The sequence below is a fragment of the Rufibacter hautae genome, assembly GCF_008271695.1.
Taxonomy (GTDB): domain Bacteria; phylum Bacteroidota; class Bacteroidia; order Cytophagales; family Hymenobacteraceae; genus Nibribacter; species Nibribacter hautae.
The window spans coordinates 692,057-748,631 of record NZ_VKKY01000002.1; the positions used below are offsets into that span (position 1 = coordinate 692,057).

Genomic DNA, 56,575 nt, shown 5'->3' on the forward strand with positions numbered 1-56,575 from the left:
GAGGCGGGACAAGGCATTTTTGGGTTGGTCCACGTCCTCGGAGGGTTGTAGCTTGAGGGCCTCATGGATGATGAGGTGGATGTAGTTGCGGATCAGGTCGTCCTTATGGGCGTACTCCGTCCGTTGCTCCTCTATCATCCTTTGGAAGAGGGAGTTGAGGAACAGCCGCTGCTCCTCGGTGATCTTTAGCACCGGGGTACCGCCGATCTTGAACAGAGGGGATTGCTGCAGACTCTCCGAGCGGTCTGCCTGCTTCAGGAAGTCCTCCGAGAAAAGGATGGTATACCCTACGTAGCTGGTGGAGATGGTCTCCCAGGAGTAGGGGATGTGTGGGTTTCCGAAAAACAGCACCGTGCCTTCCTGCTCAAAGCTCCTGTCGGCGTAGTGGATGGCGCTCTTGCCAGTGGTCAGGCAGATCTTGTAGAAGTCTTTTCTGCTATAGGTGCGAATAGCATTGCCGTCGCTTTCTATCTGGAACACATTGAACCCCTTTAGCTTTAGATCCTTGTTAAAATCGGAGATAGAACGCTCTTTTGTGTTTGGCATAACGGAAATTAAAAAATCAATTCAATATGACAAATCTGCGCAACAGAAGTGATTGTCCTCCACATTTTTAAAGCTGCCTCTTACTCCCTTGTCCAGATTGGGATACTTTTCTGGTCCTACAGTTGGAGAGCAAGTTCTGGGACAAAGCAGCAGGCCTTCCCACGGAGCGCGCTCCTATATGGTTATGGGGAGAATTTAGGGTTTCTATTTTACTCCTTTTGCCAGTATGATGCAGCACAAAGGTAACCCTTCCCTAAGTTGCGCGAAAATAAAAATCAAACCGTTACTTAAGAATCTCAAACTACTTGCGGTTTTCTTAGAAATCAGAAGTTTGCAACCTATAGTTGAAGTGATAAAATAGATTTCCGATTGAGCAGTTCAGGAATCCTTAGAGTTCTATGCTTTTTTTACCATTTACGGTGCAGGCCCAATTGTCATTTCTAATAATAAACTACCATAATTAGTGGCTTATGGGTTCTCTTCTAGTAATTTCTTAGTAGCAATCTGAGGGGAGTAGAGACTATTTACTTAGGGCTGATTCTCTGGGCGGAGGACTCTTTACTGCCCACCGCGGGCACTATTTTCCCAACTTTTCCTAACCCATATTTGGGCATGTTGCTGTAAATGCACTCATACTCCCCAGTTCTTACCTTAAACGTCTCGTGCCAGATTCCCACCTCACCGCTCTTTCTGACCTTTTGGTTGAAGTCTTTCCAAGCGGGGTAGTGAGCCCCATCTCGGTCTTTTGCGTAAGCCTCCAACTGCTCAAACGATCTCCAGTATTGCGCAATAACAGGAGGGAGGCCGCCGTACATCTGGAAACCCAGGAACCCGCTCTCGGGCTTGCCGGAAAGCTCCCGCAGCATTCTGGGCATGGCTTGGGCGACCGGAACCCATTTATGGAACTTCCAAAAGCTATTGATGCGCATCCCAATGAGGAAAACCACGAAATCTCCCTCCACATCCACGGTCATTCTTTGGTTGATTGTCTTTGCCATATGTAATTAGTTATTAATGGAAGTTGTGAGGTTTAATGGAAACGCCTGGTGTGTAGTAATGGACAGGGATTTACTCTCTGCAGCGGCCATGCAGCTTGCTAGGTCCTTTTTTATCGTTCCTTGACCTTGAGTCCGAGTAGCTTGCCGAAGCTAAAAGATAAAATCTGATAAACCAATTAGGTAAGGGTAATGGCTTGATAAGGCAAAGCAACCCCCTTGGTTTTATTTTACAAATCATCCGTTTCCATCAATACGTGTTCCATGCTCCTTATTAATCCCTTGGATAAGTCGGTAGGATTGTTTTAGCTCTATGTTTAAGGCTGTCTATTGGAGATTAGCCCCATCGTGGCTTCCTGCTTTAATTTGGTAAGTTCTAGAAGAATTTAAGTGCTGAGAAGTATACAACGCATTACTATAGTGGCCTTTAAGGCCAAATTGGAAGGCAGCCAAACCAAACCAGAAGGTAAAAACTAATCCTGGTTGCGTGTGGATATGGCTAAACTTTGTAGTTTTATGTAAGTAACCGATCCGATTCAGTTTGAACCGAAGTCGTTTTGTAATGTCGCCGTTGAATAAATCTCTCAGGAAAAAGCCGCTTTTAACCGTTTACCTGTTCCTTTTAGGCGGCGGCTTGCTTTTGCCTGATTTCCTCTCTTCGTATAAAGAATCATCGGCAGCCCAATCTAAATCCTCGTCTCGCCTAGTTCCTGCATCCAAATTAGAGATTGATTCTGCCATGGCCTTAAGGGGCAAGTCGCAGTTTGAACAGAGTTTACCAATGCACCTTCCTTTGCCGGAGGAAGACGACTGGGTGAGGAGGAGGTTACTGAAAGACCATGGCGCTATTTTCGTGGCCCAGGGCAGTGTTGTTCATCCGCCTAAGATCATTTTTGACGATGCGGTAGATTGCGCCAATTGGCAGGCACAAATTAAGACTCGCCGCGAAAAAATAGGAGGGACCTCGGTAGAACTTCAGACTGAGGCAATGGAGGCATTGCTCGCTGCCCGTACAGAAGCCGCTAAGAAGAATCTCCGGATCACTCCGCGAGGCACCAGGGCTGCCCGTCGGACTTACCGGGACACGGAAAAAATATGGAGCAGCCGCATTCTCCCTGGACTGGACTACTGGCAACGCCGCAAAAAGTTGAGTGCCCGCGAGGCAGCCCGTATCCGCGCGATGGTTCCTCCCCAGCAAGTAGAAGAGATTTTAAAACTAGAAGCTCGCGGACTGTATTTCAGCCGGAATTTTTCCAAGCCCGTGCTGTACTCAGGATCGGCTCCCGGAGCTTCGCAGCATATTTCCATGCTGGCCCTTGATGTCAATGAAAACGAGAAAGCGGAGGTGCGCGCTATTCTGGCCCGGCACGGTTGGTTCCAGACGGTTATCTCAGATCTGCCGCATTTTACTTATTTGGGCACAACCCAAGAAAAGCTGCCAGCGCTTGGGTTGAAGAAGACAGTAAAGAATAATCGGGTTTACTGGACGCCAGAATAGAGGCCGCTTCTACCATTAGGAAGGATTTTCTGTTTTAGGTAAGCTTTCGAAAAAACGCCTCCAAAACAGAGAATACAATTAAATAAATCCAATATAGAAGATGAGTTGTGTTTTTGGAGGATTCTTGATTAAAGGTATTTTTCCGTTACTTTGCAACAGGAGCTATCAGTATAAATACTGAACAAAGGCTTCTAGTTTCATAAGAAACAGTACTCAGTAATACCTTATCTGAATGAAGAAACTCAAAAACGTGCTTTTGGTGGATGACGATGAGATTACCCTTTTTCTTAAATCTATGTTGTTAGCCTCTGAAGGATCCGCTGAGGAGATACTAATGGCCAGTAACGGCCAGGAAGCACAGAGAATCTTAGAGGAGAGATGCTCTACGGCCAAGGTATGCAGTTGCGATTTAGATGTGATCCTGCTTGATATTAACATGCCCGTCATGACTGGATTCGAATTCTTGGAAGAGTACGGCCAAATGGATTTGGCTTGCGACCCAAAGTTGGTAATTCTCTCCAGTTCAAACCATCCGCTTGACCAAGCCCAAGCGGGAAAGTTCGCCTTAGCCGGAATGCTTACTAAACCACTCAATGTACAGGACCTAACTGACCTTCTGCTCCAGAACTCAGAACCGGAAAATGAACTGCTTAAGCAAAAACCATCAAGTGATAGAAATCCTCATTAGGTAAGGCTCCTATTTGTTTCTAATAAAGAGTGTTGGAATACTAGGCATATGGAAAGGAGCCTTCCGGAAATTAGATCCAGGGTCTTTTTTGAAAGTTATATTTGAATTCCTTAACTTCTTAGGTGCCGAAAAGATAGTAAGCTCCGTTTTGTGATACAGGGTAGAGTTTAAGGTCAAGACATTTAGTCTCTCTGCTTTTACTTCAAAAACTACTTCAAGCGCAATTAATGAGTATAAAGCAGGAGAAATTGAAATGGCAAAGATTTTCATCACCGGCTCAGCCGACGGGCTGGGGCAGCTAGCCGCGAAGGCATTGCTCCAGCAGGGGCACCAGGTTGTGTTGCACGCGCGCAATGCAGAGCGCGGTCGAAAGGCTTTGAAGGCTAACCCGGAAGCAGAGACGGTGCTCATCGGGGATCTGTCTAATATGCAGGACACCATCCAACTTGCCTCACAGGTGAATGCGTCAGGGCCCTTTGATGTGGTCATCCATAATGCCGGCGTTTACCAGGGCAGCGCCAAAGATATCTTCGCGGTGAATACCCTGGCGCCTTATATCCTGACCTGCCTGGTGCAGAAACCCAAGCGGCTGATCTACCTGAGTTCGGGCATGCACCTGCAGGGACGTGCGAACCTTGATAAATTCCATCCGGATAATAGCTCCATTTCCTATTCTGACTCAAAACTGCATGTGCTCATGCTCTGCAAGGCGGTAGCACAAAAGTGGCCTGATGTGTACGCCAATGCCCTGGACCCGGGCTGGGTTCCCACCAAAATGGGAGGACGCGGCGCCCCGGACAATCTGGAGAAAGGATTTGCCACCCAGGTCTGGCTCTCCACAAGCAATGATCCGCAGGCAAAGGTAAGCGGCCGATACTTTTTCCATCAAAAGGAAAGACCTTACAACCTGGCCGCTGATGACGTTCACCTGCAGGAGAGATTTCTGGATTTGTGCCAAGAGATCACAGGTGTTTCCTTTCCTGCTTAAGGAAGAAGCGCAAACAATACGGTAATCAAAAAGGGACTTGAAAATGGAAATAGTAAAAATAGGCTCTCAGCCATCCGGCAAAGGTCCGGAGGATTGGTTTACTGGAGCGGTGCGCATTGATCCGCTGTTTGCCGCGAATGAAGCCAGACGGGGAGCAGGGGCCAGCGTTACCTTTGAACCAGGGGCCAGAACTGCCTGGCACACCCATCCTTTGGGCCAGACGTTGATTGTAACTGCCGGCTGCGGTTGGGTACAAAAAGAAGGCGGACCCGTGGAAGAGGTTCACCCGGGTGATGTGGTCTGGTTTGAACTAAACGAAAAGCATTGGCACGGGGCCACGCCCTACCGGAATGACGCACATTGCCATTCAAGAGACCCTAAATGGCAAAGTGGTGGACTGGATGGAGAAAGTCACCGATGAGCAGTATCGTAAATAACCTAAGTGTCTCTGTAGCCTTCTTGACCTAGGTTCTTGAGAAATACAGCCACAAACATCCATAAGGAAAGCGCATGGTAAAATACCTGGTTCTGTTTTAGGCTTGTTTTCTTCAGAAGAAGCCTAAAACAGAACCAGGTATTTTTTTCTACATCAGCTTGCTACAGGTAGGCTGGCCAGGGTGGAAGTTAAAGGCGGACTGTTTTTGCCTTTAGCGGCAACTGGCGGAGGTAGTACCTGGTTCAGATCATTGCGCTTGGCCATGTCAATGGGATAATTCTTTCTAACCCTTTTGTACGCGTAGAAAGAGTTCATGAAGAAGGATAGCAGAAAGGCGCCTAATCGTAAGGTGAACAATCCGCCTAAAATCCTCCTGAAGGAGTAAAGGGGAGAGAAAGACTTCTTCCACAAGGTCCGGTGGGCCTGGAGCAGTTGGGTCTCGGTGATCTTCTTTGGCTTAAAAGCTACGTTGTAGCCATTGTAGAAATTCCAATTTCTTTGGTTTAAGATCCGGCCCTCCTGGTTTAGTTTGGTATAAATGGGCGTTCCCCTGAAAGGCGTCATGATGCTGAGAAAAGGAACATCAATGCCAATTTCCATCAGCTGGTCTGCCATGTTCACAATGCTCTGTTCATCATCGTGGTCAAAACCGGCAATGAAGCCCGCCATCACGGCAATCCCCCGCTTTCTGATCTCCTGTACCGCCTCTTTGTAGTGGGCAATCTTGTTCTGCTTTTTATTCGCATCTACCAGAGAATCTACCCCGAAGGATTCAATCCCCAGAAACACGCCTATACAACCAGAGGCTTTCATGAGATCCAACAGTTCAGGGTCTTTCGCGATGTCCATGCTGGCTTGGGTAAGCCACCACTTTTTAAGGGGAATCATCTGCTGGAGAAGCTGCCGGATGTAAGGCCGCCGAATGGTAAGGTTATCGTCCCAGAACCAAACCACTTTCCTTTGCCACCAATGCTTGAAATGGTCATAGGAGGCATCTCTGATGACATCCTCTACCGGTCGTAACCTGAACCCCGGATTCAAAGAGGGAACGGTGCAAAAGGAACAGGAGAAAGGACAACCCCTGGTGGCTTGGATTACCTTTTTAATGAAGAACCTATTGGGCAACAACTCATACCTGGGGGTGGGTAAGCTTACCATGTCGCTGGGCGTGCCTCTGTACACCGTCTGCAACTGACCAAGCGCCACATCCTGTAAAAGGGTGGGCCATACGTTTTCAGCTTCCCCGATGACAATGGCGTCAAAATAGGTCAAGGCTTCTTCCTGGCAGTAGGTGACATGAGGCCCTCCGGCCACCACCAGCTTTCCTCTCTTCCTGAACTCCACGGCTAGTTTGTAGGCCGATACGGCAAAACCGTTGAAAAACGAGATGGCAATCAGATCAGCATCGGTGTTGAACTCTATTTTGTCTATTTGTTGATGAAACACCCGTACTTCATGCGGAGGAGGGGTGATGGCGGCTAAATGGATGCCCGTAATGGGCGGAACAAAATCCCGTTCATGCCCAAACTCATACCTCTGGACATAAGCAATGATGAGGTCTATTTTCATGTTGTATCTTTTGGATGTACTGCGCTTTTAGAGACTTGCAAGCCTGCAAATAGTTGATTCAATCAGGCATAAGAATAAGGCACCTGATGTCAGCTTGGTTTTGAAGCCATTTTGAAAAAAATATATAGGAATCAGGAGGCGGGCATCTGTTTTAGGCCTGATTTCAGGGAATCTGGTCTAAAACAGATGCTCTTGGTGCGCCTTGGTTTTCAACTGGCTATCGGCTGCTGGCTTGGTCGCCAGACCTGGTGAACCTCATGTTGCGGACCACCGGATTGCTATAGTCCAGAGCCACGACTTTGCCGGCTTTGTCCCGCACAAAGCGCAGCGTGATACCACCTAACTGGAAGGTATCTTTGCTGACAGGCTTGAATTCAAAACCAGGAGCGGGGGCATCGTTGGCGCGGCCCATCAGGTTGTTGTTCACGGTGTCCATGTCAAAGAAGGCCCCTATCTCATCGTTCTGGTACCGACCGGAATAAGCCTGGAGATCAGCGGAGGTGGGGGTAAAGGGCTGGGCGCGACGGTACTTGGAGGTTTTGCCTTCCATAGATTTCAGCTCAAATTGATCTGGTGAAAGAAAGTGCAACTCAAATTCGTCCTGTGACATGAATTGCACGAAGGCACCAAACCGGCGGTATCGGTCTTTGCCAACAGGCACCAGGCCAGGGCCATTCGCTATCCTGAATCTGTCACGGTCTACCGCCAGGCGCAGCGGCTCACCGGTTTTCTCGTTGAAGAACAGACCCGTTTTCCCTTTGACTTCTTCCAAGGCCTCAGCGGTTAGAGCGGGCGGAGTGCTGGCTATTGCTGGCTGGGAGTCTGCATAGGTGACAAACTGATCCACAATGCGCTCCGCTAAACCTGTGGCAGGCTTGGCATCTGAATTACACAGCACAGCCACCGATACACCCTGCTCAGGAAAACGTCCCAGCCAGGTATGGTAACCGGCCGCTCCGCCTGAGTGCCACACCTCTTTCACCCCGCGGTACGTCTCCAGGAAAAGACCACGAGCATAGCCCAACTTTCTGCCGTTGTTCAGTTTGGCCGGTTCTTGCAGCTTTTCCGTTACAAAAGCACCCAAGCGGTTCGTTGATAAGGCATTGTTCCAGAGAAGGAGATCGGTGGCCGTGCTGAGGATGGCCCCGCCGCCCCGGTCATTTCCCAGGTACATGTCCAGTTTCCAGCCGTCTTTTGTCTTCTCGTAACCCAAGGCACGGTTCTTCACGGCGGCCGTCATATCGGTCACATAGGTGGTGGACTTCATTCCCAGGGGCTCAAACAGGCGCTTGCGGGCGAAGTCGGCAAAGGGCATGCCGGTAGTGCGGGATACGATCTCAACCAGCAACACATAGCCGCTGTTAGAGTAAGACCATTCCTCCCCGGGTTTGAAATTGAGACCTCGCTGACGCAGGATAAGGGTGATGGCTTCTGGTTTGCCATTGGCCAGCGGCAACAATCCCGTCCAATCCCGGATGCCGCTGGTATGGGTAAGCAGATGGTCCAGCGTTATTTTCTGCCCGTAATCAGGCAGCTCAGGAAGGTACTTATGGATGTCTTCGGTAAAAGACAATTTCTTCTCCTCTACCAACAGCAAGGTGGCCGCGGCTATGAACTGCTTCCTCACGGACCCAATATCGAATACCGAGTTAAGATCCAGGGGAACTTCCCGCTCTAAATCGGCAGAGCCATAGGCGCGGTTTACCACCACTTTACCGTTCTGAGAGACCGCGCACACGCAACCAGGCGTCTCCTTTGAAGCCCAACTGAATACCTTGTCCACTTCGGCTGTTTTATCCTGCGCAACGGCAGAGTATCCTGTAAAAAAGAGAGCGAATGCTGGCAGGATAAAAGGACTAAATAGGCCTTTTATCAAGGATTTTGTGTGTTCAATTTTTGCTTTTTGTTTCCCTTTTAACAAAGTTTTTGTTTCTGGTTTCATAAGCTTAAAATCTAAGTTAAGGTTGAATGAATTAGTAGTTGTTAAATCTTGAAAGTGCTTTGTGTTTCAAAGTGTATTTTGAAAAAAAAAGGCAAAAGTACTCCTGTTCAGGAGCTTGTAGAAGCACCTGATATAACATTAGTAATTATGGCAAACTGTATTCTTGACTGTGGGTTTTTAAGAATTTAAATGGCTCTATTTGCCAGATGCATTATTGTAGGTTTCTAGGCACTTGTTAAGCGGTTGTCCTTCTTTGTGGATGCAATCGCAGAAAGTGTAGCAAGCGGCAGGGTTATCACTTTCATCACATTGGGTTCTACATTCCTTGAGCGTATTGCGAGGTACTAATTCGTTGCCAAAGACCGCAAATAAAATTACCGCAGTGAAGGCCAAAGCTACCCCCGAAAAGAACTTAAAAGGGAACTGTGGATGAAGCTCGCGCCACTTGGCTCTAAGGCTCTGGCGGGCAGGCCGGTTGAACGGCAGAATAGATTTCCAGGCGGGATAGTACCAGCAAATGAGGTACAGGTTGGCCAGTACCATGAGAGGCGAAGTAATGCGTGATCCCTCAAAACGAACAGCCAGGGACAGAATGCATATGTTTAAAATAATGGGAAAGTAGATAAAGGCTCCCAAAATCACCGTACGCGGAATGAGCAATAATACTCCAGCCACTACCTGCATCACGCCAATCATGGTGTAGTAATATCCGGTATGGTGCAGAGCCTCCAGATAATTTCCCATCGGGTGGTTCACCGATAGGACTGTGAACCGCTCCCCCATAATTTTCATGATACCAGGAGGAATGAATCCTACTGCCAGAATGATTCGGCAAAAAATGGAGAATAACCAAAGCCACCTGTTTTCTGTGGTTTGTCTATGGAAGTCGTCTAATTTTGAAGATAAGCTCATTTTTTTTCGTATTGTTGCCGGTCTACTATCCTTGATAATTTGGTGGAAGCGCTTACAGCTTATCAATCATATCGCCTAAATCACTTACCCCTAAGGTGAACATCATTAAGAAAATGAAAAGAATTACTTTAACTACTATTGGGATAGTGAAATTGAATTTTTGCTTCAGGTAAGCATTAGTAGGAGGCAAGTAAATGAATGAAAATAGGAAGTAGCCTATTGCCGGAACTGGGTGCACGAACACCAAATTTAATATTCCTATGACTACTAAAAGCAAGCTAACTGCCCACCCAGTTATTTCTAAATAATTTGTTTTTGCAACCATGTTTATCAACCGTTTTTAGCCTGTAAATACATAATCAATACAAATTCAGAATGGCTGTTCTAGTCTTATTTATTTAAACCCGAATAGCACAGGGAATAAGAAAACCACGATTGCCGTCCAGATAAAATAAACCGGCAGGTACAAGACAATGGCTCTGCCAACCTGGGGAATGTCTGCCTTTTTGGTGATGGTTTTAAAAAGCATCACCGTCACTAGAAGCAGGTGTACCAGCATGAGAACATTGGCGCCTAGCACCGCCACTCGGTTTGGGGTAATGCCCCACTCTGAGATCCGGAAGGAAATTGCAGAAAGCGCAATACCATTGACCACCACCGTCACAACGGACAGTAATAGAAGCACCCAGGTGCCCCAAGCTGATTTTTCCTGGGCTGAGGTCTCTGCCACGGAGAAAAAGATCAAGGCCATGACCCCCACCAGGAGCACGTTGAACAACATGAGGAATTCTCTGTCATTGTAAGGGTCTTTGCCTGAGTAGATGATGGCACCCAGATAAATGATGAGCATCACCAGAACCAATGGGCTGAAGATCTTGGCAATCACCGGGGATACTTTGTTCACCAATTGTGGATTGGTTTGGGTAAGATAAGTGGCCAGGATAGGCACTGCCGCCGCCCCGAATACTACCACGTACTGGGTGTAAAACTGCTCTATTTTCAACCCGATCAGCTCGAATAAGCCCAGCGTGATGCCGGTCATCATTACCCCCGCAATCACGAGCATCGCGGACATGACCGCCAGGTCACCGTTGAACCGAAGAAAGTCGAGCCTTTTCCGGTAATCTTTTAGGTCTTGGCCGGTAAAGGATACTCCAAGCATCACCCACAAGAGCAGGGGCAAATGGATGCAAGCCAGAATAAGGGTGTCGCTGGTGGGGCTGTTTGGCAGAGAATTGATGTACAACAAACAAACGACCATCACGCCAAAGACAAAGGCGATTTTGCTTCCGGCTAGTTTATTCCTCCAGGCAAAGTAGGCTGCCAGAAATGGAAACACCAGAAACCCGATGTTGCGGGGGTAAAAGAACTCTTCATTGAGGCCGAAGATGCTGGGTGTTTTGGCAAGGATGCCGGCCAGAAGGGAGGCGAGCACCACAAACAGAAACTCCTTTCTGGATCCCCAGGAAATGGCATCCGATTCATAGTGCAACCGTTCCTGCCAGAACTCGGCCAGAACATTGCCGCTGAGTTGGGGGTAGAGCCCGCTGAACTCCTGCTTGAACCCGGCTTTGTTAGTCCGGTACAGCTTCTCCAGGTGCCTTGGGTCATTTAGGTGGGTAAGAATTTCCTCTTTCATGGGTGTAGGCTTTTATTCTGTTTGAATCCTTTATTATCTAAATATAAATTGCTGTTTGTCCACTGTAGGTCTTATCGCCTTTTCTGCCTGTTTTCCTAATAACAGGGCTAAAACAAAGAGCTTAGTACATGGGCACGTACTTGCGCTCCGCAACATGATTGACCTTGTAGCCAGAAATCAGCGGATATTAGTCCCACATGGTTCCGTCCAGGCCAACCACGACGCCCATCCATACGCCAATCAGGTAGACTACTATGCTCAAGAGTATGGTCAAGGCTTTGTTGAAGCCTCGGGCGCTTTGGTAAGCCATGAAAGCGTAGAAGGCGCCACCTATGGCCCCTGCCAACGGAGTAATGAGGAGCGGCCTGATTCTCCAGTACTCTCCCCAGGCGGGATCTGTGTAATCCACCCCGAAAACAAAAAAGGAGATAACCAGGAAGGCAATGGCCGCCCCAATGAGGACAGGCTTTATGAAGGATACTTGAGGATTTGGCTGGGTTACATTGTTCTGAGTTGTCATAAAAAAGTGAATAAGGTTGAAAGTAGTTTTGATGATTATTAAAGTACTTTGGATTGCAAAGTAAGTGGGCAAAAAAAATTTAACTTCCTTGTCGGTTGCTCAAAATAAGCTTCTCCAATGCGTCCAGGTGGCTTTTAAAGGCTTGTCTTCCTGCATCAGTGGCATGGTAAGTGGTTTGCGGCTTGCGGCCCACAAACTGCTTTTCAACCCGAAGGTACTCGGCCTCTTCCAAGGCTCGCAAGTGGCTGGCCAGGTTACCGTCTGTTAGTTGGAGGGTGTCCTTCAAAGTGCTGAAATCCACTTTGTCCTCCACCATCAGCACTGACATAATGCCCAGCCGCGCCTTGCTTTCAAAGGCTTTGTTTATGTTTTCTAAATAGTTTTTCACTGGTCTGCTAGCGTTCGTACTTAAAATACACCAGCGCGCCATACACAATGTGCAGCATGCCAAATCCTATGGTCCAGGAAAGCAGGCCATAACTCACAAAAAAGCTGGCTAACAAGCCAAGCACAATCTCAAAGATACCCAGGTACCGGATGTCACTGATAGTATACTTGCTTCCGTTCAACAGAGCCAGTCCGTAGAACACCAACATGGAAGGAGCTACCAGGTACAAGAGGTTGTGGTAAATAAGGATGGCGCAAAAGGTCCCCCCGGCGGCTAAAGGAATGGCCAGGTTCACCGCCAACCTTTTTGATTGGCTGTCCCAGATACGGTGGTTCTTTTTTCGCGCGTTCCTGACGGTAAAATAAGCAGCAGCACAGATTCCAAGCAGAAGTACGGTGGCCGCTACTCCTAACAAGAAAAAGATATCCTGGGTTGTAAGGTTGCTGCCTAAGTCATTATAGTAATTGATGTTGTTTTCGCTGAAATACCATTTCACCACAGCCGCACCCACCAGAGCCAAAAGGCCCGGGAAAACACCAGACAATCCGCTCAGCGAGATAAAGCGGGAAGAACGATCCATGATGTTCCGGATCTCGTGCAGGGTTTCTAGTTGCTCTTGCTGCTGGTTCATGTTAAAGTACTTTGCGATTCAAAGTTAATTGAAAATTCTTTCTACGCAATAGTTTGTTCAAAGATTGTTTTCGGGTGATGGACTGCAAAGCCTCCTTTATGGAGGGAGGGTAGTTTTACGGGAGATGTTTTCCGGAGGGTATAATTTAAAATTACCTCAGCTAGTTTACCTAGGATTACCTCACCTACTTAATTGAGGCTTATGCTATCAAATACTTTAAATATTAAATTCCGGAAGGCTGATACGCCTGGATATAGCCTGATTTAGTAAAATCAAGCTAAAAACGAACGTGTTGATAGAAATTCCCTACAGATAGAGATGGACAGGAAGTAGTTACTTGATTGAATTTGGTTTAAGATGGTTTTTGAAAATTTGCAGGTAGAACGCTAATGCTTTATTTACCGCTGCAGAAAGTAACTGATTACTGTGATGGCGTACTCACCTCGGTTTCCAGTGAAGTCTCGGTCATCAAAGCCTACTAACCCGTCATTCCTCAGGTACGTGTACACATTAAAAGGTTCTAACAAGTAGTGCAACTCCACCATCTCCACAATCCGCTTGAAAAGTTGATCGCTCTCATTTACTTTTTCAGGTCTGCCCATACAATAGCTACTCTATACTGATCCTATTTATATGGGATTGAAGCCGGAAAGTTGATGGTGTAAATACCCAATTGTTCTAGGTAAATACCTATTTTTTGGTTTACCAAGTAGAAATCCGGAGGAAATTGAGCTTTCCCACCGTTCATTAACTTTTGGATAAGCTAAATGGTTAAAGGTCAGCCCTGCGTAGAAACTTTCCCTTACTACAGAATTGGACCTTTATTGTTTCGGCTTGTTAGAATTACCGCACCACTACAGACATAAGGATTCTTAATGACTTATTTTTTTGTGATGCTCCTTTCAGATAAAGGATAAGGTATATTTATTTACCAAGAAGAGTGAAAAAAGGAATCGTCTCTAAGTTGGCAGGGAAATCAATGGTTCTATTACCTTTCCATGTTTTGCCCTTTTGATCTCTCCATTGGCCTTTGGGTAAGACTACTTTACGGGAGGTAACACCTTTTTCCAGGATAGGGGCAACCAATACATTATTCCCTAACATGAACTGATCTTTAATTTTTGTATAGCCCTGGTGTGGGAATTCATACTCCATCATGCGTACTATTGGTTCTCCGGTTTGGGCAGCCGCTTTTACCAAATCCATGATAATGGGCACAAATTTTTGACGCAAAGCCACCGCTTCTTTCACGGCTTTTGCGTGCCTGGCATCCAAGATGCGGAAAGGGTTCACGGAAAACTGCATCATCGGCATAAAAGCGTGACACTGCGCCGACCTGACGATTAACTCCTGGTCAATTTGCTTTAAATCCAAAAACGAGCCGAATTCACCACCGCCAATCATGTCGGGGCAGGAAAAGGGATAACCCATCAAGCCTTGGAGCGTGATCTGCGGAATCAATTTGCGTAAATCATCCCAGTTGTGGGCTTTATCGGCTAAGCGTTGTGCCAGCGGTTCTCCTCCAACTTTCCAGGCGGCTCTAAACTCATTCAAAGGATAATTCACTCCTAGTTTATTGAACAACATGCTTTGGTCATGCGAAGAGATATTCCCGTAAGATTTAGCGTCATTATAGAAACGGATATCACCTGCATCGAATTTAAAGCCATCAACGCCGTACCTGGTTTGCAGGTAATCCAATATTGCTTGAAACCATTTAGACCCGTTCGGGTGGCTTAAGTCAATAACCGCACTCATGCCATTCCACCACTCTACCATCATGGGTTTAGAACCTTGGCCATTCAACAACAATCCGCCTTCCTGGGCCAATTGCCTGTATTCCCGGGAGTCTGCACTCACAAACGGACAAACCCACAGCATCACTTTAAATCCTTGGTTGTGCAAGGTATCCATCATGGCTTTAGGGTCTGGGAACTTGTTGGCATCAAATTCCCAAACACCGTAGTCATGCTGCCAGGTATCATCTATCATAATCACTCCTGGAGGCATGCCGTTTTTCAGCATTGATTGTGCGTAGTGCAGCACATCCTTTTGGTTTTGATTATAGGTTAATTCAATCCAGGTGTTGTACTGAGGTTTTTGGAATAATTCTGGATGAGGGAACTGTCCTTTGAAGGAAAATTGCTTGGAGGCTACTTCCCGATAAGCTTCTTTAAGGGTTTTGCCAGCGGTCTGCACCTTTACATTGCCTTTTCCATTGATTTCTATATTACTGGCATTTACAGAAAAATCCACAGGATTCTCTGTGAAAACATAGCGGCCCTTGTTTGATATGAAAAGCGGTTGGAGTTGATTATAGGTATTGGCTTTGGTCATGTCAAAGCTAAAATCCTTGAGTAAAGGCATCAGATGTCCTTGGTCAATAATACCTACAAACCATGCTTCATCTTTCTGGAATGTAATTTCGGTTTTGTCTTGTGAGTACCCAGATAATGTGATCACCAATCCTATAATTAGACAGAATATTCTCATGACATGAAGCCTTATAGACGAATGAATGTTGAAGAACGAAGGTTTGGATAAGTTATTCATCAACTTTGATGCTGATCTTGGAAGTATATCTCTTCTTCTTAAGCAAGGTTACTGGGCAGGTGCGGTACAGCATAGCAAAAGAAGTGCACTATACCTCACCATCATTGATATTGACAATATACAATATTTATAATTTTATTCAACCTGCTAGTTTATTTGAAAAACTAATGGGGAAGTGCAGTAGTTTGGATGATTGGTTTGCCTTTCTTTCCTGATATTATTTTCAGTATATGCTGCTATTGTAAACATTAAGTACTTAAAGAAGGCACCAAATATATCCTTGAACTAACTCTTTGCAGAGAAGGCCATGTATTTAAGAAAAGGGAATGGTACAATCTTGAAGGAATGAGCATAATCCTTTATTGATTAAGACCAGGGCACTATTGAGGACGTTTCCTGTAATCCTGACTTACAACAAAAACAGAACTAGCGCTGAGATAAGGCATTTTGTTCGTCCGGAAATTGGGTGGGTTCAGCGGCCAATTGTGTATGCCTACCGTTTTTAACCATATACGTTCTTAGCATTTCTTAATATGGATTAGATTCGAATAATTCAATTAAGGGTAAATCCATGCAGCACAGCCCGTTTACATACCAGCGAGTAATCATCTTGAAACTACAGGCGGGTTTCAGCAAGGAAGAGTTCGGGCGCGGCGATTCCATTGAAGACGTTGTGCAGTTGGCCCTCTGTTTTAGGTTTTTGCTGACCCAATTAGAAGGATCGGATTTTGACCAGGTGCTTCTCAAGGAAGCTTCCTGGCAAGTGGACTTGTTGCAGCACGAGGCTTACGCCATAACTTCTTCTCCCAAGAAGGATATGTTTATGTATCTCAAAGCATTCCATAACACCCATGAGGTGTTTCTTCGGCTACACTCTCAATGGAACATAATGCATGGTTCTTACTTAATTTGAGATTTGACGTTTCTATCTAACAACCGAGGCCTAGGCCCGGATTTTTGTTTTAGGTGCTATTTTCTTAAACTAGGGCAAAAAGCCACTATTTGCTAAGTACTTAGCTCCTCTCACCCAACATGTTGCCTTAGCTTTTTTCTAACCTGAATTCAATGGACAATGAAGACTAAATTGCCTTTCCAGGAAATCCCACCACCTACTTTTGACAACGACTTTGTTTCTATTTACCTATTTGGGGGCCATTCATTGCTGGTGCTGGAGTGGAAACGCCAGATTACCTTAGAGGAGCGGAGGGTGGGTTTTGGCCAAGGGCTTAAAATAACCAATCAACACCAGATCAGGTATTGGATCATTGATGATCTACAGATATTGATCATTAGTCCGGAAGAAAAGAATTGGGTACTCACCGATTGGATTGCTGAAGCATCTAAATCCTCAATCCTTAAATTGGGCGTCGTTTGTGCAGATTACTATCCCGTTCTGGTGGCCAATACTGAGTTTACCCACCAAGGAAAAGAGCAATATGAGACGGAAGGCGTTATCCAGCATGAGGTCTTCACTGATTACCCAAGCGCCCTCAGTTGGCTTTACCCAGATGGTTTCAAGTAAGGTTGTTTAAATTAAGGCAAGTTCTAGAGGTAGATAGGTTCTTTCTTATCTTATTTCAAAACCTTTCTGAAAGAGATTCAAGAGCCTACTAGGTTAGGCCTAATCTAAATGAAGATTTTGGATTTTGTCTTACCGTAAATCCTCAAGCACACTGAAAGGCAGTAGATTTTTTGAAGGTGGTTCTTGATAGAAAGGATGGCTAAAACCTTTTTTTGCCTTATCTTCTTAAATTAGGCTTAAAACAACCTAGGGGATATTCTTGAAGGAGGATGATTGTTTTTTTCTAGGCTAAGCAACTCTAACTGATAACTAGGGGCAAAAAAATGCCTGCCGGTGACAAGTCGGCAGGCAAACAGACAAACAACAAAAAAACTGAAACAAGAAACTAACTTCCGCATGGGGGGCTACGGAAGACAACTCAAAAACTTAATACCGAATTCCAGGGTGACCGGTTAGGGAATCAAATTCAAAGGTTCCTAAGAAGAATCCGTCCAAAACAAAGCCCTCAGACAAAGTGGTGGTAGAGAATTCCATTAGATTTTTAGCAGAGATAGAAGTGGAGACTTGGTTCTTGCCAAAAACAGACTGGGCAGTTTGTCCGCCGGGCTTTTTAGAAGCCTGTATGCTTACTTGTAAGCCTACCTGATTTTTAGAACTGTTCTTTAAACTTAACCCTAAGATGTCCATCTCCTTTTGCTCTTTTAATATGATACAATAATAGGGGGCTCCTTGCTCTGGAAATAGGAAACTATCTGTTACCAAATAACTATGAATATTTTGATATTTAGTTTAACTTGTTAGCTTAATGAAAGGCATAGCGGCACATTTGAGCTTTTAAAGGCTTATTAGTGATAAAATAAGAAAAGGAGAAAAGGCTATTTTATAACGGATTCTTGTCTGCGGTGGGCAGATATTCTGTTACCTAAAACCTGAAGGCTAAAGATGCTGGCGAGGAGAAAGGTAGCTGGAAAAGCCAAAAGCCACCACGCTTCAATGGAATACCGGGCATTGGCTAGCATTTTACCCCAGGAAGGAACATCAGGTGGTATTCCAATTCCTAAATAGGCCAAGGTTGATCCTACACCTAATAAACCCGAAGCAGCAAAGCAGAAGTTAGTTAGAATAGGTCCTTTTAGAGAAGGAGCAATAAAATGGGTGAAAACTCTATGAAAAGGGATGCCTAATGCCTGGGCGGATTCATAGTAAAAATCTTTTTTCAACTGCAGAACGCTGGCTCTGGCAATGCGGGCTGGTAGAACCCAATAGGTCGCACAGATCCAACCCATCAGGGTACCGAGCGAAAAATGGGTGAAGGCCGTTAGAAGCAACAACAAAAGCAACTTCGGCAATGCCGACCAAACATTGATTATCTTCTGTAGCCATTCATCAAAAGCTAAAGTGATGGATTTTCCTTTACCACGGTTTCCCGAGGATCCTTCTTTGAACAGCAGAAAATAGAGCAACGGAAGGGTGCTCCCGTAATAGGCCCAGTGGATTAGCGAGGATTCTGCAAAAACGGGCCAGAAATGAATGATGGGGTACATTGTGGCATAAACCAACAAAAGAATTACCAAGGAGAAAAACCTGTACATTGGAATTTTCCATCCAGAATTTCCTACCAGGGCGGCAATTGTTCCAAGTGCAACCCCTATCAAAGAAGCAGCAACTAAAGGAGGAATGGCTAAAAGCCAGGCCGTGCGGCAGCTTAGGAATAAGTAAGATAGAACATCCCTTCCTAGTTGATCGGTACCCAAGAAATGTTCAAAAGAAGTAAAGGGAGCAAGGTAGGCTTGTTCCGGTTGGGCTATCACCTGCGCACCCTGCATCACTAAAATCTGCGAAATGAAGGCTGCTCCCGTGAAGAGCAAAAGACAGGCAATGGAGGCCTTTTCGGCTAGAGACAAAGGGCTAAGTATGTTGGATTTGCGCATACTGCCCTTAATTGTTTCTCATTCTAGGGTCCGCCCAACGGTATACCATCTCCGTAAGCCCTACCACCACCAACCGGAAGGTTAGAAGCATAAGGGTTAATCCTACAAGCACCGGATAATCGGCGTTCAGGATGGATTTGGTTAACAGGCTACCAATACCCGGCAAAGAAAACGTTATTTCCACCACCAATATACCGGCCATCAAGCCAATTACCACTTCGCTCACCAAGGTGATGGTGGGGAGCAGGGCATTAGGTACTAGATGTTTTAGAAGCGTTTTTTGAAAAGTAAGTCCTTTAGCAAGCGCGGTGCGCTGGTACAAGGCAGATGTTTGGGAGGCCAGGCTTCGGTGGAACTGCAAAGTAAGGTGCGGGATTATCAGGAGTGACACGCATAGGCTACCCAACAAAATAGAAGGGGAGGCCACATACCTCCAAAAACTGTCATCATTATCTGCTTCAAAAGAAGGAAATACAGAGCCACCTATAAGTAAAAACACGCCCAATAAGGAAAGCGCAATTAGAAAGGCCGGGATACTGTCCAAGACAAACATAAATTGCCTTAGCAGAAAAGTGAAAGGGCTGAGGGGATTTTGCGTAAAGTATAGGCCGGCAAAGAAAGAAACCAGAAGCGCAGCTAATAGCCCCAGCAACCCTAATGCTATGGAGATTGCGGCCCCGTCCTTTATTTTGGTTGAAACGAGTTCATAGTCTTGGGAAGAAGAACCAAGATTGCCTTGCAGGAGCTGAGTTATCCAATGATGGTATACGTTGTCTCTGCCTTGCCATTCCAATACCGGAAAGTAATAATAGATGGGTGCCGGTTGATCTACTAAGTTCTGCCAAGCGGTGAGAAGCTGGTTTGAGCTTGGCTTCTGAGACACCCGCAATGCCTCAGCTATTTCGTTTTCCTGGATTTTTCTTTCTGCGTAGACGTCAAGATAAGCCCAGGAAAGTAATTCAGGAAGCAGAAGCCTATTGCTTTGTTCAGGTGCCTGCCTGAACCATTGTTGCCATAGGTCATAAAACCTGGTAGTTTCTTCCTTGCCGTGCCTTAAAACAGCTTCGGATACCCAGGGCTGGTCTATGGGGGATGGCTTCAGTTGGTCCGCCACTTTCTGGCCTTTAAGGAGGACTTTGAAGTAAAAGAGAGGCTTGTCAAGTCCGGTTCTTTTTTGAAAGTCTGCTTTCAGGCGATTGCGGGAAGCAGCATCAGCAGCCCCATAGGTGGCAGCATCGGATTCGTTCATTCCTTTGGGCGTCTGACCTGCCGGCAGCAAACGAGCCATCATGAACACAAAGGAAGCAGTAAGCCATAGCGAAAAGGCAAATTTCAGTACCTGAAAAGCGACCGTTCGCAATGCCATTGCCTATTTTTTGAGGGTAGCTTTGGTCAGATCATACCCGGGTTTTAAGCCAGAAATGATTACTGCATCCAGTTTCTTTGAGACCGCCATTTTATTCTGCTGAAAGTAAAGCGGTATAAGATTGCTTTCTTCCTGCATTGCCTTTTGCAACGATTTAAGTAAAAGCGCCTTTTCTGCCGTGTGTTCTTCCACAGCAATCTTTTCAAGAAGCTGATCGGTTTCTGGGTTGCCAAAACCAGTTACATTAGGGCCGCCCTCTTTGCCGTTGGAGGTATGGAGCAAAGGAATTAGATTATAGGAAAAGGGGGTACTTACCAAAGTCCTGAAATAAAGATCGAACTTTCTGCTCTCCAGTCTTTCGCTAATTTGGCTGCTTTCCAAGGCTTGGAGCGTAACCGGGATACCCAAGGATTTGGCGTTCTGCTTAAAAAGCAAACTCATGTTTTCAAAATCAGAGTTTCCGGCCCGGTACAATAGTTCCAGGGTCAGAGTTTGTGGCCTTCCATTTACATTTTTCTGCCACCCCGTGGAGGTTTGCTGCCACCCGGCTTCCCGTAACAGAGTTTTGGCTTTCTCAGGGTCAAACTTGATCTGCGGCAGCTCAGCATTATAAAAGTTTTTTTCCTGGGGGTGCACCAATCCAACCGTCGGCGTAGCCAGGCCTCCTTGCAGAGAGGAAATAATCTGGGGGATGTTCACTAAATGGGCAAGGGCTTGTCTGGTTAATCTGTTTTCCAGTTTCGGGTTTTGGCCGTTCAATCCCATGAAAACAAAATCAAAAGAAGTGGGGGAGTAGAAGTTATAGAGTTGCTGGTACTTCTTGTCCTGCTTCATTTCTTGAAAAGTAACCAGGGGAATATTGTCCATGACATCTAGCTGCTGGGTTTTCAAAGCCAGTAAGGCAGCAGCATTGTCTGGCAGAACCTGAAATAGGATACGTGACGGATTCGCCCTCAGAACGGTTTCCGGAGCCTCCACTTTGTTTCCCCACCAGGCTTTCTTTTTTTCCAACACCAATGATTGACCCGCACTCCATTTCTTTAGCACATAAGGACCGCTCCCTTTTACCAAGGCTGTATCCCTGGCAAAGCCAGGCTGGTTTATAGAGGAAGCAAATGCTTTGAAAGTGGACGTAGAGGACAAGGAATCAAATTTTTGCCTGATCAACTGGAAAGGAACGGAAGCCAGAATTCCTTTTGGGTCAAACTGGTGTGCCGGAAGCACAAAAAAGTCTCCCGTCATCAATTTCATTTCTGGGGTATAGCCTGTGCAGACAAGCGTGAACGTTTTGGGGCTGTTTTTAGAAAACTGAATGTCTTTGATGAAATCATATTGATCTCGCCACCGCTCATTATCCAGTAAGGGGCTGTGCAGCATCTTAAGGGAAAATGCCACGTCCTGCGCCGTCACCGGAGTCCCATTGTCCCACTGCGCCTCCGGCCGAATGGCAAAGGTGAAGTAGGAAACAGAGTCCTCTCGTTTGATGGTAGGCAATTCTGCGGCCAAAAGGGGTTGAATTGAATTGTTGCTTAAGTCAACCGTTAAGAGGCTTTGGTAAATATAATTTAGGATCTGAAGCGCAGGAGCATTTCCGTAGCTTAGCGGATGCAATGATTCAGGGTCTTGGGCAAACCTTACTTTTATGGCCGGTTCTTTGGAAGGAGAAGAGCAAGATAAAAGCCATAAAAAAAGTAAGCTAAGGCTCTTTGCGCAGTAGTTTTTCATAGAGAGCAAGAAGTACAGGCATACGCCGCGCTCAATATTACAAAACTTGCCCCAAATAGCCTTAGCCCAATGATAGAACTCATGCAGATAGACGTTAATCTATCTTTTATAGCTGAAAAGAAGTACTTAGTCTCTGGTGTCCCAAGTTCCGGATCCACCAAAACCAGTTTCCCCTGAACTTGTCCCAGTACCACCTGTGGTGGTTGTTGTCTGAGTGGAATAAGTAGAGGTTGTACCAGATGTTGTGGAATTGGTTTTGGTGTTGTTTTTTTCTTTGTTTTCTGCGGTGTTTCCTGTTAAAACCGAGAGTTGTAAGAGCAGAGCGATAAGTAATTCTACCATGACGTTTATAGGATTAAAGTATAAAACAAATTTACGCTGTTGGTACTCTGGAAATAAAGGAAACAAGTGTCCTCTGTTTAACTATGAAAAAACATATAAAAAATATAACTAAACGTGAAAACCCTTTTTAATATAAATGTTTTTAACTTATTTGATCCTAAAAGATAGGTAAGTTTCTTAACTAAATATATTTTACAATTTATAGATTGATTGCAATTATTCAAAAATTAGGGGCCTAATTTACATATGATGCACTTGAATTAAGTAGATGGAGGAACTGAAAAAAATCATACGCATAATAGAAAAGAGAGGTGGTATTTCTCCACAAATTTTTACCAACAACTCTAAAGAGAAACGACTTTATCTGGAAGTTGTGAAAGGCAACATTTCGGATGAAGAATCAGCAAAAGCTATACTTTACGGAGACAGTGATGAGAGAGATGGCTTAAAAATGATTAAATCAAGATTGAGGAAAAAGTTAATGAATCAGCTTTTCCTTTTGGATGATAGGAGAGATGGGTTGCCAGCCTCCCACTCTGTTGAGCAGAATTGTTTAGCCAAGTTTTACCAAGCCAGGGTATTAATAGATGCCGGGGGCAATGATATTGCGCTGCCTCTTTTAAAGCAGGTTTTGACCAAAACCGTAGAATACGATTTCAATTATATTTCCTCTCTTTGCTTAAGACTTGTGCTGCAATCTTGTATAAACCTAAAAGAAAAAGCATTCTTCTATAAAGCCCTACATCAATTAAATGAATTAAACCCAAAGCTAACGGCAGACCAGGAATCTGAACTACTTTTTATGCAGGCTAGTATTGAGTTAAGTGGCTCTGTAGTGGCTAGAAAGAATTACCTGAAACAGATTGACAAAGTCTTAAGTAAGATGTTAGCCCTATGGCAGCAAGCTCATACATTTGAAACTTTCCATAACTATTACAGATTATCTATTTGGTCACATGAATTAACGGGAGATTTTGACCAAATAGTTCTGGTGACGAACATGTCAGAAAAGGTGCTGCAGGAACACAAGTTCGTCGCTAATAGAATTGATATAAGGTTTAATAAATTCATTCAGGTTTACGCGCACTTAAGAGCTAAAAAATTGGAAGAAGGCCTGGTTCTGGCCAATACGTACCTGCCTTTGTTCTCCACATCTAGCAATAACTGGTTTGCTTACATGGAGAACTATACCTTGTTAGCCATCCATGCGAAGAAATACGAGGTAGCGCATATGTTGCTCCATCAGGTACAGGAAAACCCTTTTATAAAGAAAATCAACAAGTTGGCGCAGGAAAGGTGGACCTTGCTAGAGGCGTATTTACAGTTTATTGCTCCTCAAAAAGAAAGCCCTTTGAAATGGAAAAGCTTGGTGCAAAATTCACCTTCTTACAGCAAAGACAAGGAGGGGTTCAACGTCGCTATTCTTATTCTCCAAGTGATGTATTACCTGGAAATTGTGGATTACGAAGCATTGGAATATAGGGTGGATTCCTTGAAAAAGTATGCGCAACATCATTTTAAAGATAGTTTTAGTGAGCGTAGCCGCATATTTTTTAAACTCTTAACAGTGTTAGTCCGATCTAATTTTGAGTACAGTACAACCCATAAAAAGGGCCATTATTTATACCATAAATTGCAGAAAACCCCCACGCCAGGTGATGCTTATGCTGAAATAGAGATTATTCCCTATGAGCATTTGTGGGAATTTATTTTGGAAAGGATAAAGAAAACAGCCTTATATGCTAAATAAGTACTTTCCCTATTTTTAGAATTGAACCCTATAACCCAAGTAAGGATAAACGCCTAACTGGTAATAGGTTTTAGCTTCATTCTGTTCTAGGTCCCAACCGTAATACAACTCGTTTTTACGGTTGGTGAGGTTGTCTGCTGCCACAAAAAACCAGTGGGTAGTTTTGGGGGTGTTTAGCTGGTAAGACAACCGTAGATCAGTTCTGAAATATCTCCTTAATCTTGGATGATAAGCGTGGGCTACATCGTAGTAGATTTTATCTGTTTCCTCGTTTTTGGTTCTTATTTCATCAATGGGGATATACCTTCTTCCACCGGAATAATTTACCCTTAAGTCTACGGATAAATGGTGTCGGTTAGAATTGTCTAAGTTGAATTCTTTGCCTATCAAAAAATTAGAAATATATCCTATGCTAAATGCCGTAGGTCTTTTTTGGCCATCACCTCCGGTAAAGGAAGATTTTAGAAAGGATACATTGCCCAAAGCATAGTACCCATTTTTGAGGAATCGCTCTGCTGTAAGTTCCAGACCGTAATTTTTACCTGTTCCTTTGCTCACCACACTGTCTACAGTCACAAAGCTGTAATCGGTACCTAGGTTAAGCATGGAGAAAGCTTCTTCTCCCTCTCTTTTGCTAACTGGTACTTTATAATGGTATTGGTAGTAGGCCTCAGCTTTTAGGCGCCAGCTGGAGTTAATGTTATAATTATAGCCAAGCACCGCCTGGCGGCTTCTGGTGAAGTCCAGTTGGTTGTAGGGCTGGTTGAATTCTGGTTTCTCCTGGGAGAAGAAACGGTACTCATAATACACCAATGGTTGGGTTTGGCTGTGCAACCCAGCCGAGAGGTACAGCTTTTGAGCATCAGAGATAAAATAGTCTAAGGAGAGCCTGGGTTCTACGGCTAGCCTGTCACCTATTGAAAACCTTTGGCTGTAGAGGCCTGCCTGAAAATCCAGCCGGGGAGTAAGGGAGATTTTTGAAAGAAGATAAGCTTGTAAAAGAGAGGCAGCACCCTGGGCATCCAAGGGAATCTCATACACGTCCCTATGGTCTTGGTACATGATTTCTTGGTTGTTGTAGTACATCTTCTGCCAGGTTAATCCACTTTTGACCAGAATCCGGTGGTTGGGCTTATGGGTGACATTGAACCGGGTAATGAGTTGCTTTTCAAAATTGCGCAGGTAATAAAACAACCGAGAGGTATGGTTCCGGTAATTAGCGATGCTAGTGGCTTCCACCTGGCTACCTGAGGCGGATATGATCAACTCCGTTACGGTTTTGGGGATGTTAGAATAAGTATGGTGCACCCCGAAGGCATACATCTGGTTATAGAGGGTGGGCTCCAGGCGGTATCTGACCTTTCCCCAAGTGGTGGTGTCCTGGTCTATGTCATAGATGGTGACACTGCTACTGCCTGCTATTCCCCAAGCCGTAAATTTACCCGCCTTGGGGGTGGGCAACACCAATTTAAAGGCACCATCCTGGTAACGGGGGAGACCTTCATAGCCAATACTAACGCCAATTCTTTCCAAAGGACGGAAGGTGAACAGGCGCATACTTCCCAAAAAGGAGCCTCCCCATTTCTTCACCAACGGACCCTCGGTGACTACTTCCATTCCGTTCAAACCCAATTGCAGGGTGTTCTCAACCTTTTTGTTGTTTCCTTCCCTCAGCCGTACATCCATCACAGCCCCAATCCGGTTTCCGTACTCGGCTGGGAAGGCACCGGTAAGGAAGTCAGAGTTGGCCAGCAGGTTGTTGTTGAGCATACTGAAGGCGCCTCCGGTGTTTGGGGTAAAAGTAAAGTGATTGGGGTTGGGAATTTCCACGCCTTCAAGGCGCCAGAGAACACCCAAGGGAGAGTTGCCTCTTACTATCAAATCATTGCGTTGGTCAGAAGCACTGGAAACACCGGCGTAGTTGGCGGCCATGCGGCTAGGGTCCTGCCGTGAACCGGCAAACCGGTTGATCTCCTCGGTTCTAAGGGTATGCACGCTAGAGGAGATAAGCAGGTTCTGGGGTAGGGTTTTGTCTCGTTCTGCCACTACCACAACCTCAGCCTGCTGAATAAAGCTCTCCTCCAATTGCACGGATACTATGGTTTCCTTACCAGACACTACCATGATGTTAGAGATCTCGCCTTCTTTGTAACCTAAATAGGTCACCTTGAGGTAGTGTCTGCCAATGGGTATTTTCTCCAACACAAATGAGCCGTCCGCATTCGTGCTCACCGCCCGGGTAGGTTCCATTGATAAAAGTATAACAGTAGCTCCTATTAAAGGGGTTTTTAGCTTGGCGTCAACCACGCTTCCCCTTAAGGTCTGGGTATAGGCTGATAAAGGAACAGTAGAGACGGTAGTGGCACTCTTGGGCTTTAATACAATCTGTTCACCTATCACCTGAAAAGAAAGGTCAGCGCACCGGCACAAAGCCTGCAAGGCTTTTTCCAGGGGAAGGGCATTAGCAGTGCAGGAAATCGGTGTTTTTAGGGGGAGCTGGCTGTCGCTGTAGGAGAAGTTCAAAGAATAGCGCCTTTGCAGGTCCTGGAGCACTTGTTCCAGCGGTTTCCCTTGGTAATGATAGGTAACCGAGACCTCATCCGGCAAATCCTGCGCTTCTGATCTCGGAGAGGAAAGGATCAGGAAAATAGCGCACAGAAATATGGGTAGATGTCTAAGCAAAGCCTGGATTTTGAAAATTGTGGATGGTCAGCTAGGGAATTTTACTTGCCTGCTAATTTCCGCATTTCATGAATATTTACAAAATCCTATAATTAAAATATAGTAAAGAAATTCCTGTCCAACCTCCTTGTTCTTAGTTTATTAGCCGTTTTCGGAAAAAGAAGTAGAAAGTACCCTTGGTCTTAAAAACAGTTTGTGGCTTTGTTTTTAGAAATCAACTTAAAACCTAGAATGGATGCGGAAAGACCTCAAAGGATATAATTTCGGCTTTAGCTAGAGGGTAGGTTAAGTATGCAATAAAAACGGCTGCCTTAGATTGGGCAGCCGTTTTTTTAGTTGTCGTTGAATACCTTTCCGCTTCCGGAGGTGAAGGTAGATACCAGGTAGGGGTACCCCCGATAGTAAATGTTTCCGCTTCCGGTAACCGTAGCATCCAGGATCTTGTCTACCCAGATTTTCTGAAATCCTGAGCCGGTGGACTTGGTTTTTGCCGTGTCTGCATGTAGAAAATACCCTTGGATGTTTCCAGAGCCGGTAAGGGTAGTCTCCAGATGGTTGGCAAAGCCCTCTAGTTCTACATTGCCAGACCCTGTATTCTGGACATGGATTCTGTCTGTGCTTCCGATATACCTGATGGAGCCTGAACCTGTTAAACTGATATTCAAAGACCCTGAGGAAGGGACCGATTGCAGGCGCATAGAGCCAGAGCTCTTTAACTCGGCAGCCTTCAAATCGGGTAAGGAGATGTATATGTTCGTGTCTTCGTCTGCGTACTCCAGGCAGGATTCTGATCTAATAACCAAAGCGTTCCCTTCCACCTCGGTAAGAATCTCTGGTAGCAGGTTAGCAAAGCTTTGCACACTAACCGAAAACTTGGAGCCGGCGGAAACATGAACGTTCCCCCCAATACGCATGTCTATCGTCTTGAAAGAAGCTACCTCCCTTTGCTCTGTTTTAGTCTCACCGCTACCTTTCTTGCATGGGCCTGTGCCCAAAATATCACAAGAGGTAAAAAGGAAGACATAAAGGCAAAGCAAAAGGAAGTAGCATCCTTTTGAATAATAAATGGAGTTCACAATTCTGGCAGGTGAAAGTTCTTACTTGCAACCTGCGCCATCCAGGGTATAGGAGCCCGTGGCAGTTTGGTTTACCTTAAGGTCTGAGGAAGCCTTCAGAACGGATAAGATCTCTTGCAGTTCAGGGTTCTCAAACGTACCGGTAAAAGTACATGCCTGCAGGCTCTGGTTAGGAACTTCCACTGAAACTTTGAAGTATTCCTCCAGTTGATCTGCTACGGCTTGGATAGACGTGTTTTTGAACACCAGGCTCCGCCAAGTGGTAGCAGCAGACTTCTGGGTTTCTTGTCGGTTAAGCTGTCCGTTGGCGGCAAGGTGCCCCGTAAAGCCAGGGGTGAGCAGTACCTGCTTTTTGTCTTTCAAAGAAGATAGGGCCACTTTCCCGGTATACACTGCTACAGAAACATCAGCCTCGTTTTTAAGGGCCCGCACATTGAAAGACGTTCCCAGTACCTTGGTCTGGGCATCTCCGCTTTTCACTACGAATGGCTGGTTAGGGTTTTTACGCACCTCAAAGAACCCTTCCCCCACGAGCTCAACCCTGCGCTCAGCCCCCTTGAAGGCGGTATGGTAGCGCAGGACCGAGTTTTCGTTCAGCGTGACTTGGCTGCTGTCCGGCAAATAGATCAGCTGTCTCTGGCCCGCTGCGGTGGCTACTTGGGTCCAGGCAACCGGATTGGTGTTAAACTGCAAATACCCTATCCAAGCCAAACCAGCGGCTAGTACGAAGGCGGCGGCATACTTGTACAGGGTGTTCCAAGGGAAAAGCTGTCTTTCAACGGTTTCCTGGGACGCCTCATATGCTTGCGGCTCCGCAGGAATCAGTGGGATTACTTTAGTTTCAGTAGGGAGCTCCAACTTGGCGCTGAGCTTGGTCCAGGCTAGTTCCGCATCTGGGTTGAAGGTTTGGTTTTGTTCGGTACCTACTTCGTCCCAGACTTCCAGGGCTTCGGTCCATTGTTGCAGGTGGGCGTCATCTTCGTTCAACCAGGCAGAAAACGCTAGTTGTTCTTGATCCGTCAGTTCCCCCCGCAAAGCTTTAGCCATCAAGACCCATTCAGGGTTCTCGATGTGGTCAGGTTTTGTTTGTGTCATGGTAGTGTTAGTGTCGTGGTGTATATATGACAGATAAAAGTCCCCGGACCCCTATGCCCACGTCAATATTTTCTAAACTAATGTGATGGTTTTGTTTGCCTAGGCTAAGGCAGCAATAAATGAAGAGGTTAAGAACATTAATAGCAGATGTTCCCGCAGAATGCGTAAGGCTTTACCCATTTGGTTTTCCACCGTTTTTGGGGAAAGCTCCAGCGTTTCGGCAATTTCTTTGTAGGTAAGTTCCTCAAAACGGCTCATCTCAAAAATGAGGCGGCACTGGGGCGGCAACTCATTGAGCGCCTGCTGAATACGCCCTTCCATCTCGGTTCCTGCCAGAAGCTCCATGGTGGTGTTGGCAGAAAGGGTAGATTCAAAAGGAGTGGTGTCCTCAGAAAGGACCAGGCGTTTCTGCTTCTCAATGTAGTTCAAGGCCTGGTTGGTGACAGACCGGACAAGGTAGGCTTTGTAAGAGGTATTGATTTCCAGCACCTCCCGGTTTTGCCAAATCTTGCAGAAGACTTCTTGCACTAAGTCCTCGGCGGCCTCGGTGTCTTTGGTGAAACGCACAGCCGTTCTACAAAGCAGGGTATAGTACTGCTTGAACAACGTCTCCATGAAAAGCGTCTCATTGGTTTTGAGCAGGGTGTGCAACTCCTGGTCTTGGGTAAGTAGAGGTGTACCCATATGCATAAAGTTAAGTGTACTGCAAAGATATAAGAACCTGCGAGTCATCCTATATTTTCGCCTTAAAATCAAAGAACCATACCTGTTTATTAGAGTATTTTCCTTAACTAGAACCCCAAACTGAGCTTTACCCCGGCAGGCCTGCCCCTATGATGCAAACCATTAAGAAAAATGACCCTAAAGTATTGAGAGCCTGGTGCTTTTATGATTGGGCCAATTCCGTTTACTCGCTTGTTATTACCACCGCCATTTTCCCGATTTACTATGTGGCCATTACCAAAGGTGACAGGGGAGACCTGGTCAGTTTTTTTGGGTTGGAGATCTCTGCCTCGGTGCTGTACAGTTACGCCTTGACCGGTGCCTTCCTTACCATAGCCTTTTTGAGTCCGTTGCTCACGGCCATCGCAGATTACGGGGGCAACAAGAAGAACTTCATGCGTTTTTTCTGCTACATGGGTTCCACGGCTTGTATGGGCCTATTCTTTTTCACCCAAGAGACGTTTTCTGTCTCGTTGCTGCTGTTCATGGTGGCGGCCATCGGGTTTAGCGGCAGTATCGTTTTTTATAATTCCTACCTGCCAGAGATAGCCACCGAGGATAACTTTGACAAGCTGAGCGCCCGTGGTTTCTCGCTGGGGTACATTGGCAGTATGATCCTATTGATCCTCTCTTTGGGCCTGGTGCTTTTCCCGGATCTGGTGGGGATTGAGGACGATGGTCTCCCGGCCAGGATTTCCTTTTTGATGACGGGTTTGTGGTGGTTCGGGTTTGCCCAATTTTCCTTCGCCTACCTGCCCAACAACCGCAGCCCGAAGGAGAAAGAAGGCGGTTACCTGCTCAATGGCTTCCGGGAACTGGGCAAAGTTTTGGGCATGCTCAAAGAACTGCCGTTGCTCAAGCGTTTCCTCCTGGCTTTTTTCTTCTACAACATGGGCGTACAGACCGTGATGTATGTGGCCTCTTTGTTTGGGTCTAAAGAACTGAACCTGCCAGATACCGCTTTGATCACGGTGTTGCTCATCATCCAGGCCGTTGCCATTGCCGGGGCTTACTTCTTTGCCTGGCTATCCGGGAAAGTGGGTAACACCATGGCCCTCATGTATGCCGTAGTGGTTTGGGTGGGAATTACCATCGGGGCGTATTTCGTGACGACCGGCAACCAATATTACGTGCTGGCCTTTGTGGTGGGCGCCGTAATGGGCGGGGTGCAGTCGCTTTCCCGGTCTACGTACAGCAAGCTGCTCCCCGAGACGAACGACCACGCCTCTTTCTTCAGCTTCTATGATATCTGCGATAAAGTAGGTTTGGCGCTGGGAACGCTTTCCTTCGGGATTACCGAGCAGATCTTCGGGTCTATGCGCAACAGTATCCTGACCTTACTTGTGTTTTTCGTGATAGGTTTAATTGTACTGTTTTCCATCAGAACCCGCAAACTGGCTCCCGTGACTGCCACCGTGGCTTAAAAGTAGATACTATATGAAAAGAGAAAGGGCACCCAACTAAATGGATGCCCTTTCTCTTTTAGGCTTGTTTTCAGGAAAACACCTTGAAAACACTATTTCTGGCCGTACACCTTTTCGCCGTTAAGATAAGTGCTGATCACTTTCACTCCTCTGATGGCTTCTGGTTTGATGGTCATGATGTCTTGGTCCAGGATCACAAAATCGGCTACTTTGCCGGGCTCTATACTGCCCTTCTGTTTTTCCTCAAAATTGGCGTAGGCGGCCCAGATGGTGGTGCCCCGCAATGCTTCTTCGCGGGTCAAGGCATTCTCCATTTGGAAACCTCCTTCAGGGAAATTCTCAGCGTCTTGTCGCGCAATAGCCGAGTGGAAGCCGAACAAAGGGTTGATGTGCTCTACCGGGAAATCTGAACCCAACGGCAGGATGTTGTTCTGCTGCAGCAAAGCCTTAAAAGCGTAGGCGTGTTTTACCCGGTCCAAGCCCAGGCGCTCGCTGGCCCAGTACATGTCTGAGGTAGCGTGGGTGGGTTGCACCGAGGGCAGAATGCTGTACTTACCAAACAACGGCACATCGGCAGGGTTTACTACCTGCGCGTGTTCAATCCGCCAGCGGCGGTCGTTTTTGCCTTTCAGGTTATCGCCGTAAATCTGCAGGATCACCCGGTTGGCAGAATCCCCGATGGCGTGGGTGTTCATCTGGAAGTTGTGCTGGTAAATCTCTGCCGCCAAATCTTTGTAGGCTTGTACCGTCTCCAACAAGAAACCCGTTTCATTTGGTCTATCAGAGTACGGGTGGATCAGACAAGCGCCTCTTGATCCTAAAGCGCCATCGCCGTACACTTTGAAGGACCGCACATTCAATCGGTCAGTTGAATAGGGGCCGTTTTTGAAAAAATGGGCCTTATTCTCCGGGGTTGGGCTGAGCATGGCATACACGCGTACGCGCAGCTCGTCTTTCTTCTGCAGGGAGTCCAGAAGATCCACCGCATCTTTGGGCAAGCCTGCATCTACCACGGTGGTAATACCCACCTCAAATAGATTCTGCTCCGCCTCCTTCAATACCTCGGTCAGTTCTTTTACCGAAGGCATCGGCATTTTCTCAGAAGCCAAATCGCCGGCATTATCTACCAAGATGCCAGTCAGTTTGCCGTTCTTCACTTCCACGCGGCCGCCGTTCACCTGGGTCTGAGCATTTATTCCCGCCAAGTCAAGGGCCTTCTGGTTCGCCAGGAAAGCATGGCCATCCACGCGCTGTATCAATACCGGCAGATCCGGGAAGAGCTGGTCTAGGGTGTCTTTGGTAGGGAACTGCTTTACTTTCCAGTCGTTCTGGTCCCAACCTCGGCCAGTCAGCCAGGCGGCATCCGGATGTTCCTGGCGCTGTTTCTGGAGGCGCTGGATTACCTCGGCAAAAGAGGTGGTGCCCACCAGGTCTGCCTCACGCTGGTTCATGGCGTAGCGGTAGAAGTGGGCATGGCCGTCAATGAGGCCAGGGTACACCGGTTTGCCTTGAGCGTCTACCTCTTGGGCAGCTTTGTACTTCTGGCGCAAGCCATCGGAGGTGCCCACCTCCAGGATTTTTCCGTCTTTCACGGCAAAGGCCTGTGCTTTGTCAAAACCGGCATTCACCGTGTACACATTGGCGTTATACACGAGCAGATCGGCTTTCTCACCGCGGCTACAGGAAGATAGGAGGGACAGGCCGAAAATGGCAGACAGCCCCAGGGTACTCCACTTTCTATTCATAGCGCAGGTGCTTCACAGATTCGCCGGAGTCACGCAGCTCCAGCAATGAGTCAATTCCTATTTGAAGGTGTTTGGTCACGAAATCAGCGGTGATTCTCAGATCGCTCTCGGCGGTTTTCACGCCGTCTGGGGTCATGGGATTATCAGACACCAACAACAGGGCGCCGTGCGGAATATCGTTCATGAAGCCCACCACAAAGATGGTAGCGGTTTCCATGTCTACGCCTAAAGCCCTGATGGAAAGCAGGTACTCCTTAAATTCCTCGTCATGCTCCCACACGCGGCGGTTGGTGGTGTAGACGGTGCCGGTCCAGTAGTCCATCTCGTGCTTCTTGATCATGGACGACACGGCCCGCTGTAGACGGAATGAAGGCAAAGCCGGGATTTCCGGTGGAAGGTAGTCATCTGAGGTTCCCTCGCCGCGGATGGCCGCGATAGGCAAGATTAGGTCGCCCAATCGGGATTTCTTAAGCCCACCGCATTTGCCCAGGAACAAAGCCGCCTTCGGCTTCACTGCCGACAGCAGGTCCATTACCGTGGCTGCCATGGCGCTGCCCATCCCGAAGTTGATGATGGTGATGTTCTGGGCGGTAGCCGTCTGCATGGGTTTGTCTGAGCCTTTGATCTCCACCCCGAACTGATCGGCGAACATGACCACGTAGTTGAGGAAGTTGGTTAAAAGGATGTATTCCCCAAACTCATTTAGCGGCCGCCCGGTGTAGCGGGGCAACCAGTTTTCTACAATCTCCTTTTTGGTCTTCATAGTTTATTTTGGTTCAATTTTGAGAAAATCGGTCTGAAAACGGCAGCTCTGCTTCAAGGTTTGTACTTTTGAGGCATGGAACAGCTTTCATTGCCGGCGTATTCCTACAAACTTAAGGATTCTGAAGGGAAAAAATTTATTCTGGACCAGGTAAGGCGCAAATATGTGGTGTTAACCCCAGAGGAATGGGTACGGCAGCACATCATCCATTTGTTGCACACCCACCTGAATTACCCTCTGTCTCTAATGAGCGTGGAGCGCGGCACTAAATACAATACCCTGCAAAAACGCACCGATCTTCGGGTCTACTCCACAGAAGGTTCACCGCTCTTGTTAGTGGAATGCAAAGCCGTGCACGTGCCCATCACCGAGGCCACCGTCAGGCAAGTAGCCGTTTATAACCAAACCATAGGCGCACCTTTCCTCATGGTGAGCAACGGGCGGGACCATTACTGCTGGCACGTGCATAATGAAACAAAGCAGATTACGCCTATTCCGGTTTTGCCTTCTTTCCAGGAAATCGGCCTATAAACAAGTACGTGTGTTTTGTTGACTTAAAATGCTAGCTAACAGCTGGATGTAATATTTATATTTTAGGCTTGCTTTCGATAAAACGGACCTAAAACCATGGCAAACAAAAAGGCCGTCCCTTCTAAGGAGAGACGGCCTTTTTGTTTAGGTTAGCTAGATTACGCTAATACTTCAGCTACATCGGTCAACGGCAGACCGAAGGCTTCGGCCACACCTGGGTACACCACTTTACCGTCCACCACGTTCAAGCCGAGTCTCAGCTCGTCGCGCTCCTGGCAAGCTTGTTTCCAGCCTTTGTTGGCCAGTAACAAAGCGTAAGGCAGGGTAGCGTTGGTGAGGGCAAGGGTAGAAGTGTAAGGAACCGCACCTGGCATGTTGGCCACGCAGTAATGCACCACGTCGTCAATGATGAAGGTTGGGTTCTCGTGGGTGGTAGGCTTGCAGGTCTCAATGCAACCTCCCTGGTCTACGGCCACGTCCACCAATACGGTACCCGGACGCATGTCTTTCAACATCTCGCGGGTGATGAGGTGAGGAGCTTTCGCGCCTGGGATCAACACCGCCCCAATAATCAAGTCAGCGGTTTTGATGGCTTCCTTGATGTTGTAGTGGTTAGACATCACCGTGGTCACGTTGGCTGGCATGATGTCATCCAACTCGCGCAGACGCTTCAGGCTAATGTCCATGATGGTCACGTTGGCTCCGAAACCGGCAGAGATCTTGGCCGCTTGCGTTCCTACGATTCCACCTCCCAGAACCAACACGTTGGCTGGCTTCACCCCGGGTACGCCGCCCAACAGAATGCCGCGGCCTTTCAAAGGTTTCTCCAGGTATTTCGCACCTTCCTGTGGCGCCATGCGGCCGGCTACTTCGCTCATAGGCACAAGCAAAGGAAGAGAACGGTCCTTCAACTCCACGGTTTCATACGCCAGGCAGGTTGCCTTGCGCTGGATCATGGCGTGGGTGAGGGGCTCGTAAGAAGCAAAGTGGAAGTAAGTGAACAATAACTGGCCTTCCTTGATAAGGTTATATTCCTGATCAATCGGCTCTTTCACTTTCACAATCATCTCGGCAATGCCGTACACTTCCTCAATGGTAGGAAGGATGGTTGCGCCAGCCAGGGCATATTCCTCATCTGAGAAACCACTGCCTTCACCGGCAGTAGCCTGTACATACACGGTGTGTCCGTTTTTTATAAATTCCGCCACGCCACCGGGGGTGAGGGCCACGCGGTTTTCGTTGTTTTTTATCTCCTTCGGAAGACCAATAATCATTCTGCGATTTTTTATAAGGTGGTGAAAAAGTGCACAAATATACACCAAGCACCTATGAGATTTGCAACCCCAGACCTATTTTAATTAACGTTTGTTTGGTTGAAGATAGTTTAAAGCTTCATTTTATAAAAAAGGCCCAAAAGGGAAGTATGGGCATAAAAAAAGGCAGCAACACCGTTACTGCCATTAGTACAAAATAAAACTATGAAAAAACTATTTAAAAGGCACTGACGCCTTGTTAACCTTAACTGAACTTTGTTTTGCCAGGCTGTCTACTACTTTGGCCTTTAAAGTAAGTGTGGTGGAAGAGACTGTGATGTCATTTGAAACCAGCGTTACTGCCTCAATTCTGTCCTGTAACACCTGAGGGCTGTAGGTAAGTTCCAACTTTGCAGATTGTCCTGCTTTTACTACCGATGGGCTCATCTTGAAGGCCACACAGTTGCAGGCAGTCTGGATTCCGGTCACATTCAGGTCTGTTTTGCCGGTGTTTTTGAGGGTAAACTTAGCGGTGGCTTTCTGGCCTTTCTCCAATTTTCCGAAGTCAAAGGTGGTGCTGGCCACATCTATCTTCGGGGATTTGGCAACTTCCTCCGCAGAGTGGGCAGAAGGAGCAGGGGCCGCATCTTTAGGAACTACAGTTCCTTTGATGAACAGAGACTGGGTCTCAGGTTTACCGTTAGAAGTGATGGTCAACGTTTTGCTGAAAGCTCCTGGGCGGCCAGCGCTGTTATAACCCGCTTTCACTACGCCGGTCTTGCCTGGTAAAATTGCCTCTTTAGGCCATTCTGGCGTGGTGCAGCCGCAGGAAGCCTGCACGTGCGAAATTACTACCGGCTGGTTTCCAGTGTTCTTGAATTTAAACTCGTAAACAGCTTGTACGCCTTCGCTCACATTGCCAAATTCATGGGTGTCTTTTTCGAAGGTCAGAATCCCCTGGGCCGAAACCATTCCTTGGGTAAGTACCATCAGGGCTAAAGTGAGCAATAGATAGATTTTTTTCATAATTCTTTAAGATAAGATTCAGTTTTATGGCCCGTTAAGTGAGCAAACAAAAATAATAAAAATTAGTTCGGTTAGCTACTAAAAATCAATTCTAAGACCAGAATCAAAGCCATGGCATTTGAAAATGGGGTAAAACTTACGTAGTTTTGACTTTAAAAATCCTTATAGGACCTTATAAGATAACGCATGCAAACCGTTGAACGGATTACTCAGCTTTCCCTTACAAAAGAAGAGATGTTGCAAGACTATCGCATTGCCTGCGAGAGTCGGCAGGCCAGTTTAACTGGCCGGAAAGAAGTGTTCATGGGTAAAGCCAAATTCGGGATTTTCGGCGACGGAAAGGAAGTGGCGCAGTTGGCCATGGCCCGTTTTTTCCGCCCCGGCGATTTCCGCTCAGGGTACTATAGGGACCAGACGTTTATGTTCGCCATTGGCGAACTGACCGTGCAGCAGTTCTTCGCGCAACTGTATGCCCACACCGATGTGGAGCAGGAGCCTTCCACCGCCGGACGCAGCATGACCGGGCACTTCGGGACGCGCCTCCTGGACGACGAAGGCAAATGGAAACCGCAGACCACAGCCAAAAACTCCTCCGCTGATATTTCCCCTACAGGAGCGCAGATGCCTCGCCTTTTAGGATTGGCCTACGCCTCCAAGTTATATAGACAAAACCCAGAGCTGCACCAATTCACTGATTTCTCCCACAACGGAGATGAAATCGCCTTCGGTACTATTGGCAACGCCTCTACTTCAGAGGGGGTTTTCTTCGAGACCATCAACGCCGCCGGCGTGTTGCAGGTACCCATGCTGGTATCGGTGTGGGATGACGGTTATGGCATCTCGGTGCCGGCCCATTACCAAACAACTAAAAGCAGCATCTCTGAGATTTTGGCCGGTTTCCAACGTGAAGCTCCCGGAGAGCAGGGATATGAGATCTTCAAAGTGAAAGGCTGGGATTACGCCGCCCTGTGCGAAGTGTACCAGCAAGCCACCCAAGTCTGCCGTGAGCAGCACGTGCCCGTGCTCATTCACGTGGAGGAGGTAACCCAACCACAGGGCCACTCTACCTCAGGTTCGCACGAGCGCTACAAATCCAAAGACCGCTTGGCTTGGGAAGAAGAGTATGACTGCATCAAGCAGATGCGCAATTGGCTTATCACCAGTGGCTACGCCGACCACGCAGAGTTGAACCAGATTGAGGCCGAAGCCAAAGAAGCCGTACGTGTGGCCAGGGCAGCCGCCTGGAACTCTTTCAACGCTGGCATTCAGGAAGACCACAACCAGTGCCTGCACCTGCTGGAGCAGCTTTCCAACAGTATTTCAGAAAACGCCTCAGAAATAGCTTCCCTCCGGGAGGAACTAGCCAAAACTATCAACCCGCTGCGGTCAGATGCTTTGAAGGCAGCCCGGAAAGCTCTGCGCTTTGTGCGCAAGGAAAGAGGCGTAGCCAAGCGTGATCTAGTCAAATGGTTGGAGACTGTACAGGGTGAGAACGCGGAACGCTACAATTCATACCTCTACAGCCAGTCTGACGAGTCTGCCTTGCTGGTGGAAGAGATCAAACCTGAATACACAGAAAGCAGCCCCATGGTAGACGGCCGCGAGGTGCTGCAAGCTTGCTTTGACGCCGCACTGGCCCGTGAGCCCCGCTTGTTCGCCATCGGGGAAGACGTAGGGAAGATTGGAGACGTAAACCAGGCCTTCGCTGGCTTGCAGGACAAGTATGGTGAACTGCGGGTAACTGATACCGGTATCCGGGAGTGCACCATTGCCGGACAAGGCATAGGCGCTGCCTTGAGAGGCCTTCGCCCTATCACTGAGATTCAGTACCTGGATTATCTTTTGTACGCCATCCAAATACTGAGCGATGACGTAGCCAGTCTGCAGTACCGGACCAAAGGCGGCCAGAAAGCCCCTATGATCGTGCGTACCCGCGGGCACCGTCTGGAAGGCGTTTGGCACTCAGGTTCGCCTATGGGCATGATCCTGAACAGCTTGCGCGGCATGCACGTGCTGGTGCCCCGTAATATGACCCAGGCCGCCGGTTTCTACAACCTGTTGCTCAAGTCTGACGAACCAGCTTTGGTAGTGGAATGCCTGAACGGATACCGCTTGAAAGAACGCATTCCAGCGAACATTGGGGAGTTTACCGTGCCATTGGGCATGCCGGAAGTCCTGAGATCAGGTACCGATATCACCATTGTGACCTACGGTTCTATGTGCCGGGTTGTCATGGAAGCCGCCGAGCAACTGCAAACTGTAGGCATCTCCGCTGAGGTGATTGACGTGCAAACTTTGCTGCCTTTTGACCTGGAGCACCTGATTACAGATTCCATCCGGAAAACTAACCGCGTGCTCATCACCGACGAAGACGTATCTGGCGGAGCCACTGGGTATATGTTGCAGAAAGTAATTGATGAGCAGGAAGCATGGCGCTGGTTAGACTCTAAACCGGCTACGCTGTCGGCGCAGGATCACCGGCCTTCGTACTCTACAGATGGAGACTATTTCTCCAAGCCAAGCGCCGAGGATGTATTTGAAAGAGTGTACGCCATCATGAACGAGGCAGATCCGGAGAGTTTCCCATCCTTGTTTTAAGTCCAAGGTTCCTCTAAAAGCCAGCGGCCTGCTTCACAGAAGCAGGCCGCTGGCTTTTAGAGGAAAATGAAATGTTTTTTACTGAGGCTTTGAAAACAGAATCACGTCTGAAGTAGTCACCGTTTGGCTTTCATGAAGGGTTCGGTCCATCACCTTCACGTCAAACCTGATGGTATCTCCGGCTTGAAGCGGGCTAAATGTACTTTGGAAAATATTGATGCTGTAGCGGATGTCGCCTTCCAAAGGTTCATCACGGCCTTCAGTGGAAACTCTGGGGAAACGGCCATTGTAGTTAATAGGGTTGCCATTCACCAAAACCCGCTCATAATTGCCGTTCACCTTTTTGTAGATGTTGCAGATCATGTTGTAGAAGTATTCGCCCCCGGGATTAAAGGGAGGCTGGATGTCTTCTGGGTACAAGGTCTCGGATAATCCTAAATTCCCATCACCATCCTGGAACCGGACCACAATGATCAGGGAATCATAGGTGGTGTTGGTAGCGTTGCGCATGGTGCGCTGCTCAATTCCTCTGAAGGTAAGGTTAGGGGTAAGCTCAAAATCTGGCTTCTCGTAGCAGGAGGTTAACCCCAGAGAACCAAGTACAAAGGCCAAGCCTAAGAAGAGTCTATGTCTTTTCATAGTAAAATTATGAGCACCTAAGGTACAAATCCTAACGCGCACTTGCTTACTTTGTTGTATAAATTAGCATCCTCACCCATGGGTTTTCCCGAAGAGTACAAAAAGGAGATCATCCAGAAAGGCCCTCTGAATTTTGAGGCCGCAGCCTTGGCCTTGTTCCAATACCAGGCCGAGCATAACTCCGTGTACCGGCAGTACATCCAGAACTTGAAGAAAGACCCAGGCCAGGTAAGAGAACTGAGCCAGATTCCCTTTCTGCCCATCGAGTTCTTCAAGACCCACACCGTTCAGTCGCACTTGTTTAGGCCAGAGGCTATTTTCAAAAGCAGCGGTACCACCTTACAGCAGCGGAGCCAGCACCTGGTTTCTGATACTGGGTTTTACCAGCAGCATGCCCAACACCTATTTGAGGAAACCTACGGTCCCTTGGCCGGAAGTGTGGTGCTCGCCCTGCTACCTTCTTACCTGGAGCAGGGGGATTCCTCTTTGGTAATGATGGTAGACTATTTCATCAAAGCAACCGGACAGGCTGAACCGGGCTTCTACCTCCGGAACCACCAGGAACTGCGCGAAGCCGTGCAAAAAGCCAAAGCTGAGGGAAAGAAAGTGTACCTTTTCGGGGTGACCTATGCGCTGCTGGATGTAGCCGAGGAGCCAGGTGCCGGTGAATTGAGCGGCATCACCATCTTCGAAACCGGGGGCATGAAAGGCCGCCGGCGCGAAATGGTGCGAGAAGAGTTGCACGCCGTTCTTACCCAAGCCTTCAGGGTAGAGGCCATCCACTCTGAATACGGCATGACGGAATTGCTGTCTCAGGCCTATTCCACCGGAGGCGGTATTTTCCAGCCCTCGCGCACCTTACGGGTACTGGTGCGTGATGTGAACGATCCGCTCACCGTTCTACCAGGTAGTGGCTCTGGTGGCGTGAACGTAATAGACCTGGCCAACGTAGATTCCTGCGCCTTCATTGAAACCAAGGATTTGGGCAAACTTTACCAAGACGGCTCTTTTGAGATTCTGGGCCGCTTTGACAACTCAGATGTAAGAGGTTGTAACCTGCTTGTAAGTTAAGGCTTTAGCCCTGTTTTTGTAAAAACAGCTTTAAAACAGAAGCGCCTTTCAGCCATGGGCTGAAAGGCGCTTCTGTTTTATGAATGGACAGGTTTTTACTTCGCGTAAGCGCGGGCGTCTTCCTCCGTTATGGTTTCATCGCTCATGATCACCAAGCGTTCTACCACGTTGCGGAGCTCGCGCACGTTCCCGCGCCAATCCAAACCTTGCAGGTAGGTGAGGGCCTCAGGGGTGATTTTCTTGGGTTTGTTGCCGTAGTCGCGGGCCACGTCCTGCAGGAATTTCTCCACCAAGTCCGGAATATCTTCGCGGCGCTCGTTTAGCGGTGGTACGTGAATCAGGATTACGCTCAGGCGGTGGTACAAATCCTCCCGGAAGTTCTTGGCTTCAATCTCCTCCAACAGGTTTTTGTTTGTCGCCGCCACCACCCGTACATCCACGGTAATGTCTTTGTCGCCCCCCACACGGGTGATCTTGTGTTCCTGCAAAGCACGCAACACCTTGGCTTGCGCCGAAAGGCTCATGTCCCCGATCTCGTCCAGGAACAGCGTGCCGCCATTGGCTTGCTCAAACTTCCCGATGCGTTGCTTCACCGCCGAGGTAAAGGAGCCTTTCTCATGCCCGAACAACTCACTTTCAATCAACTCACTGGGAATGGCGGCGCAGTTCACCTCTACCAACGGGCCAGAGGCACGGTTGCTTTGCTCATGCAGGGATCGGGCCACCAGTTCCTTGCCGGCTCCGTTCGGGCCTGTGATGAGCACGCGGGCATCAGTAGGCGCTACCTTGGCCACCGCCGATTTAACCTTGCCCAAGGCAGGTGAGGCGCCCACCATTTCATAGGTTTTGGAGATTTTCTTCTTGAGGGTTTTGGTCTCGGTCACCAGTGTGGCTTTGTCCAGCGCGTTGCGCACCGACACCAGCAGGCGGTTCAAATCAGGGGGTTTCACCAGGAAATCATAGGCCCCTTTCTTAGTGGCCTCCACGGCAGTGTCAATGGTACCGTGCGCCGAAATCATGATAAAGGGCGTGTCCGGCACCAGGATCTGGGCCCGCTCTAAAACTTCCATCCCGTCCAGCTTGGGCATTTTGATGTCGCAGAGCACCACATCGTATTTGCTTTTCTGCAGCATCTCTAGTCCGCGCTCGCCGTCTTCGGCTTCGTCTACGGTATAGCTTTCGTACTCCAGAATCTCCTTTAAGGTGTAGCGGATGCTACGTTCATCATCTATGATCAGAATTTTGGGCATGGGTTATCTTATTTACTGTGCCAACGGCTAAAGCCTAAGGATTATTTCCGAGGCTTACGCGGGAAAAGACTTCTGGGATATTTTAAGGCTCCTTTTCACAAAAGGCCGTTAAAACAGAAGTTGAAACAAAGCTAAAAGTATAAAACTTTGGCCATTTGCCAAGAAAGGGCTTCAGGTACGCCGGGCTAAGTCCAACAATCTGGTTATTCTGGGCAGAGAGGCCGTCATACTGCCATATTCGGTGGTCAACGGATTGCCGCCCATGGTAACGTCCTCTCTTTTGAACGTCATCTTGCTTTCCCTGAACTCGCGGGCCGAGGCGTGGAATTCCGTGGCACCGGTTTTCTCCAGGAGCGCCGTGAGGTTGTCCTCGTTAATGCCGCCGCCGGGCATAATGGCGAGGTTTTCCTCGGCTCTTTGGCATAGCGCCGAAATCAAATCCGCACCTTCTGGGGCTGTGGGCTGTTGCCCTGAGGTGAGCAGCCGGTCTACCTGCAGGTACAGCAAATCGTCCAAGGCCTTAAAAGGATCTGGCGTGAGGTCAAAGGCCCGGTGGAAAGTGACGCTCATGGGGCGGGCCAGGTTGATCAGTTCCTGCGTGCGGGGCACGTCAATATTGCCGTTGGGGAGGAGTACCCCCAGAACCACGCCATCGGCGCCCAGTTGCTTGGCCATCAGGATGTCGTGCCGCATGACCTCAAACTCCAGGCCTGAGTAAAGGAAATCGCCCCGGCGCGGCCGGATGAGGACGTGCAAGCCAATGAACAGGTGCTGCCGGCAAAGTTGAATAAGGCCTGCGCTGGGCGTAGTGCCGCCCTCCACCAAATTGTCGCAGAGTTCAACCCGCTGCGCCCCGGCTACCTGCGCCGAGATAGCAGACTGGACGGAGTCTACGCATACCTCCATCAATATGGACCTATCCATTGAGGTTACAGTTTGAATTTAGCATCCAACAGTTTGTTTGTGGTGGTGTCGCGCACGGCATAATTGAACCCGCGTTGGATACAGTAGCCGCCGTATTCGCCCTGCTTGTTGATGGCAATAAAGCCTACCTGCAGGTCTTTTACATTTTTCTGTTTTTGTATAATCCGTTCAACCGCCAAACGGCAGGCTTTCTCCGGCGCGTGGCCCTGGCGCATCAGTTCCACTACCAAATGGCTGCCCACCATCCTGATCACGGCTTCGCCAAGACCCGTGGCGGTAGCGGCGCCAATCTCGTTGTCTACGAACAAACCGGCTCCAATGATTGGAGAATCTCCTACGCGGCCTTTCATTTTGAAAGAAGCACCGCTGGTTGTACAGGCCCCAGCCAAATCTCCATGGGCATCCAGGGCCAGTAGCCCGATGGTGTCATGGTTTTCTATGTTGATGACCGGTTTGTACTTAGACTCTTTAAGCCAGTTTTTCCAGTCTTTCTCAGATTCTGGGGTGAGCAGGTTCTCTTTCTTGAAACCCTGGGATAAGGCAAACTGCAGCGCTCCGTCGCCTACCAACATCACGTGCGGCGTGTTTTCCATCACCTTGCGGGCCACCGAGATAGGGTGCTTGATGTGCTGCAAATAAGCCACCGATCCGCAGTTGCTGTCTTTGTCCATGATGCAGGCGTCCAACGTCACGTTTCCTTCCCGGTCTGGGTAACCGCCGTAGCCCACCGTCCGCACATTGGGGTCAGCTTCGGGTACCCGCACGCCTGCTTCCACAGCATCCAAGGCAGTTCCTTTCTGGGAAAGGATTTTCCAGGCCGCCTCGTTGGCAGGCATCCCGTGGTCCCAGGTGGAGATCACCAGCGGTTTGTTTGTTTTGCCCTGCTTTATGGAACCGGAAAAAGCCTTGTGAATGGGATAGAATCCGCTTACCAAGGCGGTACCCATGGCGGAAAGCTTTAAGAAGTGACGTCTGCTGCTCATGAAGTAGTTTTTATGGACAAGGAATGAAGAATTGCAAAATTAAGCAAAATTGGAGTTTCGGGCGGTTTTTCTGAAAAGAGCCGCTGAATGGTCTCATTACAGGATTTGGCCCTTTACGAGGCGTAAAAAGAAGGAAGCACTCTTATATTTTTATAATGTCAATTCTCCTTCTAGGATGATTTGGGCTTGGCTGCGTACCTCCAAGGTGTTGGTGTCTTTGATGTTCAGATGCAGGTAGCCGCCTCTGGCCGAAAGTTGGAATGCCCGCAGCTCTGTTTTTTGCAGCCTGTCTGCCCAGTACTTGGCCAATGCACTGTGCGCCGAACCCGTCACCGGGTCTTCGTTGATGCCTACCCAAGGCCAGAAGCACCGGGAGTAGAAATCATACTCCGGGTCGGTTGATTTGGTCGTTACCGCTAATCCATTGGCGATGTCCACCACCCGCAGCAGTTGCCCGAAATCAGGCCGAAGTTGGAGGAGGGTTTCCTTATCGGGTACCTCCAGGATAAGCATCTGGATGGGCTCTGAGAAGTAAAGCGGACAAGAAGACGGCAAACTCATGGCTTCATAAAACCCCAACAGGCCAGGTTGTGGCGCATACCCGTACAAGGGGAAATGCATGAGAATGGCCTCAGGCTCTTTCAGGGCCTCTAAAACTAAGTTCTGCCCGGTGGTAAACGTCACCTGATCCAACCTAAGTCTTTCTAAAACCAGCTTTGCCGAGGCCAGCGTGGCATGGCCGCAGAACGCGATTTCCACCGTAGGCGTGAAGTACCGGATGTCAAAAAAAGAGGGCTCACCGGAACGCTGCACCAGGAAAGCCGTCTCTGAAAGGTTCATCTCCGCCGCAATGGCTTGCATGCTCTTTTCCTTCAACGGCTCGGTTAAAAGGCAAACCGCGGCCGGATTTCCTTTAAACGCCTGGTCTGTGAAAGCGTCTATGATGTAGGTCTTTATTTTCATGGTCCTTCTTCTTGGGTTTGAATCTAATAAAGACTTACAGGTATAAGAAAAAACCTTGGAGAAAAGTTGAAATAAGGTGCGCTCTCATCGTCATCATCAGGATTGAACAGTCCAACCAGGTAAAGACAACTAGCTCTTTTATTTTTTACGAGTGATGAGAATCATGTGCGTAGAGGCGGTGCTATCGGGTTTAGGATAGTTTTTCCGGATTAGATGCACCAGTTCAAACCCGTTCGCTTGCAGGACCGCTGTGAGGAAATCCGCTGGGTGGTAATAGACAAACATCCGGCCCTGCCCGCTGGAAGAGGTTTCAAAGCCAGATTGGTCATAGCTGCCTTCAATGGCACTGAGGTAAAAAATGCCCTCGGTTTCCAAGCGAAGGGCACAGTCGCTGATCAGTTTAGCCACGTCTTCCCTTGACAAATAGGGCAGGCAAAAGCCACAGATGATGCCTTGGTAAGTCTGGGTCAGGGCGGAGATTTCCCGGGCATCCAGGACGCTGAAAGTAGCCGAAGGATTGTTCTTTCTGGCCAGTTGAACCATGTTGGGCGCTATGTCTGTGCCTTCCACCTGAAAATCTGGCCGTTGGGATAGAATGTACCTGGTGATGTTTCCCGGGCCGCACCCAATTTCCAGAATCCGGGCCTTCGGGCTTTCTACCAATCCGCAGAAAAGGTCATAGGTGTCATTGTACAGGTCCAGGTCCATGAATTTGTCCTGGTAAGCCGCGGCCAGTTTGTTCCAGGTGGCAAAGTTGAGCTGATAGTTGTCCATGGTTTTAACCCGGTGTATGTCAAGCCTGATTCTAAGTCATTTTAGCAAAAACGTGCCCAAAACCTTACCCCTTCAGCCTTGCCTTACTTCACAAACAATCTCTCGTCAAAGGGGAAAGGCTCAGAATTGAGCAGCTTCACCTGGGAGAACGCTGGGTGGCCCGGGTTGAACAGGTAATTGTGGTCGCCGTGGACTACCGCCGAAGGAACTTTGAGGCCCACGTAACGGGATTCCCGCACAAAAGCATCCCCGATGAGCTGGGTCGCATTAGGGTGGGGAAAGGATTTCCAATCGGGGGGAAGCTCTTGGGCAGGTACCTCGCTGAGAGGTAGGTCATCCGGCACTTCCAAAGTGATAAGCCAGTAATCTGCGGGAACAATGCCCAGAGGCGTATGGACGGCGATCTCGGTGGTGCAGAGGGCGCGTGACTCGCAGGTATAGAGCAGGGCAGTACCTTTGCTGTTCCAGCGCCCGCCGGCCAACTCGGCTCCGCGGCCCGAGAGATCGTTTTTGTAAAGACCTTTGCTAAGCCGAAAGACAATCATGCCAGCACGCCGTGTTCAATGCGCGTGAGCTCGTCTTTGAGCAAACTAATCCCGAAGGTGGTATCCAGCAGGCTTTTGGGCGTAATGCCGCCCAGGGCCACGTTCTTGGCCTCTAACCAGGCATTGAAACTGTCACTGTTGCCAAATACCTCAATGCCGCGTTTGTACAGTAAGGTCACCTCTAGGATTTTCTCTGAGTGAATTGGATCGAAGGTTTTCTTCTCTTTTTTGTACCGCTGGATGGTGCGCTCAGACAAATGCAGAAACACCGACCACTCACTCAGGTTGAACGGACTCTGGCTCGCGATTTTCACAAACAGCGGGTACTTGATGCCCTGGCGCACCGCCTGCACCAATAGCAGGATGTCGCGGTCATCTACCAGGGTGTTGCTTAGGTTCGTTTCCAGGTTCAGTGCAGCTGCCATAGTCATGCTCATTTAAAGTAAAGGTAACAATTGTCATTTAATTAACGACATGTGTCGGGAAATAGTTTGAAGCACATTCAATATGAGGAGCAATAAGAGCGGGGGACGGAAGCCAGCCTAGTTTGATGATGACTACATGGTGGAATAAACCAAAGCGTTTTGAACTGGTTTTGCAAAAAAGGCCGAAGAAACAGAATCAGTGCGACTTTCTTTTGAGATTCCCCGCTTAGGCGCATTCCTTTAGTTGCAGCTTCCGTTTAAAGTGCCTATTCTTATCCCTTCCTTTTAGCCGCGCTTCCATGATCCGCAAGAAACCGCTCTACAAAAGCCTCTATTTTCAGGTTATCACCGCTATTGCCATCGGCATTGCCTTAGGTCATTTCATGCCGGACTTGGCCGTGCAGTTGAAGCCGCTGGGCGATGCCTTTATCAAACTGGTGAAGATGATGATTGGGCCGGTGGTGTTCTGTACCATCGTTACGGGGATTGCCGGCATGCAGGACATGAAGCAGGTAGGCCGGGTAGGCGTGAAGGCGCTGCTGTACTTTGAGGTGCTCACCACGGTGGCGCTGCTCCTGGGTTTGTTGGTGGTAAACCTGCTGCAGCCGGGCACCGGAATGCACGTAGACGCCGCTACTTTGGACACCGAAGCGCTGTCGGCGATGACAAGTGCCGGAGAGAAGGCGGAGAACACCGGAGCCGTGGGCTTCTTGCTGCACCTCATCCCCAACAACATCATTGATGCGTTGGCCAAAGGCGATCTGTTGCAAATATTGTTTTTCTCGGTGCTGTTCGGGTTTGGCTTGTCTAAGGTGGGGGAGCGCGGACGACCGGTGTACAACGGCATTCAGTCGCTGTCCAACGCGCTGTTCGCCGTCATCCACATGATCATGAAAGTGGCACCGCTGGGCGCCTTGGGGGCTATGGCGTATACCATCGGCAAATACGGTTTGGCTTCTCTGGACGCTTTGGGGCAGTTGATGGGCTCTTTTTACCTCACCTGCGTGCTGTTTGTGGTGGTGGTGCTGGGCCTCGTTTTGAAACTGATTGGGTTCAGTATTTTCAGGCTGCTCCGTTTTATAAGAGAAGAATTGCTGATTGTATTGGGAACGTCCTCCTCAGAGGCAGCGCTGCCCAGCCTCATTGAGAAACTGGAGCGCTTGGGCTGCGCCAAACCGGTGGTTGGGCTGGTGGTGCCTACCGGCTACTCCTTTAACCTGGACGGGACTTCCATTTACCTCACCATGGCCGCCGTTTTTGTGGCGCAGGCCACCGATACGCCCATGGGGTTCAGTGAGCAGTTGACTTTGCTGCTGGTGCTGTTGCTTACTTCCAAAGGTGCGGCCGGGGTAACGGGGAGTGGGTTCATTACGCTGGCGGCCACGCTGCCGGCGGTAGGGCACGTGCCGGTGGCCGGTTTGGCGCTCATCTTAGGCATAGACCGGTTCATGAGTGAGGCGCGGGCGCTCACCAACCTCATCGGCAATGCCGTGGCTACCATCTTCGTGGCGAAGTGGGAGAAAGAGATGGACCTGGAGCAGGCCAAAAAGCTGATCGGGTAATTGGGTTTCGGGGCTGTTTTAGGGAAAACAGCCCCGAAATACTATACCTCCTCTGGGTGGTAGATGATCTTGTCGCGGTGCTTCATGCCCCAGTCGCGGAGCTCGTTGATGACCGGGGTAAGGCTGTGTCCGTATTCGGTGATAGAGTATTCCACAGTAACTGGCGAGGTGTCATGCACGGTGCGTTTCACCAATTTATTCATTTCCAGCTCTTTTAGTTCTTTGGAGAGCATCTTGGCGGTTATGCCCTGCACATCGCGGTGCAGTTCTTTGAAGCGTCTCTTATGGACGCAAAGGGCCACAATGATCGGAATCTTCCATTTTCCGCTGAGGATATCCAAGGCATCCCGAATGGGCAGGATGTGGGTGATGCACAGATTGCGATCTTGTTTAAGAACGGGTTCTTTGATAAGTGCTTCCATATGAGTATGATTTAACGGGGGATACTAGTATACAAACGTAAACCAGTATCTATTTGAAACCAAATGTACGTAAATTTGTTTATACAACTATAGTAGAGACAATTATTTTACCTTACTACATAAAAGATGAACTTACTTCAGGACCTCAACTGGCGCTACGCCACCAAACGCATGACGGGTGAGAAAATCCCGCAGGAAAAACTGGACAACATTTTAGAGGCCATCAGGCTTTCTGCTTCTTCCATGGGCTTTCAGCCCTACAACGTGGTGGTGATTGAAGACCCCGAGGTATTGAAGAAGATCCACGCCGAGGCCGCCAAACAGCCGCAGGTGATTGAAGGCTCGCACTTACTGGTGTTTGCCGTCTGGGATAACCTCACGGAGGAGCAGGTGACCGAATACATGGAAAGAATCGCTGCCGAAAGAGGGGTAAGCGTGGAGTCGTTGGCCGGTTTCGCCCAAAGCCTTACCGGAGTGATCAACAGCAGAACCGCGGAGGAGAACTTCCAGTGGGCCGCCAGACAAGCGTACATCGCCTTGGGAACTGGCCTGGTCGCCGCCTCCCATGAGAAAGTAGATTCCACCCCGATGGAAGGATTCAACCCCGCTGCCTTGGACGAATTGCTGGGCTTGCGCGAGAAAGGCCTGCGTAGTGTAGCCCTTCTTGCGTTAGGCTACCGCGATGCCGAGAAAGACTTTCTGGCCTCGGCCAAAAAAGTGCGCCGTCCCGCAAAGGAGTTTTTCGTGAAAGTAGCGTAACCAAACTCCTTTAAAAGAGAATAGCCCTATAGAACCCGCTGAGTTGCCAATTTTTTGGTCTCAGCGGGTTTTCAACTTCATCCGTTTTTAGCTTTCTTTTACCAAAACCATGGAAAAACGCACCTTAGGAAAATCTGGGCTGGAAGTGGCCCCGCTGGCCTTCGGCGGAAACGTCTTCGGCTGGACCATTGACGAGAAAACCTCTTTTCAACTGCTGGATGCCTTCACCGATGCTGGCTTCAACCTCATTGACACCGCCGATGGCTACTCGGTTTGGGTGCCCGGCAACACCGGTGGCGAGTCAGAGACCATCATCGGCAACTGGCTCAAGTCCCGCGGCAACCGCGACAAAGTGGTCATCGCCACCAAAGTAGGCTGGGAAATTGCCCCTGACAAAAAAGGCCTGACAAGAGACTACATTTTTGAAAGGGTAGAGGAGTCCCTGCGGCGCCTCCAAACCGATTACATTGACCTGTACCAATCGCACGTGGATGATGCCAGCACCCCGTTCGAGGAAACGCTGGAAGCCTATGACCGGCTCATTAAAGCCGGGAAAGTGCGGGCCATAGGAGCCTCCAACATCAAAGCCGATCGCCTGAAAGCCGCCCTGGAAACTAGCAAGCAGCACAACCTGCCTATCTACCAAAGCCTGCAACCAGAGTACAACCTCTACAGCCGCCAGGAGTTTGAAGCCGACCTGGAGCCGTTGTGCCTGCAAGAAGGTATTGGCGTGATCAGTTATTATGCCCTGGCCAGCGGTTTCCTCACCGGCAAATACCGCTCAGAGGACGACCTGAACAAAAGCCCCCGCGGCGGCGGCGTGAAACGCTTCCTCAACGAACGCGGCTTCAGTATCCTTTCCGCTTTGGATGAGATAGCTGCCCGGCACAATGCCAACCCAGCGCAGGTTTCATTGGCTTGGCTCATGGCCCGCCCCAGCATCACCGCACCCATCGCCAGCGCCACCAGCCTGGAGCAATTGCATGATTTAACCAAAGCGGCTCAAATTACTTTAAGCCAAGAAGATATCAGTTTGCTAGATAAGGCGAGCGCCTATTAACCATAGGCCAGATACAAGTCCAGCGTTCTTAAAAGCACCACCTGCTTTAAGGCTGTTTCAATAAAAATAGCCTTAAAGCAGGTGGTGCTTTTTTGTGAAAGTCCTTGATTTCTGTGAATAGAGAAATGGATTTTAACTACCTGAAAATACCTAAAAAGAGGGGATTTCTTTAATGATTCGGAAAGTAGTAGCCTTGTGGCCCTAGTCATTGATGGTGATGGCCTCGGGGTAGCAAGATGATCAGTTTTATGAGGCTATTGCCTCACGGCAGTTGCAAACTGCCGATCATTTTGGGTCCAAGTCACAGACTTGAACCATATTATTAGGAAAGGAGCTGATTGACACGGGAAAAGGCACCTGCGGCAGGCCGGGGCGAAGGCCTACAGTGAGGCCGAGACACGGCCTGCCGCACGGAAGAACTATTCAGGTGGCAGTGGCCTGCGTGTGCTATGAAACAGAGGACGGCAGCGGGGTGGTACCTTAACTGAAGCCTCACTGTCCGAGCGTCAGCGAGTTTGAGGCTTCTTGATTCTTTTGGTTACTTTTCTCATCAAGGAGAAAAGTGACAAACGAGGGCAGACCCCGGCTGCAACTAAAAGGTTGTAAGAACAGATATAGAAAGTAATAACCTATAAAGTGCATTTGAGGCTAACGCCTCACTGCAGTTGCAAACTGCAGCCCATGGTAGGTCCAAGTCACAGACTTGAACCAGAGGAAGAGAGATGAATTTTTAATAACAGCCCTAAAACAACCCTTTACTTAATCCAGAAAAATCTGCCTCGGAATAAACAAATCATCCAAATTCACCAACGCATGCAAAATAGGATGCAGTTCCTCCCGCTGAAGTTGGAACATCTCCCGGATGGTCAGAAATTTCACCTCCTCCAGTAATTGGGCATGCGGCTCATGCTCCGGATCAAAACCCAAAGCCAAGGTGCCACTTACCAATTTTACCTCAAAGAAGAGCTCAATGGCATGCAGCGGCGGACGAAGAAACTCATTCAAATAAAGGAACCGGCCAACCTCTACTTCCAAACCAGTCTCTTCCAGGAACTCCCGCCGGAGGCAGTCTTTCACTTTTTCCCCGAAGTCAAGTCCGCCGCCGGGGGGCATCCAGTAGTCTCCCACGCCAAAGACGGCCTTGTGCCGGGCAAGCAACAATCTATTATCCTGGACCAAAAGGCCGCAAACTCTGATTCTGGCTTTAGACGAGTAGGTTTCCGCAAGCGGATGAATGTTCTCCATAGGTTGTAGGGCAGGGCAGCAGGCAGTACTTTTGCCAGATGTTAAAGACGTTCAATCCTGATTTCACAAATACGGTAAAAGAAAAACTTCAGCGGCAATTTTACATGCATTTGCTGGGTTTTGAAATTAAAACCATAGAAATAGGCCTAATTGAAGGCACTTTGCCCTTGGAAGAAAAGCACAAACAGCACAAAGGGTTCGCTCACGGGGGCGTCATCGCCACCATAGCAGATGTGGTGATGGGTTTTGCCGCCGTAACGTTGGTGCCGGCGCAGCAGCACGTGGTCACTTCTAACTTGAATATTTCTTATCTGAACCCTGGCGTGGGAACCGCGCTTTTTGCCCGGGGATGGGTCTTAAAACAGGGGAGAAGGTTGAACTTTTGTGAGGCAGAAATCTTTAGTATAGATGGCAGCGGCCAGAAAAACCTGGTCGCGAAAGCCTCGGCTACAATGGCTATCTTAGCGCCTCCAGCCGCTACATCCCAGAACTAAACATGACCCCTGCAGAAGCGCTCCGCAAGAACTTTCCGTTTGAACCCACCCAGGACCAGGCACACCTGTTCCAGAAGCTAGACAATTTCATCATGCGCCGCACCGGGCTCAAAGAAGTGTTCCTGCTCAAAGGTTTCGCGGGTACGGGTAAAACCACGGTGGTGAGCGCGTTGGTGAAAATCCTCAACAGTTTTGGGTACAAGTATGTCTTGCTGGCGCCTACGGGCCGGGCGGCGAAGGTGATGTCCACGTACTCCGCCAAGCCGGCTTCTACCATCCACAAGAAAATCTACCGCCAGACAGCCAACCCGTACTCAGAAGGCATGTCTTTTTCGCGGCAGCCCAACAAGAGCGAGCAGGTCCTCTACATCGTGGATGAGGCCTCTATGATCTCTGACGACAAAGCCTTCGGGGACAATGGGCTGTTGCAGGACCTGATGGGCTACGTGTTTGAGAAACCCAGCAACAAGCTGCTGCTCATCGGCGACACGGCCCAGTTGCCACCCGTAAACCAAAGCTTAAGTCCATCGCTGGATGCGGCGTACCTGCAGAGCAATTTCAAATGCCACGTACACGAGATGGAAATGCGCCAAGTCATGCGACAGGCCGAGGAATCCGGGATTCTGATGAACGCCACGCGTCTACGAAATGAATTGATTAAGGAGCAACCCGAACTGGCCTTCAGAACGAAAGGTTTCCGGGATATCTTCTCTATGCGCGGAGACAAGCTGGAAGACGGCCTGCGGTACGCTTACGACAAGTTCGGGATTGACAACACCACGGTCATTTGCCGCTCAAACAAAACCGCCAACCTGTACAACCAGCACATCCGGCGGCAGATCTTCTTTGCCGAGGACGAGATTGGCGTGGGCGATTACCTCATGATCGTGCGCAACAACTACACGTGGCTGCCCAAAGACTCCAGCATCGGGTTTATGGCCAACGGTGACTTCGTGGAGATCACCAAGATCATCCGCTACGAGGAAATGTACGGCATGCGCTTCGCCGATGTCCGCATCCGGTTTGTGGATTACCCCAACGAAGAGGAACTGGACACCAAGATTATGCTGGACACGCTCTACTCAGAGGCCCCGGCACTGCCCGCCGACAAGAACAAGGAGCTCTACCAGCAAGTGTTGGAAGATTACCAGCACATCGCCAGCAAACGTGCCCGCGCCCAGGAAATGCGTCAGGACAAGTACCTGAACGCCCTGCAGGTGAAGTTTGCCTACGCGCTTACCTGCCACAAAGCGCAGGGCGGACAGTGGCAGGCGGTGTTTGTGGACCATGGTTTCCTGAAGGAGGATCTGGTGACACAGGAGTTCGCGCGCTGGCTGTACACGGCCGCTACCCGGGCCTCGGAGCAGTTGTTTCTGGTGAACTTCAACGAGAAACTGCTGGAGAATGCACCCGAACGAGTGGAAGATTGATTACTTTAGCCCTATAAACCTGCTTTTACCTAACAGCACCCGATATGAAAAAACTAGTGATTGGCGCTTTGTTCCTGCTTTTTGGAAGCGGTGCCGCTATGGCACAGGCTACCCAGGCCACCCAAACCCAGGTTGTTCCCGTTACCCCCATCGCTGCGCCAGCCCCAACTCCGGTAGGCCCGTCCATCCTTTTTGAGGAGCAGAAGTTTGACTTCGGGGAGATTAAAGCCGGCGACGTGGTAGAGCACACCTTTAAGTTCACGAACAACGGCACCTTGCCTCTGGTCATTTCCAATGTGCGCACCACTTGCGGCTGCACCGCCACTGATTACCCCAAAGCCCCGGTAATGCCCGGCGAGACTGCTTCCATCACCGCTAAGTTCAACAGCGCCGGCAAACGCGGTCAGCAGAACAAAGTCATCACAGTGGAATCAAACGCCATACAGGGCAATGCCCAAGTCATGATTGTGACCACCATCGCTGCGGCTACTGCCAACTAGGTTTTTTAGCTGATTTTATAAAAAGGCACAAAAAACGCCTCTCTTGCCATGCAGGAGAGGCGTTTTTTATATAGAAGAGACAAGTTCTTACACGTTCTTTACCAACGCCCAAACCAGGTTCAGCCAACCGGCGATAAGAAATAATCCCCCAATAGGAGTGATGGCACCCATCCACCTGATACCGGTCAGGCACAGGATGTACAGAGATCCAGAGAAAATTAGTATACCGATGAGGAAGCAAATACCCGAGACGCGCATGCCGGTAGCCGCCGGGAACTGCGTCATGAGCACGCCCACCAATAAAAGGCCTAAGGCATGGTACATCTGGTACTTCACAGCTGTTTCAAAGGTTTCGGTGCGGCCTGTCTCGGTAAGCAACTTGGCCAGTCCGTGCGCCCCGAAGGCCCCAATCATCACGCCCAGTCCGCTCAGGAGGGCACCCAGGATTAATATCGTTTTAATGGTCATTTTCAGAAATCAGGTTAAAAATTACTTGGCAAGAGAATAGTCGCGGTTCCCGAAGATGGCGCTGCCTACTCTGATCATGGTACTGCCTTCGGCAATGGCCAGTTGGTAATCTGAGCTCATGCCCATGGAAATCTCTTTGAAATGCGGCGCGCCAGGGAAGAACTCCTCTCTTAACGCCTCAAAGTAGGTGCGGAGGCGGTAAAACTCCCTTTGCAAATGCTGCTCATCGTTGGTGTTGGTGGCCACGCCCATGACGCCGCAAATGCGCACGTTTTTAAGCTGGCTGTACTCTGGGGACCTTAGCATCTTCCTGGCTTCCTCCAGATCCAACCCGAATTTGGTTTCTTCCTCAGCAATGTAGAACTGCAAAAGGCAGTCAATGACGCGGCTGTGTTTTTGGCCTTGTTTGTCAATTTCCTGCAGTAAACGCAAGCTGTCTACCGACTGGATGAGGGACACAAACGGCGCGATGTACTTTACCTTATTTGTTTGCAAGTGCCCAATCATGTGCCACTCCACATCCGCCGGGAGCTGCGGTTGTTTCTGCATCATTTCCTGGGCTTTATTTTCCCCGAAGGCCCGCTGCCCGCCATCGTAGGCCTCCCTGATCAACTCCACCGGGTGGGTTTTAGAAACGGCAATCAGGCGGCAGTTGGTCCCGCTTAACCTACTCTGGAAATCATGGATGTTTTCTTCAATTGTCCTCATCAATCTTCTAACGCATTGGTGAAAAAGGTGTTCTTGAGCAGGAGCCACAGCAACAGCAGCACAATGGCCCAGCGCAGGTAAATCTGGTAATAGTCGCGGGTGTCGCGGTAGCGGGTTTCTTTGATCTCTGTTTTCTCCAGCCGGTTGATCCGCTGGAATATCTCGGTGAGGGCGCCCGCATCCTGCGCCCGGAAGAACTGCCCCTCGGCCAAAGAAGCCAACTGCCGAAGCGTTTTCTCCTCCAGACCGGTTTGGATGGTCACCATCTTGCCGGTGGAATCGGCCTCCATTTGCACGGTGCCTTCTTTGCCTATGCCCACCGTATAAAGTTTCAACTGGAAAGCATGTGCCAATTGGGCGGCCAGTTCGGGATCCAAGCTGCCCGCGGTGTTCTCCCCGTCACTGATCAGAATGCAGACCTTAGATTTGGCTTTTGATTCCCGCAGACGGTTAATGGCTACGGCCAAGGCACTCCCGATGGCGGTGCCGTCCTCTGAGACCATGCCCAGTTTGATGCTTCGGATGCTTTCCCGCACCAATTCATAGTCGGTGGTGAGCGGGGCGAGGGAAAAAGCGCGGCCCGCAAACACCACTAGCCCGATTCTGTCCTGCACCCGGCCGTTCACAAACTGCAGCGCCACTTCTTTGGCTGCTTCCAGCCGGTTGGGAAGAAAATCGGTTAGTTCCATAGAGCCGGAAACGTCCATGACCAGCACAATATCAATGCCCTCAGAGGAGAGCTCCACGGTTTCATCGGTTTTCTGGGGGCGGGCCAGCGCCACCAATACCAGCATCAGGAACAAGCCGAACACCACATCGGGGAGGTAGCGCAGGAGGCTGGTCCAGTGCCAGGTAACGTTACCCTCAAAAAGGGCCACGTCCATTTTGCGGCGGAACCGCACGGTGAAAAGCCACCGAAGCAGGAACAACAGTGGCACCAACAGAAGCGCATACAGGTACCCCTGATTGGCCCAGTCAAAGGATTGCCAGGTGCGCCAAGAGAACCAGTTCAGGTTCAGCCAGGAGAAATCAGCGGGAGCTTGCCACATTGCGCAGGGAGTCTCTGATTAAAACATATCGGTAAGCGGCAAACTCGGCGAGCTGACTCAAAGAATCGGCTACCTCGGTTTCATCATCGGAGATGATGTTTCCGTAGATGGCCCGGTCGCAGACCTTGAGCGCGTTGCTCACGCGTTCGTCTTCTTCATAGTAAGACGCGATTTCTTTGGTGGTAAAGGAGTTGATCTCAGTGTCTTCCAGCTTGGTTAAATAATTCTTCCACAAAGTGATAGCTCTTTCCAGTTGATCCAGGGTTTTACCTCGCTGGAACCGCTCCCGGGAAGTCTGGAACCGGGAAAGAAACTGGTGCTGGTCTTTCTGAAGCACGTACAGTTTGTAGCGGTTGTTGATGCTTTTGCCAAACAAAACCCATACGCCGCCAATGAGAATAGCGCCCGCTACCGAGCCCATGATCCAGTACACATAGTTGAACTGCT

56 protein-coding genes (2 of these 56 cut by a window edge) are annotated in these 56,575 nt (G+C 48.8%); 18 read left to right on the plus strand and 38 right to left on the minus strand.

Annotation, left to right across the window (positions count from 1 at the left end; all coding sequences use genetic code 11):
- Positions 1-480: the 5' portion of a helix-turn-helix domain-containing protein gene (locus tag FOA19_RS11700; RefSeq protein ID WP_223808859.1), read on the minus strand. Its footprint begins 333 nt before the window's first position; the window shows 480 of its 813 coding nt (coding positions 1-480); the start codon lies at positions 478-480; its stop codon lies beyond the left edge, outside the window.
- Positions 481-1,070: 590 nt separating this feature from the next.
- The gene (locus FOA19_RS11705) at positions 1,071-1,544 is read right to left on the minus strand and encodes a DUF4188 domain-containing protein (protein ID WP_149091003.1); all 474 of its coding nucleotides are present in this window, start codon (positions 1,542-1,544) and stop codon (positions 1,071-1,073) included.
- A 559-nt stretch (positions 1,545-2,103) separates the two neighbouring features.
- On the opposite strand from FOA19_RS11705, the gene FOA19_RS11710 reads away from it, so the two are divergent.
- From FOA19_RS11710 to FOA19_RS11725, 4 genes are all read left to right on the plus strand, one after another.
- On the plus strand, positions 2,104-3,039 hold the full coding sequence (locus FOA19_RS11710) for a hypothetical protein (RefSeq protein ID WP_149091004.1): 936 nt from the start codon (positions 2,104-2,106) through the stop codon (positions 3,037-3,039).
- Between the two features lie 232 nt (positions 3,040-3,271).
- Positions 3,272-3,727: a response regulator gene (locus FOA19_RS11715; RefSeq protein WP_149091005.1), complete on the plus strand. Its 456-nt coding sequence runs from the start codon at positions 3,272-3,274 to the stop codon at positions 3,725-3,727.
- Between the two features lie 253 nt (positions 3,728-3,980).
- Positions 3,981-4,715: an SDR family NAD(P)-dependent oxidoreductase gene (locus FOA19_RS11720; protein ID WP_149091006.1), complete on the plus strand. Its 735-nt coding sequence runs from the start codon at positions 3,981-3,983 to the stop codon at positions 4,713-4,715.
- 43 nt (positions 4,716-4,758) lie between these two features.
- Positions 4,759-5,136 (plus strand): (R)-mandelonitrile lyase, encoded by a 378-nt coding sequence (locus FOA19_RS11725; protein WP_223808860.1) that lies wholly within the window; start codon positions 4,759-4,761, stop codon positions 5,134-5,136.
- Between the two features lie 168 nt (positions 5,137-5,304).
- Here the strand turns inward: FOA19_RS11725 and FOA19_RS11730 are convergent, their stop codons facing one another.
- The 9 genes from FOA19_RS11730 to FOA19_RS11775 all read right to left on the minus strand — a co-directional run bounded on the left by FOA19_RS11730 (position 5,305) and on the right by FOA19_RS11775 (position 15,245).
- On the minus strand, positions 5,305-6,720 hold the full coding sequence (locus FOA19_RS11730; RefSeq protein WP_149091007.1) for a B12-binding domain-containing radical SAM protein: 1,416 nt from the start codon (positions 6,718-6,720) through the stop codon (positions 5,305-5,307).
- A gap of 217 nt (positions 6,721-6,937) precedes the next feature.
- A complete protein-coding gene (locus FOA19_RS11735; RefSeq protein WP_190300378.1) occupies positions 6,938-8,503 on the minus strand; it encodes a serine hydrolase domain-containing protein in 1,566 nt (521 codons plus the stop codon).
- Positions 8,504-8,857: 354 nt separating this feature from the next.
- Positions 8,858-9,574: a DoxX family protein gene (locus tag FOA19_RS11740; protein WP_149091009.1), complete on the minus strand. Its 717-nt coding sequence runs from the start codon at positions 9,572-9,574 to the stop codon at positions 8,858-8,860.
- 394 nt (positions 9,575-9,968) lie between these two features.
- A complete protein-coding gene (locus FOA19_RS11750; protein ID WP_149091011.1) occupies positions 9,969-11,213 on the minus strand; it encodes a DUF4153 domain-containing protein in 1,245 nt (414 codons plus the stop codon).
- A gap of 187 nt (positions 11,214-11,400) precedes the next feature.
- Complete coding sequence (locus FOA19_RS11755; RefSeq protein ID WP_149091012.1) at positions 11,401-11,733, minus strand: potassium transporter KefB; 333 nt, start codon at positions 11,731-11,733, stop codon at positions 11,401-11,403.
- A gap of 79 nt (positions 11,734-11,812) precedes the next feature.
- Positions 11,813-12,061, minus strand: a complete 249-nt coding sequence (locus FOA19_RS11760; RefSeq protein ID WP_246853732.1) for a winged helix-turn-helix domain-containing protein — start codon at positions 12,059-12,061, stop codon at positions 11,813-11,815.
- A gap of 67 nt (positions 12,062-12,128) precedes the next feature.
- The gene (locus FOA19_RS11765; protein ID WP_149091014.1) at positions 12,129-12,752 is read right to left on the minus strand and encodes a hypothetical protein; all 624 of its coding nucleotides are present in this window, start codon (positions 12,750-12,752) and stop codon (positions 12,129-12,131) included.
- Positions 12,753-13,150: 398 nt separating this feature from the next.
- Positions 13,151-13,354 (minus strand): hypothetical protein, encoded by a 204-nt coding sequence (locus FOA19_RS11770; protein WP_149091015.1) that lies wholly within the window; start codon positions 13,352-13,354, stop codon positions 13,151-13,153.
- A 322-nt stretch (positions 13,355-13,676) separates the two neighbouring features.
- A complete protein-coding gene (locus tag FOA19_RS11775) occupies positions 13,677-15,245 on the minus strand; it encodes a glycoside hydrolase family 31 protein (protein WP_190300379.1) in 1,569 nt (522 codons plus the stop codon).
- A gap of 25 nt (positions 15,246-15,270) precedes the next feature.
- Between FOA19_RS11775 and FOA19_RS23550 the strand changes: the two genes are divergently transcribed.
- The 3 genes from FOA19_RS23550 (at position 15,271) to FOA19_RS11785 (ending at position 16,827) form a co-directional block, all read left to right on the plus strand.
- The gene (locus FOA19_RS23550; protein ID WP_223808861.1) at positions 15,271-15,438 is read left to right on the plus strand and encodes a hypothetical protein; all 168 of its coding nucleotides are present in this window, start codon (positions 15,271-15,273) and stop codon (positions 15,436-15,438) included.
- 438 nt (positions 15,439-15,876) lie between these two features.
- Positions 15,877-16,218: a hypothetical protein gene (locus FOA19_RS11780; protein ID WP_149091017.1), complete on the plus strand. Its 342-nt coding sequence runs from the start codon at positions 15,877-15,879 to the stop codon at positions 16,216-16,218.
- 159 nt (positions 16,219-16,377) lie between these two features.
- On the plus strand, positions 16,378-16,827 hold the full coding sequence (locus tag FOA19_RS11785) for a hypothetical protein (protein WP_149091018.1): 450 nt from the start codon (positions 16,378-16,380) through the stop codon (positions 16,825-16,827).
- A 426-nt stretch (positions 16,828-17,253) separates the two neighbouring features.
- On the opposite strand, the gene FOA19_RS11790 is transcribed toward FOA19_RS11785, so the two are convergent.
- The 5 genes from FOA19_RS11790 to FOA19_RS11810 all read right to left on the minus strand — a co-directional run bounded on the left by FOA19_RS11790 (position 17,254) and on the right by FOA19_RS11810 (position 22,257).
- Complete coding sequence (locus FOA19_RS11790; RefSeq protein ID WP_149091019.1) at positions 17,254-17,514, minus strand: hypothetical protein; 261 nt, start codon at positions 17,512-17,514, stop codon at positions 17,254-17,256.
- Between the two features lie 188 nt (positions 17,515-17,702).
- Positions 17,703-18,758 (minus strand): ABC transporter permease, encoded by a 1,056-nt coding sequence (locus tag FOA19_RS11795; RefSeq protein WP_149091020.1) that lies wholly within the window; start codon positions 18,756-18,758, stop codon positions 17,703-17,705.
- 7 nt (positions 18,759-18,765) lie between these two features.
- Positions 18,766-20,124, minus strand: coding sequence for an ABC transporter permease (locus FOA19_RS11800; RefSeq protein ID WP_149091021.1), 1,359 nt, complete (start codon positions 20,122-20,124; stop codon positions 18,766-18,768).
- Positions 20,125-20,127: 3 nt separating this feature from the next.
- Positions 20,128-21,630, minus strand: coding sequence for an ABC transporter substrate-binding protein (locus FOA19_RS11805; RefSeq protein WP_190300380.1), 1,503 nt, complete (start codon positions 21,628-21,630; stop codon positions 20,128-20,130).
- Between the two features lie 345 nt (positions 21,631-21,975).
- Positions 21,976-22,257, minus strand: a complete 282-nt coding sequence (locus FOA19_RS11810) for a hypothetical protein (RefSeq protein ID WP_149091023.1) — start codon at positions 22,255-22,257, stop codon at positions 21,976-21,978.
- Between the two features lie 202 nt (positions 22,258-22,459).
- On the opposite strand from FOA19_RS11810, the gene FOA19_RS11815 reads away from it, so the two are divergent.
- A complete protein-coding gene (locus FOA19_RS11815; protein WP_149091024.1) occupies positions 22,460-23,941 on the plus strand; it encodes a hypothetical protein in 1,482 nt (493 codons plus the stop codon).
- Between the two features lie 15 nt (positions 23,942-23,956).
- Here FOA19_RS11815 and FOA19_RS11820 read toward each other — a convergent pair whose 3' ends face one another.
- The 4 genes from FOA19_RS11820 to FOA19_RS11835 all read right to left on the minus strand — a co-directional run bounded on the left by FOA19_RS11820 (position 23,957) and on the right by FOA19_RS11835 (position 29,478).
- Positions 23,957-26,623 (minus strand): carboxypeptidase regulatory-like domain-containing protein, encoded by a 2,667-nt coding sequence (locus tag FOA19_RS11820; protein ID WP_149091025.1) that lies wholly within the window; start codon positions 26,621-26,623, stop codon positions 23,957-23,959.
- Between the two features lie 332 nt (positions 26,624-26,955).
- The gene (locus tag FOA19_RS11825; RefSeq protein ID WP_262713904.1) at positions 26,956-27,699 is read right to left on the minus strand and encodes a head GIN domain-containing protein; all 744 of its coding nucleotides are present in this window, start codon (positions 27,697-27,699) and stop codon (positions 26,956-26,958) included.
- 21 nt (positions 27,700-27,720) lie between these two features.
- On the minus strand, positions 27,721-28,794 hold the full coding sequence (locus FOA19_RS11830; protein ID WP_149091027.1) for a FecR family protein: 1,074 nt from the start codon (positions 28,792-28,794) through the stop codon (positions 27,721-27,723).
- A gap of 99 nt (positions 28,795-28,893) precedes the next feature.
- On the minus strand, positions 28,894-29,478 hold the full coding sequence (locus tag FOA19_RS11835) for an RNA polymerase sigma-70 factor (RefSeq protein WP_190300381.1): 585 nt from the start codon (positions 29,476-29,478) through the stop codon (positions 28,894-28,896).
- Between the two features lie 149 nt (positions 29,479-29,627).
- Here FOA19_RS11835 and FOA19_RS11840 point away from each other — a divergent pair, with 149 nt between their 5' ends.
- Positions 29,628-30,941 (plus strand): MFS transporter, encoded by a 1,314-nt coding sequence (locus tag FOA19_RS11840; protein ID WP_223808862.1) that lies wholly within the window; start codon positions 29,628-29,630, stop codon positions 30,939-30,941.
- 92 nt (positions 30,942-31,033) lie between these two features.
- Here the strand turns inward: FOA19_RS11840 and FOA19_RS11845 are convergent, their stop codons facing one another.
- On the minus strand, positions 31,034-32,686 hold the full coding sequence (locus tag FOA19_RS11845; protein ID WP_149091029.1) for an amidohydrolase: 1,653 nt from the start codon (positions 32,684-32,686) through the stop codon (positions 31,034-31,036).
- Positions 32,679-33,449 (minus strand): AMP nucleosidase, encoded by a 771-nt coding sequence (locus tag FOA19_RS11850; RefSeq protein ID WP_149091030.1) that lies wholly within the window; start codon positions 33,447-33,449, stop codon positions 32,679-32,681. Before FOA19_RS11850 ends, FOA19_RS11845 begins: the two co-directional genes overlap by 8 nt.
- A 75-nt stretch (positions 33,450-33,524) precedes the next feature.
- Here FOA19_RS11850 and FOA19_RS11855 point away from each other — a divergent pair, with 75 nt between their 5' ends.
- Positions 33,525-33,980 (plus strand): type I restriction enzyme HsdR N-terminal domain-containing protein, encoded by a 456-nt coding sequence (locus tag FOA19_RS11855; protein ID WP_149091031.1) that lies wholly within the window; start codon positions 33,525-33,527, stop codon positions 33,978-33,980.
- Positions 33,981-34,138: 158 nt separating this feature from the next.
- Here the strand turns inward: FOA19_RS11855 and ald are convergent, their stop codons facing one another.
- Together ald and FOA19_RS11865 are read right to left on the minus strand one after the other, a co-directional pair.
- A complete protein-coding gene (gene ald / locus FOA19_RS11860; RefSeq protein WP_149091032.1) occupies positions 34,139-35,254 on the minus strand; it encodes an alanine dehydrogenase in 1,116 nt (371 codons plus the stop codon).
- Between the two features lie 213 nt (positions 35,255-35,467).
- Complete coding sequence (locus FOA19_RS11865; protein ID WP_149091033.1) at positions 35,468-36,259, minus strand: DUF1573 domain-containing protein; 792 nt, start codon at positions 36,257-36,259, stop codon at positions 35,468-35,470.
- A 234-nt stretch (positions 36,260-36,493) separates the two neighbouring features.
- Between FOA19_RS11865 and FOA19_RS11870 the strand changes: the two genes are divergently transcribed.
- A complete protein-coding gene (locus FOA19_RS11870; RefSeq protein WP_223808863.1) occupies positions 36,494-38,857 on the plus strand; it encodes an alpha-ketoacid dehydrogenase subunit alpha/beta in 2,364 nt (787 codons plus the stop codon).
- A 78-nt stretch (positions 38,858-38,935) separates the two neighbouring features.
- Here FOA19_RS11870 and FOA19_RS11875 read toward each other — a convergent pair whose 3' ends face one another.
- Positions 38,936-39,496 carry a hypothetical protein gene (locus FOA19_RS11875; RefSeq protein WP_149091035.1) on the minus strand — a complete coding sequence of 187 codons (561 nt, stop codon included), beginning with the start codon at positions 39,494-39,496 and terminating at the stop codon, positions 38,936-38,938.
- Between the two features lie 78 nt (positions 39,497-39,574).
- Here FOA19_RS11875 and FOA19_RS11880 point away from each other — a divergent pair, with 78 nt between their 5' ends.
- Positions 39,575-40,567 carry an acyl transferase gene (locus tag FOA19_RS11880; protein ID WP_190300382.1) on the plus strand — a complete coding sequence of 331 codons (993 nt, stop codon included), beginning with the start codon at positions 39,575-39,577 and terminating at the stop codon, positions 40,565-40,567.
- 95 nt (positions 40,568-40,662) lie between these two features.
- Here FOA19_RS11880 and FOA19_RS11885 read toward each other — a convergent pair whose 3' ends face one another.
- From FOA19_RS11885 to parS, 7 genes are all read right to left on the minus strand, one after another.
- Positions 40,663-41,817, minus strand: coding sequence for a sigma-54-dependent transcriptional regulator (locus FOA19_RS11885; protein WP_149091036.1), 1,155 nt, complete (start codon positions 41,815-41,817; stop codon positions 40,663-40,665).
- Positions 41,818-41,988: 171 nt separating this feature from the next.
- Complete coding sequence (locus tag FOA19_RS11890; RefSeq protein ID WP_149091037.1) at positions 41,989-42,741, minus strand: copper homeostasis protein CutC; 753 nt, start codon at positions 42,739-42,741, stop codon at positions 41,989-41,991.
- A gap of 5 nt (positions 42,742-42,746) precedes the next feature.
- A complete protein-coding gene (locus FOA19_RS11895) occupies positions 42,747-43,724 on the minus strand; it encodes a N(4)-(beta-N-acetylglucosaminyl)-L-asparaginase (RefSeq protein ID WP_149091038.1) in 978 nt (325 codons plus the stop codon).
- Between the two features lie 150 nt (positions 43,725-43,874).
- On the minus strand, positions 43,875-44,687 hold the full coding sequence (locus FOA19_RS11900; protein WP_149091039.1) for a PhzF family phenazine biosynthesis protein: 813 nt from the start codon (positions 44,685-44,687) through the stop codon (positions 43,875-43,877).
- Between the two features lie 138 nt (positions 44,688-44,825).
- A complete protein-coding gene (locus FOA19_RS11905) occupies positions 44,826-45,461 on the minus strand; it encodes a class I SAM-dependent methyltransferase (RefSeq protein ID WP_149091040.1) in 636 nt (211 codons plus the stop codon).
- An 83-nt stretch (positions 45,462-45,544) separates the two neighbouring features.
- Positions 45,545-46,006, minus strand: coding sequence for an RES family NAD+ phosphorylase (locus FOA19_RS11910; RefSeq protein ID WP_149091041.1), 462 nt, complete (start codon positions 46,004-46,006; stop codon positions 45,545-45,547).
- Positions 46,003-46,431, minus strand: coding sequence for a type II RES/Xre toxin-antitoxin system antitoxin (gene parS / locus FOA19_RS11915; protein WP_149091042.1), 429 nt, complete (start codon positions 46,429-46,431; stop codon positions 46,003-46,005). Before parS ends, FOA19_RS11910 begins: the two co-directional genes overlap by 4 nt.
- A 299-nt stretch (positions 46,432-46,730) precedes the next feature.
- On the opposite strand from parS, the gene FOA19_RS11920 reads away from it, so the two are divergent.
- Positions 46,731-47,993: a dicarboxylate/amino acid:cation symporter gene (locus FOA19_RS11920; RefSeq protein ID WP_149091043.1), complete on the plus strand. Its 1,263-nt coding sequence runs from the start codon at positions 46,731-46,733 to the stop codon at positions 47,991-47,993.
- A 41-nt stretch (positions 47,994-48,034) separates the two neighbouring features.
- Here the strand turns inward: FOA19_RS11920 and FOA19_RS11925 are convergent, their stop codons facing one another.
- Positions 48,035-48,415: a winged helix-turn-helix transcriptional regulator gene (locus FOA19_RS11925; RefSeq protein WP_149091044.1), complete on the minus strand. Its 381-nt coding sequence runs from the start codon at positions 48,413-48,415 to the stop codon at positions 48,035-48,037.
- A gap of 126 nt (positions 48,416-48,541) precedes the next feature.
- On the opposite strand from FOA19_RS11925, the gene FOA19_RS11930 reads away from it, so the two are divergent.
- Together FOA19_RS11930 and FOA19_RS11935 are read left to right on the plus strand one after the other, a co-directional pair.
- Positions 48,542-49,174, plus strand: coding sequence for an NAD(P)H-dependent oxidoreductase (locus FOA19_RS11930; RefSeq protein WP_149091045.1), 633 nt, complete (start codon positions 48,542-48,544; stop codon positions 49,172-49,174).
- A gap of 109 nt (positions 49,175-49,283) precedes the next feature.
- Positions 49,284-50,234 (plus strand): aldo/keto reductase, encoded by a 951-nt coding sequence (locus FOA19_RS11935; protein ID WP_149091046.1) that lies wholly within the window; start codon positions 49,284-49,286, stop codon positions 50,232-50,234.
- Positions 50,235-50,993: 759 nt separating this feature from the next.
- Here the strand turns inward: FOA19_RS11935 and FOA19_RS11940 are convergent.
- The gene (locus tag FOA19_RS11940; RefSeq protein ID WP_149091047.1) at positions 50,994-51,479 is read right to left on the minus strand and encodes an NUDIX domain-containing protein; all 486 of its coding nucleotides are present in this window, start codon (positions 51,477-51,479) and stop codon (positions 50,994-50,996) included.
- Positions 51,480-51,583: 104 nt separating this feature from the next.
- On the opposite strand from FOA19_RS11940, the gene FOA19_RS11945 reads away from it, so the two are divergent.
- The 3 genes from FOA19_RS11945 to FOA19_RS11955 are packed head-to-tail and all read left to right on the plus strand — an operon-like array spanning position 51,584 to position 53,903.
- Positions 51,584-51,973, plus strand: coding sequence for a PaaI family thioesterase (locus FOA19_RS11945; RefSeq protein ID WP_317132047.1), 390 nt, complete (start codon positions 51,584-51,586; stop codon positions 51,971-51,973).
- Positions 51,974-51,975: 2 nt separating this feature from the next.
- Complete coding sequence (locus FOA19_RS11950) at positions 51,976-53,403, plus strand: ATP-dependent DNA helicase (RefSeq protein ID WP_149091049.1); 1,428 nt, start codon at positions 51,976-51,978, stop codon at positions 53,401-53,403.
- Positions 53,404-53,447: 44 nt separating this feature from the next.
- Complete coding sequence (locus tag FOA19_RS11955; RefSeq protein ID WP_149091050.1) at positions 53,448-53,903, plus strand: DUF1573 domain-containing protein; 456 nt, start codon at positions 53,448-53,450, stop codon at positions 53,901-53,903.
- A gap of 87 nt (positions 53,904-53,990) precedes the next feature.
- Here FOA19_RS11955 and FOA19_RS11960 read toward each other — a convergent pair whose 3' ends face one another.
- The 4 genes in view from FOA19_RS11960 to FOA19_RS11975 are tightly spaced (at most 27 nt apart) and all read right to left on the minus strand, a layout consistent with a single transcriptional unit that may run on beyond the window.
- Positions 53,991-54,365 (minus strand): DUF423 domain-containing protein, encoded by a 375-nt coding sequence (locus FOA19_RS11960; RefSeq protein ID WP_394344100.1) that lies wholly within the window; start codon positions 54,363-54,365, stop codon positions 53,991-53,993.
- 27 nt (positions 54,366-54,392) lie between these two features.
- On the minus strand, positions 54,393-55,079 hold the full coding sequence (locus FOA19_RS11965) for a YggS family pyridoxal phosphate-dependent enzyme (protein ID WP_149091052.1): 687 nt from the start codon (positions 55,077-55,079) through the stop codon (positions 54,393-54,395).
- Positions 55,079-56,128 (minus strand): VWA domain-containing protein, encoded by a 1,050-nt coding sequence (locus FOA19_RS11970; protein WP_149091053.1) that lies wholly within the window; start codon positions 56,126-56,128, stop codon positions 55,079-55,081. Before FOA19_RS11970 ends, FOA19_RS11965 begins: the two co-directional genes overlap by 1 nt.
- A protein-coding gene (locus FOA19_RS11975; RefSeq protein ID WP_149091054.1) for a hypothetical protein crosses the window boundary here: on the minus strand, positions 56,109-56,575 show its 3' portion. The gene runs 460 nt beyond the window's last position; only the last 467 of its 927 coding nucleotides appear in the window; its start codon lies off the right edge, out of view — the gene reads right to left on this strand; its stop codon occupies positions 56,109-56,111. The genes FOA19_RS11970 and FOA19_RS11975 overlap by 20 nt, the downstream gene beginning before the upstream one ends.

Excerpts from the sequence above, each read along its gene's own strand:
- FOA19_RS11705 (WP_149091003.1), bottom strand. The coding sequence starts at position 1,544 with ATGGCAAAGACAATCAACCAAAGAATGACCGTGGATGTGGAGGGAGAT.
- FOA19_RS11710 (WP_149091004.1), top strand. The coding sequence starts at position 2,104 with ATGTCGCCGTTGAATAAATCTCTCAGGAAAAAGCCGCTTTTAACCGTT.
- FOA19_RS11715 (WP_149091005.1), top strand. The coding sequence starts at position 3,272 with ATGAAGAAACTCAAAAACGTGCTTTTGGTGGATGACGATGAGATTACC.
- FOA19_RS11720 (WP_149091006.1), top strand. The coding sequence starts at position 3,981 with ATGGCAAAGATTTTCATCACCGGCTCAGCCGACGGGCTGGGGCAGCTA.
- FOA19_RS11725 (WP_223808860.1), top strand. The coding sequence starts at position 4,759 with ATGGAAATAGTAAAAATAGGCTCTCAGCCATCCGGCAAAGGTCCGGAG.
- FOA19_RS11730 (WP_149091007.1), bottom strand. The coding sequence starts at position 6,720 with ATGAAAATAGACCTCATCATTGCTTATGTCCAGAGGTATGAGTTTGGG.
- FOA19_RS11740 (WP_149091009.1), bottom strand. The coding sequence starts at position 9,574 with ATGAGCTTATCTTCAAAATTAGACGACTTCCATAGACAAACCACAGAA.
- FOA19_RS11750 (WP_149091011.1), bottom strand. The coding sequence starts at position 11,213 with ATGAAAGAGGAAATTCTTACCCACCTAAATGACCCAAGGCACCTGGAG.
- FOA19_RS11755 (WP_149091012.1), bottom strand. The coding sequence starts at position 11,733 with ATGACAACTCAGAACAATGTAACCCAGCCAAATCCTCAAGTATCCTTC.
- FOA19_RS11760 (WP_246853732.1), bottom strand. The coding sequence starts at position 12,061 with ATGTCAGTGCTGATGGTGGAGGACAAAGTGGATTTCAGCACTTTGAAG.
- FOA19_RS11765 (WP_149091014.1), bottom strand. The coding sequence starts at position 12,752 with ATGAACCAGCAGCAAGAGCAACTAGAAACCCTGCACGAGATCCGGAAC.
- FOA19_RS11770 (WP_149091015.1), bottom strand. The coding sequence starts at position 13,354 with ATGGGCAGACCTGAAAAAGTAAATGAGAGCGATCAACTTTTCAAGCGG.
- FOA19_RS11775 (WP_190300379.1), bottom strand. The coding sequence starts at position 15,245 with ATGAGAATATTCTGTCTAATTATAGGATTGGTGATCACATTATCTGGG.
- FOA19_RS23550 (WP_223808861.1), top strand. The coding sequence starts at position 15,271 with ATGTTGAAGAACGAAGGTTTGGATAAGTTATTCATCAACTTTGATGCT.
- FOA19_RS11780 (WP_149091017.1), top strand. The coding sequence starts at position 15,877 with ATGCAGCACAGCCCGTTTACATACCAGCGAGTAATCATCTTGAAACTA.
- FOA19_RS11785 (WP_149091018.1), top strand. The coding sequence starts at position 16,378 with ATGAAGACTAAATTGCCTTTCCAGGAAATCCCACCACCTACTTTTGAC.
- FOA19_RS11790 (WP_149091019.1), bottom strand. The coding sequence starts at position 17,514 with ATGGACATCTTAGGGTTAAGTTTAAAGAACAGTTCTAAAAATCAGGTA.
- FOA19_RS11795 (WP_149091020.1), bottom strand. The coding sequence starts at position 18,758 with ATGCGCAAATCCAACATACTTAGCCCTTTGTCTCTAGCCGAAAAGGCC.
- FOA19_RS11800 (WP_149091021.1), bottom strand. The coding sequence starts at position 20,124 with ATGGCATTGCGAACGGTCGCTTTTCAGGTACTGAAATTTGCCTTTTCG.
- FOA19_RS11815 (WP_149091024.1), top strand. The coding sequence starts at position 22,460 with ATGGAGGAACTGAAAAAAATCATACGCATAATAGAAAAGAGAGGTGGT.
- FOA19_RS11830 (WP_149091027.1), bottom strand. The coding sequence starts at position 28,794 with ATGACACAAACAAAACCTGACCACATCGAGAACCCTGAATGGGTCTTG.
- FOA19_RS11835 (WP_190300381.1), bottom strand. The coding sequence starts at position 29,478 with ATGGGTACACCTCTACTTACCCAAGACCAGGAGTTGCACACCCTGCTC.
- FOA19_RS11840 (WP_223808862.1), top strand. The coding sequence starts at position 29,628 with ATGATGCAAACCATTAAGAAAAATGACCCTAAAGTATTGAGAGCCTGG.
- FOA19_RS11845 (WP_149091029.1), bottom strand. The coding sequence starts at position 32,686 with ATGAATAGAAAGTGGAGTACCCTGGGGCTGTCTGCCATTTTCGGCCTG.
- FOA19_RS11850 (WP_149091030.1), bottom strand. The coding sequence starts at position 33,449 with ATGAAGACCAAAAAGGAGATTGTAGAAAACTGGTTGCCCCGCTACACC.
- FOA19_RS11855 (WP_149091031.1), top strand. The coding sequence starts at position 33,525 with ATGGAACAGCTTTCATTGCCGGCGTATTCCTACAAACTTAAGGATTCT.
- ald (WP_149091032.1), bottom strand. The coding sequence starts at position 35,254 with ATGATTATTGGTCTTCCGAAGGAGATAAAAAACAACGAAAACCGCGTG.
- FOA19_RS11865 (WP_149091033.1), bottom strand. The coding sequence starts at position 36,259 with ATGAAAAAAATCTATCTATTGCTCACTTTAGCCCTGATGGTACTTACC.
- FOA19_RS11870 (WP_223808863.1), top strand. The coding sequence starts at position 36,494 with ATGTTGCAAGACTATCGCATTGCCTGCGAGAGTCGGCAGGCCAGTTTA.
- FOA19_RS11875 (WP_149091035.1), bottom strand. The coding sequence starts at position 39,496 with ATGAAAAGACATAGACTCTTCTTAGGCTTGGCCTTTGTACTTGGTTCT.
- FOA19_RS11880 (WP_190300382.1), top strand. The coding sequence starts at position 39,575 with ATGGGTTTTCCCGAAGAGTACAAAAAGGAGATCATCCAGAAAGGCCCT.
- FOA19_RS11885 (WP_149091036.1), bottom strand. The coding sequence starts at position 41,817 with ATGCCCAAAATTCTGATCATAGATGATGAACGTAGCATCCGCTACACC.
- FOA19_RS11890 (WP_149091037.1), bottom strand. The coding sequence starts at position 42,741 with ATGGATAGGTCCATATTGATGGAGGTATGCGTAGACTCCGTCCAGTCT.
- FOA19_RS11895 (WP_149091038.1), bottom strand. The coding sequence starts at position 43,724 with ATGAGCAGCAGACGTCACTTCTTAAAGCTTTCCGCCATGGGTACCGCC.
- FOA19_RS11900 (WP_149091039.1), bottom strand. The coding sequence starts at position 44,687 with ATGAAAATAAAGACCTACATCATAGACGCTTTCACAGACCAGGCGTTT.
- FOA19_RS11905 (WP_149091040.1), bottom strand. The coding sequence starts at position 45,461 with ATGGACAACTATCAGCTCAACTTTGCCACCTGGAACAAACTGGCCGCG.
- FOA19_RS11910 (WP_149091041.1), bottom strand. The coding sequence starts at position 46,006 with ATGATTGTCTTTCGGCTTAGCAAAGGTCTTTACAAAAACGATCTCTCG.
- parS (WP_149091042.1), bottom strand. The coding sequence starts at position 46,431 with ATGGCAGCTGCACTGAACCTGGAAACGAACCTAAGCAACACCCTGGTA.
- FOA19_RS11920 (WP_149091043.1), top strand. The coding sequence starts at position 46,731 with ATGATCCGCAAGAAACCGCTCTACAAAAGCCTCTATTTTCAGGTTATC.
- FOA19_RS11925 (WP_149091044.1), bottom strand. The coding sequence starts at position 48,415 with ATGGAAGCACTTATCAAAGAACCCGTTCTTAAACAAGATCGCAATCTG.
- FOA19_RS11930 (WP_149091045.1), top strand. The coding sequence starts at position 48,542 with ATGAACTTACTTCAGGACCTCAACTGGCGCTACGCCACCAAACGCATG.
- FOA19_RS11935 (WP_149091046.1), top strand. The coding sequence starts at position 49,284 with ATGGAAAAACGCACCTTAGGAAAATCTGGGCTGGAAGTGGCCCCGCTG.
- FOA19_RS11940 (WP_149091047.1), bottom strand. The coding sequence starts at position 51,479 with ATGGAGAACATTCATCCGCTTGCGGAAACCTACTCGTCTAAAGCCAGA.
- FOA19_RS11945 (WP_317132047.1), top strand. The coding sequence starts at position 51,584 with ATGCATTTGCTGGGTTTTGAAATTAAAACCATAGAAATAGGCCTAATT.
- FOA19_RS11950 (WP_149091049.1), top strand. The coding sequence starts at position 51,976 with ATGACCCCTGCAGAAGCGCTCCGCAAGAACTTTCCGTTTGAACCCACC.
- FOA19_RS11955 (WP_149091050.1), top strand. The coding sequence starts at position 53,448 with ATGAAAAAACTAGTGATTGGCGCTTTGTTCCTGCTTTTTGGAAGCGGT.
- FOA19_RS11965 (WP_149091052.1), bottom strand. The coding sequence starts at position 55,079 with ATGAGGACAATTGAAGAAAACATCCATGATTTCCAGAGTAGGTTAAGC.
- FOA19_RS11970 (WP_149091053.1), bottom strand. The coding sequence starts at position 56,128 with ATGTGGCAAGCTCCCGCTGATTTCTCCTGGCTGAACCTGAACTGGTTC.